The organism is Rothia sp. HMSC066G02 (assembly GCF_001813145.1).
Classification (GTDB): domain Bacteria; phylum Actinomycetota; class Actinomycetes; order Actinomycetales; family Micrococcaceae; genus Rothia.
Genome location: NZ_KV811591.1, coordinates 1 through 57,671, shown reverse-complemented (window position 1 = coordinate 57,671; position 57,671 = coordinate 1). Strand labels below are relative to the sequence as shown.

Here is a 57,671-nt window from a genome sequence, read left to right as displayed (position 1 = left end):
TGCGCTTAGATTCTGCACTTAATTTTTTGCAGAGGGCGTTAACGAGATAACCCTGCATCCTCGGCACGCTTCACCCATCTCAACTCACATCGTCGAAACCGATCATCCCCCTATGCTTTTATCAAAAAGCCCACCGTCTTCTGAAAGTTTTCCTCGACATACCTTGATGCCGCGGTGCCATTCAAACACGGTAGAGATTCAGTATATCTAAGATGTTTAACGGCGTGCAAGTCCCCCACCCACGCAGGTACACCCTCCGCTAGAGGCGAATAAAGCGAACAGATCAGCGCAGCAGCAACACCATAGCCTGACACAGCGCATAAAAAACAGGGTGAGGCTCCCCAGATCATCTGGGAGCCCCACCCCGTTCGCGTACCGCACTGGGTAGCCAAAATTAGGCAGTCAAAATTAGGCGGTCAAACCTTAGCGGTGAGCCGGAACAGTCATGCGGTTGTTCGGGTTGTCACCAATCTGGCAGACCACGTTACCGTGACCGTCCTCGGTACCAACCTCAAGGCATTTCTCAGCGGTCTGGAAGAAAGAAATGTATACGAAAAGCATGCAAATCGAAATCAGGACAGACACCGCACCGGTGATAATACCGGTCAGCGCGAATGCCTTACCCGCGCCAACTTCCTTAGTCTTCTTCAGGGACAGCGCACCCAGAATAATCGCGGCAATACCCAGCAGAATACCAAATACGAGGAAACCGGTCAGCACAGCCGCAATACCGAGGATCATCGCAGCCAGCGCCATGCCGGGAGCCTTCTTCGTCACGGGAGCCGCATACGGGTAACCCGCGGGCTGGCCGTAACCGTAAGCATCCTGCTGGGGCTGCTGCTGGTAAGAGTTCTGCTGGTAGTTGTAGTCAGCGGGCTGCGCCTGGTAGGAAGCCTCCTGGCCGTAACCGTACTGGTTCTGCTGAGCGGGCTGCGCCTGGTAGGAAGCGTCCTGACCATAGCCGTACTGCTGCTGAGCCTGACCGTAGGTGTTCTGAGTCGCAGCGCCCTGGGCGGAGGTACCCTGAGCAGCGTTCTGGCCGTAAGCATTCTGCGAAGAAGACTGCGCACCGAACTGACCGTACTGGTTCTGCTGGGCCGAGTTCTGCGGAGTAGCGTTCTGTTGCTGTGCCTGGCCGTAGGTGTTCTGAGCGGATGCGCTCTGACCGTAATCCTGGCCGTAGGTGTTCTGTGCCGAAGGAGCCTGGCCGTAATCCTGACCGTACGAGCTCTGGGCGGAAGAATTAGGCTGCTGAGCAGCGTAGGGGTTCTGTGCGTTCCCCTGGTTGTTTCCGTAGTTATTCTCAGACATCCGTCGTTCTTTCCTTCACAGTTGCAGCGAACAATTTATACTCGCCCAACGCACCATTGCGCGCTGAGTTCGGTTCCATTATATAAATAAGCCGCCATTTGGGTCATCTATGAAGTCCAAGATTCCAGAATCATCCCCCAGAATCCACCAATCGGGCAGAATCAGCGCAGAAACAGAGCAAGGGACCGAATAGTTCAACACTATTCGGTCCCTTCACGTCTCTATATGCTCAACGCGGCTTAGCGGCGGGCAGCGTCGTAGTCCTCGGGAGTCAGGGTCATGGTCTGACCGGCCATGGTGCACACGTAGTTACCGTTCGAATCCTGCACCGCGTTCTCAACGCACTGGCTCGCGAGAACAATGCCGAGCACCATCATAGCAGCAGCAGCAATCATGCCCAGCGCGCCGGTGACAATACCACCAATCGCCATGCCCTTACCGGAAGCGGTACCGTTCTTCACCTTCACCAGGGCAACAATACCCAGAATCACGCCGACCAGGCCCAGAACAGCACCAAAAACCATCAAGCCAGTGAGCAGACCAATAATACCCAGAATCAGCGAAGCAATCGCCAGAGCCGAGCTCGGGGTCGGCTGGTAGCCGGGGTAGCCGCCCTGCATGTTGTATGCGGGTGCCTGCTGCGGTGCGGGGATGAACTCGCCCGGGTTCTGCTGGTAGTTCGGGTTCTCAGACATGTGTCTCCTCAAAAACGTATGGTGCTCGCGGTACACCGCGAATTTTCAACCATTATACGCGAGGAACCGCGCCCCGCCCCTACCGGCAGTCACCGAACCAGCCGCGCATCCAGCCGTTGCCTCAGCCCTAACCGAGGTTACGGTAACGCATCGCGCGGCGCGCCTCCAGGTCATCCTGACGCTCACGCAAAGCCTGACGCTTATCGTACTCACGCTTACCGGTCGCCAAAGCAATCTCAACCTTCGCGCGACCATTCGAGAAGTACAGCTTCAGAGGAACCACCGTGTAACCGGTCTCCTTCAGCTTCTGCGCCAGCTTATTAATCTCAGAACGATGCAGCAGCAGCTTACGGCGACGACGAGCCGCATGGTTCGTCCACGTACCGTAACCATACTCCGCAATATGAATACCCTCGAGCCACATCTCGTTATCGGTCACCTGGCAGAAACCATCCACAATGGACGCCCCACCATCACGCAGAGACTTCACCTCAGTACCCAGCAGAACAATGCCCGCCTCATAGGTATCCACAATGTTGTAATTGTGGCGAGCCTTCTTATTCTGGGCAATAATCGCGTTATTCGGGTCCTTCTTCGCGTCTTTCTTCTTTTTCTGAGCCATCACTCAATCCTTCACGTCTTAGCTCTCTTCAGCCGCGCGCCCCGAAGCGCGCCAGCGAATACCAGCATCAATAAAGGCGTTCAAACCGCCATCCAAAACATTAGAGGTATTACCTTCCTCGTAGCCGGTACGCAGATCCTTCACCATCTGGTACGGATGCAGAACATAGGAACGCATCTGATCACCCCAGCTTGCCTTAATGTCGCCGGCAAGCTCCTTCTTCTTCGCGTCCTCCTGCTCCTTACGCAACAGCAACAGGCGAGACTGCAGCACGCGCAAAGCCGCCGCACGGTTCTGCAACTGCGACTTCTCATTCTGCATCGACACCACAATACCGGTCGGCAAGTGAGTCATACGCACCGCCGAGTCCGTTGTGTTCACCGACTGACCACCCGGGCCCGAGGAGCGGAACACATCCACCTTAATCTCAGACTCGGGAATCTCAATAGCATCCGTCTGCTCAATCAGAGGAATCACCTCAACCGCCGCAAACGAGGTCTGGCGGCGGCCCTGATTATCGAACGGCGAAATACGCACCAGGCGGTGAGTACCCGCCTCCACCGACAGGCGACCAAAAGCGTACGGCGCGTTAACCTCAAAGGTCACCGACTTCAAGCCCGCCTCCTCAGCGTAGGAGGTGTCCAGAACCTTCGTCGGGTAGCCGTTCTTCTCCGCCCAACGCAGGTACATGCGCAGCAGCATCTCCGCGAAATCGGCAGCATCCACGCCACCGGCGCCCGAACGGATCGTCACCACAGCCTCACGCTGATCGTACTCACCCGACAGCAGCACCAGCACCTCAAGCTCCTCCAGCTTGGCGCGAATCTCAGCGCACTCACGCTCAGCGTCAGCAAGCAGCTCGGCGGCAGTTTCCTCGTCCTCAGCCTCGGCAAGCTCCACCATCACCTCAACATCATCAATGCGAGAAGACAGCGAACGCAGACGATTCAGCTCCGACTGCTTATACGACAGTGCGCTCGTCACCTTCTGCGCGTTCTCCACGTCATCCCACAAATCGGGTGCGGCAGCCTGCGCAGACAGGTCCTCAATGGCGCGCTCAATCCCCTCAATATCGCTCACAGCAGCAATAGAGGCGAAAATCGCGCGAAGCTCTTTAATCTCAGCAGAAAAGTCGAAGGATGCCATAGCCTTTAACACTATCGCGAAACGGCCAGAAAGTCCCGCCGTTACAGCCCAAAACAGCCCACAGCGCAGAAGGACAGGGTGGTTAGAGGGCAGAAGCCACCCAATGGAGACGTAAAGAAAGCATAAAACGAGGGCACATCCGCTAGCCGTTACACTACCTTGCGGATGCACCCTCGCAGTCTAATGGGGGCTCACAACGCACCAATAAGAGAGTGAGCCGATACGCCCGTGCGCCGTTATGCCCGTGCGCCGTTGATGGACGCACTAATCGGTGGACGGGCCCTGGCTCGTCTTCAAACGCGACGAACCATGAGCGGTCACCTCAATACCATCAGGCACCAGAATCGACAGCAGCGGCGGACGAATACGAGCCGACAGGTACACGTGCACGCTCTGATCAGAATCCACGGACACATTCTCCAGACGCAACGCCTGAAAATCCTGCCCCGGCTGAACCTCAGCCAAGTACGCACTCGCATACTCCCACGCCGCCGAACCACTCGCCTCATCCGGAGTGCGCATCGTGCGGGTAATCGAGTTCGCCTGAGCGTCCGCCACATCCTGCAGATGCTGAGTCTGCAGATACGCGCCCGTAATCGCCACAGTCACCGAACCGATGAGCAACAGCAACGCCAGCATGCCCACAATCAGCGGGGCAATGCTGCCCTCTTCCGGGTTTGAGGCGAGGCGGCCTGATGCGAGCGGGTCAGAGTCGAGGCGGCCTGAGGCGAGCGCCCGCCTCTGCGCACGGGCACGAGCCTGCATGTGGGCACGAGCCCGACGGTGTGCGTTAGCGTATCGCTCCCACACAGAGGAAAGCAGGCGAGCCGACGAACCATTAGGAATCAGCATGACCAGACCCCCAACTCGTCGCATGAGAACTCACCGGAATCACGCCGCCACCCATAAACGAAGGCAGCAGCGGCAGACGCGCCTGAACCGTCACCGTGGCGTACGCCTTCGTACCCGAGACGCACTCCCCCGACGAACAGCTCAACGACACGCTCACATCGGACGGGTCAACCCCGTAATCCGCTGCGGCGTGCACCGCCAGACGCTTAGCCAAATCCGGGCCCACCGACGAATCCTGCGGCTGCTCCTGCACATACAGCACCACCTGGGCGCTCGCCGCATGAGCCGCCATCACCGAAGACTGCAGGCTAAAAATCGTCAGAATGCCGTAGAGCACCGGGATGAGCAGAGTAATACCCAAACCCAGGAACTCCACAATGGCGCTACCCTCTTCAGGATTGTGCTGGTTAGAAAGAGGCCGGTCAGAGCGGCTCATCAGGCGTTCCTTCACCCGCTGCCGAAGCGAAAAGCCACTAATCACCGGAACGATGCTCCGCATAAATCGCATGCCCCTTCACCTCAATAGAATCCGGAAAACCCCACGGGCCCAGCACCGGTAACGGAGACTTCACCGTCACCTCCAAAGTGCGCACGCCCGTAGAATCACTACTCTGACGGTACGAAATATTCTCAGCATACGAAGACGGAAGAACCCCCTCAATCATCTGACGGGTACGCTCCATGCCCTCCTGCGGAGTGCGGTCACGCATCGTACCGTAACGTGCCCCAGCCGCCGCAGCATCCACCAACATGGTTCGTGCATACAGGGCGAAAGAAACCTGCAGAATCGCCATGGTCAGCAACACCAGCAGCGCACCGACCATGACGAATTCCGTGCTGGCGTCACCGCGCTCGCTCTCCTCCGCAGAATATTCCGCGGAGGATAGCTCAGCGGCAGTCAGCTCAGAAGCGATGCGGGGCTTACGCATTACTGGTGAACCAGAGCAATTGCGTCGTTGAACATCTTGGTCAGAGCGGGCTGAGCAATCGCCAAGATAGCGGCAACCAGCACGGCGCTCATCATGGTGATCATGACCCAGCCGGGCACGTCGCCGCGCTCGGGGTCATCCTGCTTGTTCTTCAGGCGCAGAGCCAGCACGGATGCGATAGCCAGGGCAATCAGCACGGTGAGGGTGGTGCGGAAACGACGGAACATGATTTTCTCCTTCTATCAAAGGGTGTAGTGTGTGGTTGGTGCGGCGCGCCGGGCAATCAGCCCAGCCCACCGCGGTGCAGCCGGTACGGTGTGTACCCGCCGCAAAATCTAAAAGTTCAAACGCATGAGCGACAGGCCCGGGAAGACCGCAAAAATTACGGTCAGCGGCAGGATGAAAAACACCACCGGGGCGAGCATCGCGATCTCCTTCTTACCGGCTGTTTCCATCAGCTCACGCTTAGCGTTATCGCGCACATCCTGAGCCTGCGCACGCAACACATCAGCCAGAGGGGTACCGCGCTCAATCGCAACAGCAATACCCTCAACGAAGCGGCTCAACGCCGGAACGCGAGTACGCTCCGCGAACTCCTGCAACGCACTCAGCAGCGAAACGCCGGTGCGGGTCTGCGCCAAAATCTCAGAAAACTCACGAGCCAACTCGCCGCGAGAGGTCAAACAGATACGCTCCAAAGCCGCCAGCGCCGACTCGCCCGCCGTTACCGACAGAGCCATCATCTCCGCCAGCGCCGGGAACTCAGCAACCAGTTGCTTCTCACGCTTAGTCACCGCCTCACCCAGCCACCAGTCACGCGCCAGAAAGCCGCTCAAACCACTCACCAGCACCAGCACAAGAGCCACCAGGATAGAGAAACGCTCCTGCACCACACCGATAACGGTCAGGGCACTCATGACGGTCACACCGGCAAGAGCCCACAGCAGCTGCTCAGCACGAAACGCGCTCACACTCTGCGAAGAGCCAGCACGACGCAGACGCTCCTGCACCGAACTATCACTCAACGACGAGCCGCTCAGCGACGAAGACAGCGAACGAAGCAGCGGCGCGCAGAACGCCGAAATCGCCTCCAGCAGGCTCGGCTCACGACGCTCCTGCTCCTTCAACAACGACTCACGCAGAGTCTCACCGCGCAGCTGCGACGCCACACGATCCGAGAACGAAATGCTGCGAGTATTGAGCACCGAGGAAAGAATCAGACCCACACCGGCCGCCAGCAGCAGACTAAAAATCAGAGGCAGGTTCACCCGAAAACCCTCCGTTCACGCGGCAACTCACCAATACGCAGCATCAGACGGTACGCCGCCAAAGAAATAGCGGCACCGGCAATCATCAGCATCGCACCGGCAAAGGAGTTATAAACCATGCGCGCGGCAGGCTGAGTCGCCATCAGACACAGCACAAACCAGGGCGCCACGCAGGAGAGGCGAGCCGCATTCACTGTCCAGGATTGGCGGGCCAGAAGCTCCGAGCGGGTGCGGGCATTATCGCGCAGAAAATCGCTGAGCGTGCCCAGCAGCTTGCCCAGGTCCGAACCGCCCACCTCGCGGGCAATCTTCAAAGCCTCAATGATGGTGTCCGCCACAGGGTCAGAAAGGTACTCCTTCAAACGGTTCAGCGACGGCACAAACTCACCCGACGCACGGTAATCACGCGAAAAATGGGCAAAGGCATCACGCAGCTCTTCCGGGCCGCGGTACGAGAGCTGAATCAGCGCCTCCGGCAGGGACAGACCCGCGCGAATCGCAGAACGCAGGTGGTCCACAGCATCCGGCCACAGCTGCCAAATACGGGCATCCGCCGCGCGAGCACGATGATTCACGACCACACGAGGCGCCACAAAACCACCAATCAGGCCCAGCAGACCCAACGGTAGCAGCTGAGTGACCATCAGCAACAACACCGAGGCAGTCACGCCGCTGGCAACGCTCACCCACATGAACGTGCGAGGAGTCAGCGAATGCATACCCGCCTTACGCAACGCCACAACCAGCGCCGGGTCATTACTCGGCTTCGGCGGCTTGCCGTTATCAGGAAAGCAGGAAAGGTAAATCAGGCAGACGCCCAACCCCAAAATCAGGCTCAGAAACAGGGGCATTACTGACCCGCCTTCGCCGCAGCCAGCACCTGCTCGGGGCGGTGACCGGCACGAATCCAACGGTCCGGGTTCGGCAGCTCCAACGCCACGCACACCATCTGACCGTCACGGCGCACAAACAGCGGGGACATCTCAATCACGCCGTCCTCAACGCGGCCGCCCAGCATGCTGATCTCTTCGACCTGGCGCTGACCGCGCGAATCGCGGCCGCAATGCACCACAATGTCAAAGCAGGACGCCACGGTCGGCACCACGAACGCCGAGGAGATATTCTCGCCTGCCAGCAGCGGCAGGGTACAAATCTTGGTCACCGCGTCACGTGCCGAGTTCGCGTGAATCGTGCACATGCCAGGCAGACCCGCGTTGAGCGCAATGAGCATGTCCAGGGATTCCGCCTCGCGCACCTCACCAATGAGGATGCGGTCCGGGCGCATACGCAGAGCCTCCTTGACCAGGCGGCGCAACTCAATCGCGCCGGTGCCCTCAAGGTTCGGCTGGCGGCACTGCAGACCCACCACATCGCGGAGCGGAACCGCGAGCTCAAAAATTTCTTCGCACGTAATCACGCGCTCACGCGGAGGAATGGATGCCGACAGGCAGTTCAGCATCGTGGTCTTACCCGCCTGGGTTGCGCCCGAAACGAGGATGTTCATGCCGCTCTCCACTGCCGCATGCAGCAGGGACGCCGCGCCAGCACTCAGCGAGTTCATGCGCACCAGATCGGGCAGGCGGCGGGCACGCACCACGAACTTACGGATGTTGATGCTCGTGTGCCTGCGGGTAATATCCGGAATCACCGCGTGCAAGCGGGATCCATCCGGCAGGGATGCATCAACAAACGGGGAGGAAAGATCCACACGGCGACCCGAAGGCTTGAGCATGCGCTCCAGCAGGCTATTGATCGCCTCGGCGCTCAGGTGCAGGCCGGTCAATTCGCTTTCGCCGTTGCGGGCGATAAAGATTTCGTCGGGCGAGTTGATCCAGATTTCTTCAACGCTCTCATCATCGAGGAACGGCTGGATCACGCCGAAGCCGCAGATTTCATCGTGCAGGCGCTGAATCACGGATTCGCGGTCGCCCAAATCGGGCAGGGAGATGCGGGTGCGGCGCTGTTCGTAATCGTTCAGGTGCTCGTCAATGAGCCCGCGAACGGCGCGCTGGTCCTCGTGCGGGTCCAGGCTGCGGTGGCGCATTGCCTCACGGATATTTTCCTCGAGCAGAGTTAGATGCTCCGCCCGGGTATCCAGTACGGTGTTCTCCATTGAAATGATCCGATGCTGTGTGGTGTGGTTGTGTGGAATACGGTGAAGCATTGATACATCAATGCCATCATCACCCTACCCTCAGTGCATCAAATTTATCAAAATGTAATAAAACGCCCCTTAATATTTACGAGTATAGTATTTGAGTATTTTTGATGCATGGAATCGCACATATCATTACCTAACGTGCATCAAAATTCAAAGTGCCTAGTCAGCTGTGACTTGCAGAACAATTGCACGTGCGCCTCCCGAACCGCTCACCGTTGAGCACCACCATATTGCACTTAGTGCACACGTAATATTTCGTCTTAAATACCCCGCAGCAGCCCCTGCCACACCCAGCTGCCCCTACCTCCCCTGCTGAAACGCCAGAACCCCATCGAGCAGATCATCTTCTCGGGCGGGGCATTAGGGTAGGGCATTCGGGCACAGTATTCAGGCATGGCAAAGGGGCGTGCACTCCCCCATCGGGAATACACGCCCCATCACAAGCAATCACCTAGCGGCTAGTCGCCACCACGAATCACCTTCACAGCTTCCTTAATCGGACCGTCAAAACGCAGGTTACCGTGCTCCAGCACCACGCCGCGGTCACAAATCTTAGAAACCAAATCCAGGTCATGGCTCACCACGGCAAGAGTCTTACCGGCAGAGCACAGCTCCTGAATCTTCGCAATACACTTCTTCTGGAACGGCTCATCGCCCACCGCAAGAATCTCATCCACCAGGAAGATATCCGGGTTCGTATGAACCGCAACCGAGAACGCCAGACGCAGGTACATACCCGAAGAGTAGAACTTCACCTCGGTATCGATAAAGTCGTGAATCTCAGCGAAATCCACAATCGAATCGAAGGAAGCCTCAATCTCCTCCTTGGACATACCCAAGATCGCGCCGTTGAGGTACACGTTATCGCGGCCAGTCAGATCCGGGTGGAAACCAGCGCCCACCTCAATCAGACCCGCAATATTGCCGCGAGTGAGAACCTCACCCTCATCGGCGCGCATCACGCCAGAAATCATCTTCAGCAGCGTGGACTTACCCGAGCCGTTCAGACCCAGAAGAGCCACACGCTCACCCTGACGAATGTCCAGGCTCACGCCGTTGAGCGCATTGAACTTCTCCGAAAGATCACCCTTGCGGCCCTTAATCAGCCACACAAAAGCTTCCTTCATCGAACGGGTGTGGCGCAGAACGAAGCGCTTCACCAAATTCTCCACGTGAATCACCACGGGAGCGTCCGGGCTCACCGGCGGGAACTCAAGCTTCTTAATATCCACAGAATCAGAGCTCCTGGGCGAAGTTGCCCTCAAACTTACGGAAGAGCAAATCACCAATCAAAACGGTCAGCAGAGAAATACCAAGGGCAATCGGAGTCCAGAAGCTGAAAAGATGCGGAACCACCTGCGAAGCAGGAAGCGCCAAATCCTCAGGACGGAGCGTCGGATGCCAGAAGCCATAGTGGAACAGCTCCACCGCAACGGTCAGCGGATTAAGCATGAACACGTTGAACACCCACGGATAGAGAGTGTCACGCACCATGGTCCAGGAGTACAGCACCGGCGAGAACCAGGTAGCCACCATCAGCAGCATGTCCACAATGTTCTCCGAATCGCGGAAGAACACGTTCGCCACACCGAAAATCAAACCCAGACCATAGGACAGCATCATCACAATCAGCATGCCCGCCAGAATCGACCCAAACGCCAGGAAGGTCGGGGACCAACCCACCAAGAAGCAGGCCAGCAGCATCACAGCAATCTGAGGCACAAAATGCACCAGAGCCACCCACACCGTCGACAGCGAGAACAGCTCACGCGGCAGGTAAATCTTACGAATCAGCGCGCTGTTAACCACCATGGCGCGAGCACCATTACCAAAACCCTCCGAGAAGAAGTTAATGGCAATCATGCCCGAGAACAGGTACACCGCATAGTTGTGCATACCGCGTTCCAAGCCAAGGAACATACCCATGGCAATGTAGAACACCAGGAACTGCACACCCGGCTTAATGTACGACCACAAAATGCCCAGCACCGAGCCGCGGTAGCGGACCTGGATTTCCTTATCGACCAGCAGTCGAAGCAGGTAGCGGTTCTTCACCGCATCCAAGATGCCGCGCCCACGGCCGGGCGCCTTCAGGGGAACAGACTTCAGATCGTTCATCGGGTCAGCTCAGAATCCGTATGCTCAGCGAAGGTCTTAGCCCACGCATCGTAGGAGGCAACCTCAGCAGCCTTCGAACGGTACTGCTCACGCAGCTTATCCCAACCGGTCACCAGCTGAACGTGCAGCTTAGCGGCCTGAGCCAGCTTCGACTTGAGCTGCTCGGGATCGCGGCGGTACCAGAACAGACCGGTACCCTCAGCGTTAGTCGCCAGAGCCGAATCGAACTTCGACAGGGTCCACCAGTTGGTCTCACCGTAGTTCAGCTGAATCTGCGGGTGAGCCTTCGCCTCTTCACTCACCGGCTTGAGCAGCTGACGAGCAACAGTCTTCGCGGTCCAGGAAGCAAGCTTCTTGTAACCGGGGGACGCAAAGGCGCGGCGGCCACGGAACGGAGGCTTCTTCGTCTGGATAGCCGGGAAATCATCCACGTTCGGCTTCACCTGAGACTCCGGGTACTCCTTAGCCATCGCACGAATCACCGGCAGACGCTGCGAGAGCGAGGGGTGCAGGTGCTCGGGGCCGGAGAGCAGATCCTCCAGCGCCATCAGGCGGCCAGCCTCGGTGTAGTACTGCATGGACAGGGTGTGCTTGACGTCCAAGAACAGGGACTCCAGCAGCACGCGGCCACCCTTATCGAAGGGCGAGTGCAGCAGCGCCGTAATGAGGCGGTTGCGCTCGTGGTAGTACGCCTGCCAGCCGACGGAGTCATCCTTATCGGTCCAGGACACGTGCCACACGCCCGCACCGGGGAAGGACACGGTAGCGAAGCCCGCGGCCTTAGCGCGCAGACCGTACTCAGCGTCATCCCACTTCAGGAACAGAGGCAGGGACAGACCGATTTCCTTGATGACGGTGGTCGGGATGAGGCACATCCACCAGCCGTTGTAGTCCACGTCCACGCGGCGGTGCAGCCACGGGGTGTTACGCAGGTTGTGGTGACCCAGGTTGTGGCCCATCGCCATGTCATCGTGCGGCTTAGCGTAGAAGTTACGCCACGGGTCAACAACCTCACCGAACGCGTGCAGAACCGAACGGTCGAACATGTCGAACATGTGCGCACCCACGATGGTGGGTTCCTTGCAGTAGTTCGCGAAGGTCACCATACGCAGAATCGACTCGGGCTCAACGATAACGTCGTCATCGAGCAGCAGCACGTAATCGGAACCGTTGTTGACAGCCTCGAACATGCCGCGCGAGAAGCCACCGGAACCACCCAGGTTGCCCTGGTTGATAATGCGGAACTTACCGGAGAGGGGCTTGACGACCTCTTCGAAGTCCTCGTGGTCCTGCACCTTCTGGGTACCCTGGTCCACAATCAGGAACTCGTGCACAGCATCGAAAATCTCGGGGCTCTCACCCAGAGCACGAATGTTATTGATGCAGTACTCCACCTTGTTCATGGTGGTAATCTGCACGGTCGCCTGACCAGCCTTCACGTCTGCGCGGGGCTCAATGTCGCCCAGCCAGTTCGCCTCAACCAGCTCAAGGTCGGTGGTGCCTGCCAGGTCGAACCAGTACCAGCCGCCGTCACCGAACGGTGCCAGGGGCAGCGTGAAGGTGTTGGTTTCCTCGCCGGAGAGCAGCTTCGCATCCACGCGCTGAATCACGCCACGGCCGTTGGACTTGTACACAATGACCATGCCCTCGCCGCGAGTCTGAACGCTCAGCACGACCTTCTGCAGGTCAGTCCAGCGGCGCCAGTACGAGGCGGGGAACGCGTTGAAGTACGTACCGAAAGACAGGCTCTGGCCCGCGTTCACGGTGATGGAGCGGCGGCTGTTCAGGCTGTTAGCGGCATCACGGTTCGCGCTAGCGTTCGATACAGACTGACCGGAGGTGTTCATCGCCTCCGCAATGGAGGTGGAAGCGTCGCCGTCAATACGGGTGGGCAACTGAACGCCGGTTGCGACACTCGCATCCACGTACAGGGGCACGACGTCAGTCTCAACCGCACTCGGGAAAATAACCCGCTGCAGGTTCTTCAAAGTCTTATCAGCCATGGTTATGCGTCAACACCACCGGACTCGATCTTCGCACCGTTAGCGAAGTGCGGGCGGATCTTGTTATCGAACATGGACAGTGCAGCACCGATAGCCATGTGCATATCCAGGTACTTGTAGGTACCCAGGCGGCCACCGAACAGCACGTTGTTCTCGCCCTTAGCCAGGTCGCGGTACGCCAGCAGCTTCTCACGGTCCACGGAGGTGTTGACCGGGTAGTACGGCTCGTCGCCCTTGTTCGCGAAGCGAGAGTACTCGCGCATGATGACGGTTGCGTCCTTGGTGTAGTCACGCTCGGGGTGGAAGTGACGGAACTCGTGGATGCGGGTGAAGGGAACATCAGCATCGGGGTAGTTCATCACGGAGCAGCCCTGGAAGTCCTCAATCGGCAGGACTTCTTCTTCCAGGTCGATGGTACGCCAGGACAGGTCGCCCTCAGCGTAGTCGAAGTAGCGGTCAACCGGGCCGGTGTAGACCACGGGAATCTGACCCAGGACGTTCTCGCGAGAGTACTGGTGACCGGGCTCGAAGAAGTCAGTGTTCAGGTGCACCTCAATGTTCGGGTGCGCCGCCATACGCTCCAGCCATGCTGCGTAGCCGTCAACGGGCAGACCCTCGTACTTGTCGTTGAAGTAGCGGTTGTCATAGTTGTAGCGAACCGGCAGACGGGAAATGATGGATGCGGGCAGCTCTTCCGGCGGGGTCTGCCACTGCTTAGCGGTGTAGTGCTTGATGAACGCCTCGTACAGGGGGCGACCAATCAGGGAGATACCCTTATCGTTCAGGTTCTGCGGGTCGGTACCAGCCAGCTCGCCAGCCTGCTCAGCGATGAGCGCCTTTGCCTCTGCGGGAGAGTAAGCTGCGTTGAAGAACTGGTTGATGGTACCCAGGTTAATCGGCATGGGGTACACGATGCCGTTGTGGCGGGTGTACACGCGGTGTACGTAGTTGGTGAACTCGGTGAAACGGTTCACGTACTCCCAGACACGCTCGTTGGAGGTGTGGAACAGGTGCGCACCGTAGCGGTGCACCTCAATACCGGTCTGCTTCTCCTTCTCGCTGTATGCGTTACCACCGATGTGGGAACGGCGGTCCAGCAGGGCAACCTTCAGGCCCAGCTCAGTGGCAGCCTGTTCTGCGATGGTCAGACCAAAGAGGCCCGAACCGACTACTACGAGGTCAGCGGTCAATGTTTTCTCCTGTATTATCACGGCGCACCGCCGCTTCTGCGAGGGCGGTATTCACCTACCAGATTGGACACATCCGAGGGTTCTCAGTCGCGCCGCAATCCGCACGGGTGGGCACAAAAAGCCCCTCCCGTGATGGATATAGTCATAATCTAAGATACCTGTTTATCAAGCACTACGCATACTTATGACGTGCTTTTAGGGGCTTTTGGACTATTGTTCGCACGCTCTTTCCCCGAGTGAATATTCTTCGCGAGCCCCGAGGTCACGCCGGTCTGAGACAGTTCTTTCTTCTGCGTATTTTTACGGTCTACTCATGGTGAAGGAATTTTATTTACGGGTAAATATTCACCCTGTCCTAGTTGCGGCGGTAATTACCCGCCACCTAGAGCTGTAGGCGCAGGGGGGGTGGTTCGAGGGTGGCGTTTCATGGCTCTCACGCGCTACAAGGAAGCACCCCTGCGGCATATTTGGGGATGCGCGCTGGTGCACGCGAGAGGTGATTGAGGTGGTTTATCCACAATTTTTTGAAAAATAGGGCGAAAAATTCAAAAAATACGAACATATTAGTTTACCTACAGATAATTTATTGAGCTTTAATGCTTTTTAATGTTTTCTGAGGGTATGACTCTCTTCTTTCTCGACCACCACAACACAACCAACGCGCTCCCCTACCCCCGAGTACTCCGACTCGACGGCGAGGCGGCACCCACCGGAATACAGCTGCGCCCCGGTAGCGTACACCAGCAGGCTCTAGATCAGGCACTCAACCAAGCTCTACAGCACCCTGCACCCGGCGCGCACGCTCAGGCACAGGAAACGACGTTCCAGCTACGCCCCGCACACGATAAGGATCCCGCCGGCGCCTCGATTGCGCCAAACAGCCACATTCCGAACGAATCTCAAACTCCGGGCGCGCCCGCCGTCAGCCTCCTGCACATTCTGCGCGGACCCGACGCGGGCGCAACTTTCCCCATCAGCCGCGGCCGCACCAGCCTCGGCAGGGCGGCACTACCTGCCCCTGGAGGAGAACAGCCGCACCACATTCACCTGCAAGACCCCTTCCTCAAGCCGGTGCACGGCAACTTCTACGCCGATAGCTCCGGCATCCGCTGGATCGAAAAGCACCCCGCCGCGAGCGAGGGCAGCGAGAAGGCCCAGGGAGCTAAGAACGCACAGGGCAGTAAGAAGGTGCAGAGCGCCGAGCCGCGCATCCTGCGCTGGGACGAGCCTTTCCACCTCGGCTCCTCACTCTGCATGCTCACCTCCCCCAGCGCCGACGGCGAACACACCGCCAAGAAGGCGAGCGTCACCGCTACCCCCGGTTCTTCTCTCGGTTCTTCTTCTGGCTCTTCCAGTGGCGAGCCCGCGCAGATGCTCGCTCCCCTGGGCGATGCCGGCAACCCCTTTGAGCCGGTGGTGGTGAACCCTCCCGCGCCGCGTAAGCTCAAGCAGATTCTGCTGAGCGTGTGCCTGCCGATTGTGGTGGGTCTGATCATTGCGCTGGTGACCGGCATGTGGTTCCTTCTGCTGATGTCAGCGGCGTCTTCGTTGCTGATGCTTCTGCATTTCTTTGGCGGTCGGGCGGAGAACCGTGCCGCATCGCAGCAGACTCATCAGGCGGCACTGCAGGAGAAGGAACGTGCTCTCGCCCTGCCGACCGCGGGCGACCTGGCGATTTCGGGCACCTCTGCCCTGCATGATGCCGCCTACCCGGCTATTGTGCTCGGGTGCGGTCCCCGCCAGCCCTACCTGCGCGGCCGCAACCTCCCGCTGGGCACTCTGGAGAAACAGGATGCACCCCACTATCTGCCGCTACCCACCCCGACTCTCGGGCACTACCTGAAGCTGGAGGAGGCACATCTGCGCGCCTACCTGGTGCAGCTGGTGGCGGGCTATCCGGGTGCGGTGCACGTTCTGCTGGCGGGTGCTGAAAGCGCTGATCAGCAGCGCACCAATAGTCTCTTGCAGACTCTGGCTGTGGTGCCGGGCGTGAGCGTGCATTGCCTGCCGGGCGTGCAGCATGAGAAGTATCTGCAGGCCCTGCAGAGTAGCTTGCAGTCGGAGCTTTCCGCATCTGTTCCGCCGCTGATTCTCATGCCCCTGCAGGCGAGCGCTATCTACGCTCCCCTGCTGACCGCGCTGAACTCTGGGGCGGTCGCGGAGTCTTCGCCGTCCCGCGCGTTCGCCTCCCCGCGTGAGCAGAAGATGAACGCCCCGGCGCTCTGCGTGCTGGGCAGTGCTGAGGGTGATAGTTCCGCCCATGCACCCGGTGCGCTTTTTGGTGCCGCCTGGGTTGAGTGTGCAAGTGAGGGTAGCCACCGTCAGAGCATCCGTTACCGTACACAGGGTTACGCGGCGCCGCCGGTGCAGCCCACCGAGGGTGTCTACCAGGTGCACCCTCTGGCGTGTGAGGGTCTGTGCCAGCACGCCGATGGGCTCAGCGTTGAGGCATTCTGTGCCGCTCTTGAGAACCTGTACCGCGCCGGGTGCGAGCAGGAGCAGGGCGCGCTTAGTGAGGCTCAGGTGCACCAGTCGGCGCATCTATTCTCTTCCCTGCAGGCGCAGAGCGCGCGGCAGAAGAACCGCACCGATGACATGGCGGTGGAGTCCGTTCTGCAGCGCTGGTCCGCTCAGCGTTACGCCTCCGATATTCGCTGCTACCTGGGTGTTTCTTCGGGTGGCTCGCTGAATATTGGTCTGTCTGAGCACGGCCCACACTGGCTGCTCGGTGGCACGACCGGTGCCGGCAAATCGCAGCTGCTGCGTTCGCTGGTGCTCAGCGCTGCGCTACGTTACCCGCCCGAGCGCCTCGGCCTGATTCTGGTGGACTTCAAGGGCTCGGCTGGTTTGGGTCCTCTGGCTCAGCTACCGCATGCGCTCAGCGTGTTGAGCAATTTTGATGTGTCCGCCGTGGAGCGTGCACTCGAATTTTTGCGCGCCGATATTCACCGACGTGAGGTGGATCTGCAGGCGCTCGGCGTAAACTCCTACCGCGACTACCTGGCATCCTGCCAGGCGGCGGGTACGACTCCGCGCTACCCCGAGCTGCTGATCGTGGTGGATGAGTTCCGCATGCTCATCGATTCCATGCCGGACGCCATGGCTGAGCTGATGCGCATCGCCACGATTGGCCGCTCGCTCGGTCTGCACCTGGTGTTGGCGACTCAGCGTCCGCAGGGTGCTATTTCGCAGGATATTCGCGCCAATATTGCCACGAGCATTTGCCTGCGCGTGGCGAGCGCCCAGGATTCCTACAACCTGCTGGAGCATGAGTCTGCGGCGTATATTTCGGCGGCGCATCCGGGTGCCGGGTACGTGCGCCTGCCGGATGGTCGCTCCCTGCCGTTCCGTGCTCCGCTGGTGGATGCGGTTCCGTCAAGTACTGATACCCGCCCGGTGCAGGTGCTGGGTCTTGAGGAGGGTGGCTGGCGTGAGCTGACTACTGTCTCCCCCGTTCAGAAGACGGGTGGGAATGAGGATGAGCTGCTGATTCGTTCGGCGCAGCAGATTCGTGCGCTCTACGAACGCGAGTACGCTCCGAGGGGTGCGCAGAAGAGCGCGGCGGTTCAGGATGAGTACTGCCCGATTCCGCCGGAGCTTCCCGAGAACACCCAGCTGCCCGCGCTCGAGGCGCCGGTTAGCGAACCGGTAACGTACGGCATCGACCCGGCGGCTACCCCTCAGAAACGCGGCGAGCCCAGCACCACTCCCGAAGGCTACCTGCTGGGCGAGCTGGAGATTGCCCGCTACGGCGTGCGCCGCCAGATTCGCTGGTCGGGGCATCAGGCTCTGGCGCTGCTGGCGCAGAATGCCGAACGAGCCCCGATGCTGTATGGGTTGCTAGCTCAGGCGTTCGCCGCCCGCACGCCGGTTGTTCTGCTGACCTCTGACGGTGCGCTCCACCGCGATCTTGAACCCTACGCCGGTGCCTTTGAGGCGCTGGTGGGTGCTCAGGAGCTTTCGCATCTGCGGTTCTGCCTGGAGGAGCTGCGCGCCCCGAACCTGTGGGGTGCCGAGGCTTCCGCCCGCCCGCTCATTGTCGTGGACGGTCTGGACAGTTGGCTGGAGGCGCTGGTTCGCCAGCCCGATACGGAGAACCTGCTCTACGATCTACTCTCGCAGGGGTGCCGTCGCGGCTATTCGGTGGTGTTCACCTCCGCATTGAATCCGCGCGGTCGTTTTGCGGCGGCGGCGCATTCTACGCTGTTGAGCCGCCGCTTCCTGGATGCCGACCTGATGCGTTCGACGAGCAAGGACTACCCCACCCCGGCGCAGAGCCACTACTGCGTGGAGGGTGCCATTAATGAGGAGTTGATTGGGGATCAGCCGCTGAGCGCTTCGATTCTTTCGCCCTGCGTTGCGGGTTTCCAGGAGCTGGTTCAGGTTCTGCGGGGTAATGCCGCGAGCGCTTCTAGCGGTTCAGCCGCTCGCCCCGGCACTCTTCTGCGGCAGTTCCCCGAGTACTACCGCATGCCCTCGACCGAGTACGTGACCGCCGCCCACGCCGCCTGCAATCCGCAGGGCGCTAAGCTGCTGGTCGCGTTTGACCGTCGGCAGATGCCGGTGTGGTTGAGCGCCCCGGCCGGCGCTGTGGTTCCGGTGCAGGGTTCCCGTTCGGCGGGTAAAACCACCCTGCTAGAGAGCATTGCTCAGCTCAACCCGCAGCTGGATACCCTCGTCCTTGAGGGTTCTGGCGGCACCTCGGGTGATGGCAGCGCCTCGGGTTCTGGCGGCGCATCGGGTGATGGCGGCACGTCGGGTGAGCCGCCGAGCGTGGAGCGTACCCGTGCACTCCTGGACTCAGTGACAAACCCCGCGCGCACACTCGTGCTCATTGATGATCTGCAGTACCTGCAGCCCGCCGTTCAGCAGCTACTTCTGGAGCGTCGCGGTGAGTTCCGCGCCATGCTGGTCACCTACACGCCCTGGCCGAGGCGCGCCTCCTCACCCCTGCTGGCTGCGCTCATGGGATGCTCGCGTGCGCTTCTGCTCGCGCCTGCGTCCCTGGCGGATGCCGACATGTGCACGGTGACAGCGCTACCTCTGGATCGATTCACGCAGGGCGAGCAGCCCGCCGGTCGTCTCGTGGTGGTGGATGGCGCCTCCGTGTGCGCGGCGCAGGTTCCCCTGGCGCTGAGCACGGCTGCACAGGCTGTAACAGCTACGCAGAAGGTGCCGGTAGCGGTCTAGAGCTGAGCACTCTAGAGCCAAGCCGTCTAGGGGTTAGCGGCGCTAGGGGTTTAGCGGCGTCGGCGGCTGTACTTCTCTGCTTCTTCGCCCGATGCCTCGGTGACCGCCTCAATATAGCGGCGGCTACTGGGCATGAGCACGAAGACGAAGGCAACCGCCGCGCCAATAACACCCGCAATCGTGATGGACTGGCTAATGTTCAGGCCGTAAGCACTCACGTTCATGATGAGGGTGCTTGCGGTAACCCACAGGGCGCAGAGGGTGATCAGGATCATGGGCAGGCGCGAGCCGAAGCGACCACGGTAAAAACGTAGACCGAAGTAGGTCATGCCCGAGGCAATGAGCACCTGGAGCACACCGCCCACAATTGCCTGGGCGGTGGACAATCCACTGACGATAAAGGGGTAGAGGATACCGCGAATCAGAATGTATGCCGCGAAGGTTTCGGTCAGGGCGAATGCGTAGATGACGTTGAACGGGCGTGACGTCACGGTGGGCTCCTCATGGGTAGTGTCGGCGGCAGACCGGGGTGTATTCGGCCTGATGCGCTGGTGCGTTAGCGGGTGGGCGCTCCCCTGTTTTGGGTTCACCGCCTCGTCGTCGGTGCGGTATTTCAGGGGTAGGTACCGCTTTATATTATGCCTGAGGTGCCGCTCACCCAACCGCCCACGTCTCGCCCATGAGACGGGGTGCAGACTATGTGTGTCAGCATGCGATTCCCCACCCTCTCAATTAGACAAAGGTTTGCCTAAGTGATAGATGCCTCAGTGTAATACTGAAGTTTTTAGAGAAAAGTACTTGTCACATCCGCTCCAACATGCGAAAGTTGATAAGTCAATTTTCACCCTAACGCTGGGTGAGCATCCCGTCAGCGGATGTATTTGACACGCGCACAGGAAAATAGATGTGTCTTGCCACCGCGTGAGACCGTAAATCATGAAGGAGGTCCACCGTGGATTGGCGTAGTCGTGCAGCTTGTTTGGACAAGGATCCGGAGCTGTTCTTCCCCGTAGGAAACACCGGACCTGCCCTGTTGCAAATTGAAGAGGCTAAGACTGTCTGCCGCTCTTGCGAGGTTGTAGACGTCTGCCTGAAGTGGGCCATCGAGACCGGCCAGGACTCCGGCGTATGGGGTGGCACCAGTGAAGACGAGCGTCGTGCGATGAAGCGTCGCGCAGCTCGTGCCCGCCGTGCATCCTAACTTCCGGAGTATTCAATAGGGCATCAAAAGCGTGGTGCAGTGACTTTATGTCGCTGCACCACGCTTTTGCCATATACAGAACCTATCTAGACAGCAAACTGCCGCCACCCCGTACTCGGGGCGGCGGCAGTTCTACATGTCATACGAGAAGGGCTTAGACGAGCACCGCGGTAATCACCACGCGGGTGCCCTTCGGTTCATTAGCCTCCCAGCGAATCGAGCCGTTCAGCTCGCTCGCCACCAGGGTACGCACAATCTGCATGCCCAGGCCTTCCTTACCGGTCACCGGGCGGTAGGCGTTCGGGCCGGACTCTTCAATCTTCTTATCGCCCATGCCCTTACCGTCATCAGTAATCACGACGGTGAGGATGTTCTCACCCTCATCGTTGATGCCGCGAATACCCTCAAGGGTCACGGTGCCGGTCTCGCCGTCCAGGCCGTGCTCCACAGCGTTCGCGACAACCTCGTTGATAACCAGTGCCAGAGGGGTGGCGAACTGGCTCGGCAAAGATCCAAAGGAACCAATCAGCTTGGTAGACACGTGCTGACCGGGGGAAGCAAGCTCAGCGGCAAGGTGGAACTGACGCTCAATCAGCTCATCAAAGTCGACGTTCTGAGTCAGGCCCTGCGAAAGCGCCTCGTGCACGGTAGCAATCGTTGCCACGCGGCGCATCGCCTGCTCCAGGCCCTGACGTGCCTCATCAGTGGTCATACGGCGCGACTGCAGGCGTAGCAGAGCGGACACGGTCTGCAGGTTGTTCTTCACGCGGTGGTGAATTTCGCGGATGGTCGCGTCCTTGGTCATGAGCTCCAGCTCGCGGCGGCGCAACTCGGTCACGTCACGGCAGAGAATCACGGCGCCCTCACGCTCGATGCGGGCGCGCCTCTGCACCAGCAGCGGGATGGAGCGCATGGTCACGCGGGCACGAGCAATAACCAATTCGGTGCGCAGGTCACTACGGCCCGCCAGGACGAGCTGCAGGGTTTCATCCGCCTGTTCACCGGCAGGAAGCATCGCACGGGTGACGTCGGCAAGGTTTTGCTTTTCGAGGTAGCCGGTCATGCCCATGCGGTTGTACATGGAGTTCGCGTTCGGGGAAGCGACGACCACACGACCGGAGGGGTCAAGCACAATAATGCCGTCGATCACGCGGGGGTTGCCCTGAGTGTTATTTCCCTGGGCGAGGGGGTCGGGCCACAGGCCGGAGTGCACCATGGAGAGCATGGTATCAGCAGTATATTCGTAGACCTCGTCGCTGATGGAGGGGTAGCCACTGGGTGTGGCAATCTTGTGGCTGGTCAGCAACGCAATGGTGCGGTTGTTGCGCACGATGGGCACGAAGGTTACGTGTACGCGCGGGCGGGCACCAACGCCTTCACCGCTTCCTTCGTCGGTGTAGGTGCTGATGTTCTGGTCAATCCAGACGCGGTATGCTTCGTCGCGGATTCCGTCTTCCATGTCGTGATCGATGATGTCGTGGTGGAAGAGGGTTCGGACGTTAGAGGGGCGCACGTGCGCGAAGGCACGGAAAGTACTGGTTTCGCTGGGGCCGGAGACGGCATCCGGGGAACTGCCGTCGGCAACAACGTAGTCGGTGGGGAACCATAGAACCAGGTCACTCTGGGCGATGTCAGAGATGACCTGCCATTCGCCCATGATGAGGTGAACGCGTTCAGTGTCGCCGGGACCGAAGTCGCAGGCGCTCATAATTCCTTCTGCAAAAGACATATGTTTGTGTGCTTCCCTAAGTTCGGGTGTGTTCAACCATTTTACGGTTTGTTCGCCGCAAATCCCATTCAAACGACAATACGTGGAATAGTTTACAGAGCATTTCTTGAAGCACGCTTTTATTCCCAAATATGACGCAGAGAGATGAGATGCACCCCTCAGTTGGATAGTGAGACATTCGCACCACGTCTCTGCCTTGGCCCCGGGTGAAGATGCAGAAAACCCGGCATACCGGCGCTCCCCTGTTCTGGGAGGAATACCGATAAGCCGGGCCTCTTTCACCCACCTTTGGCGGGCATTAGTTGTAGCTGACGGGCCTACCCGCCGGGACTGATGTTAAACGATGGGGCGCACCGCGTACATGCCCTCGAGCATCGCTTCGAAGGACTGCACGACTGCGTGGCGGGGTGCCACCTCCAGCAGTGCCTCACCGTTGCGGCGCAAACGGTCCATGACCTTACGCTCGTACGGAATCACACCGGTGAGCGGAATCGACAGGTAGCGTGCCCAGTTATCGCGCATTTTCGCCTCCGGGTTGAATCCGGCGGCTTCGCGGCGGCTGCGGTTGAGCCAGTACTGCACATCCGTTTCAGGTGCGAACAGGTCCGGGCGCGACTGCACCTCGCGAGCGAGGTTGATCAGACGCGGCAGGCCGATAACGTCCGCTTCGCCGAGCGCAATCACGCGGTCGGCGCAGGCGAGCGCGGTGAGGGTCGCGGCGTTACGGCGCGGTGCCGGGCCGTCAAAGGTCAGCTCCTCGTCCACCTCGATGGGTGCGGCAACATCGCAGATGACCAGGTCGTAGCGGTGCTTAAGCCATTCGAGTACTTCGGCGAAGGCGCGGGCGCGCACCTCGGGCCAACGCGAGGAGGAGGTGATGCCGCTCAAGAAGTCGAAAGTGCCGTTCTTGAGGGGCACACGCTCCATGATGGCGCCGGCTTTCTTCTCGTCGAGCTGGGCACGGTCGGCGTCCGAGCAGAGAATTGCCAGGCCGGAGCCGGTATCCTCGAGCGCCATGAGCGCGTCCAGGCTGGGTGCGTAGGTGTCTGCGTCGATGAGGCAGACCTGCTGACCCTGCTGCGCCGCGAGGGCGGCAAGGTTGAATGCGATGGTGCTTCGGCCGGGCGCGCCGTGAGTGCCCCAGACAGTCACGATCTTGCCGAGGCGGTGGCCGGGCTGATAGCGGGAGGGCGCGGCGGGGTCCTGGTTAATGTCGGGGTGTTGCGGCAGGGTGCCGTCGTTGTTCTCGTTCTGCACATGCAGGGCGTAGTCGTTGCCGGGTGCGAAAGAGTCGACGATGGCGGCGGCCTGGCTGAGCACGGATTCCTCGTTGCTGGGCACGACGGAGGAGGCTTCCGCCGGGTCATGCGCGCTGGGTGTGCCGGGTGCACCGGGCGCGTTTCCGGCGGGCACCGCGGGGTCGATCCCGTAGCTTCCGTAGTCAGCACCGTAGGGCGCGCCGGCGTTTATAGCAGCGCCCGCGGCGGGGTCGTAGCCGTAGCCGCCCGCCCCATGGCCAGCAGCTCCGTTATCGTAACCGTAGCCACCGTACGCGCTGTCGTAGCCGTACCCTGCATCGTATCCGTAGCCTGCGTCCTGACCGTAGGCGGCGTGCGCCTCCGGCTGATGCACCGCCTGCGCGGGAGCCTGATTCGGGGTCTGTGCGGGCACGCCGTAGCCTGCGTTGGGTCGGGCGAGCGCCGCATCCACAGCTTGTTCGAGCGAGCCCAGAATCTCGTCGAGGGCAGCTTCGGGGCGGATACGGTGAGCCTGCGTGGGCAGATGCAGGTTGTCCGGGGCGATGACCGCCAGGAGCACCTCGGAGGCGGCGAGCGCATCCACGGTGGAGGCGCTTATTTCGGCGGGCACGTGGGCACAGAGCAGTACGCGGGCGATGCCTGTATGTGCCATGCCCACGGCTTCACTGAAGTCCTGCACGGTGCGCGCCACGGAGACGCGGCCGCGTTGGGTTTCGATGCGGTTCAGGAGCGAGCCGTCATCGCCGTAGAGGATGACGGGGATGTTCACTGACCCTCCCCATAGGTGCCGGGGATGAGGCTGATCTTGGAGTCGCTATTGCTTTCCTTGACGAGGGCGGCGAGGGCTTCTTCCTTGACCCACAGCTGCACGGTTGCCTTGCCGTTGGCGCCAAGCACGCCTTCATCGACCGTTACGGCAACGATTTCGGCATTGGTGACGATGGCGCGGGCACCGTTTTCAACGCGGTTATCGCTCTTAGTGTCGGGGTTGCGCGGGCCGGAAGTCCACACGTCCACGCGCTCGCCTGCCTTCAGCGCGGAGGCAGCGGTGCGGTCAATGCTGACAGTGGCGAGGCGGCGCCCCGGGGAGGTTTCAGTGCCTACCGATTCTTTGCTGATGAAGTTGCCGGCGGGGATGCGCTGGGTAGCGATTTTGCCGTTCATCTGTGCGGCTTCGGCGCGGGTGAAGTACTTGTCTTTGGCGGAGTCGATGTTCGCTTCGACTCGGGCTAGTTTGTCTTCGGTGATTTTCTCGCCGAGGCGGATTTCGCTTTTGGCGGTGTAGTACTCGGTTTTGCTGTTGTTGGCTTGCACGTAGAGCTGCACGCCGGTGATGGAGACGAGCACGAGAAGTACACCGAGGATGAATCGCCAGTCCTTGACGGTGGGCCTTTTGAGGCGTTTGGCGTGGGGCTCGGTGAGGGTGGAACGCTTCGTCGCGTTCTGTCGTATGCGCATGATGTGGTTGTGCCTTTCGGTGCGGAAGCCGGCGGTGATTCCGGGTGTTGTTCAACTGACCGATGAGCGAGTGGTGTGTGTTCGTTAGTACTTTGACTGGATTCTGGCACTAACCCTAACAGCATATTTCATTTAGTACTCGCTCTCAACAAGAGTCGTGTTTATGAAATATTTTTGAGTTTCGTCCCTTTTGAAGGGGTGATTAGATAACTTTTCAGCTCATATAAGGCTTTTTGCGGGCAAATTTCACGGTGATGGCATATACTGAAAGTACTCAATAGATGTTCACTACGAACTCTATATGAACGGCTACTAACGGTAGCTAGGGGCCCAGGATTTCACTCACGGAAAGGATCCAATTCGATGACTGCACCTCGTTTCCTCACTCTGAGCGACGTCGCCGAGGAGCTGCAGGTTTCGCTTTCGCAGGTACGCGCTCTGGTGCGTAGCGGCGAACTTCCCGCCATTCAGATTGGTGGGCGTAACCAGTGGCGTATTGAACGCTCTCGTTTTGAAGAGTACATTACCGAGCGCCACGAGCAGACTCTGGAGGCAATTGCTTCCGGCAAGCTCACTGCAAAGGCTAAGGCTGAGTAGCATTCGACATGCACCTCGCGGGCGCAACGCTCGAGTGGTTTCAGAAAGGTCCGCTCCTCTCGTTGAGATTTCAATGAAGAGGGGCGGACCTTTTTGTATTTTTATTGCTTTGATGCGGGCTTTTTAGCGCGAGATACGGGCAATCACCGCACTGACGCGAGCCAGCGGAATGGTGCGCACGCCGGCGCCGCGAGGGGCGCGGGAGTAGCCGGAGGCACCCTGACCATAGCCCGCCTGACCGTAGGCTCCCTGCGCACCATAGGCTGCACGCGCGTACTGGTCGCGTTCATAGATGCGCGGGTACTGCCCACCGTTGAGCAGGCGCAGCTCAAGGAAGTCGGCGCCGACTCGCTCGATCACGCCGTCGTAGCTGACGGTGCCACCCTCGAGGGAGAGGCGGACGGGTTCGCGTGCCATGGCGAGGGAGCGGAGGGCGAGCTGAATTTTCATGCGGTAGCGTTCGGGGCGAATATCAGCGCGCCCGGGGGCGATGCCGCCTTCCCACCAGAGCATTCCGCGCAGGGGGATGATGATATTCTCGCCGCGCGCTTCGATGCTGACCCATTCTTCGCCGACCATTTCGAGTTTGCCTTCGTAGGTTTGCATGTCGGTGGCGCAGATACGAATGGGGCCGCCAATCTGTGCGAGGAGGCGGTCGTCGAGGGTAATGGTGGAGTACTGGACGCGGGCGACTTGGCGGGCATCCTGTTCCATATCCCAGGCGCGTTCGGAGGCGAGGCGCGCCTCAATGTCTCGTAGGAACTTTTCCATGCTCATGCTATGACCCTACCCGAGTAGCGGGTGCAGATACGAACCGGGGTGCTTTCTGGTCGAATGATGATTCTTGAGCCTGGTTTTTGAAGCAAATTTCACCAAATTATATGTTTTTTATGCATTTTGATGCGTTTTGCTTCATTTTTGACACGACTTCCTGTATAAATGAAGAAACACCAAAAGCTATCAAACACACCATTTGGAGGTCATCGTGGATCAATTTTCCACTCCGGGATCAGCCCCCGCTGCCTTCGCTTCACGCCCTGCCACCTTCGCCTCACACTCCGCAGTCTCACACTCCGCAGCCGCGCCTCGTACTGTCAGTGCAGAGGTAGCCGCTGGCGGCGGCTCTGCAATCGGGCCCGGCACTAAGGCAAGCTACCAGGACGCGCTGCTCTTCATCGCCCCTCCCCTGCTTTCCGCGGCGGTCCTTGGTGCGTTGAGCGTGAACCTGCACCGCATCCCCTCGGCACACCCGCTGACAGACGCTTCGCTGCTCTGCGCAGGAGCGGCGGCGCTCCTCATTACCGCGTGGTGGTTCATCAGCTTTATCTACGCGCTCTTCTACGCTCGTTCCCTGCGAGTTTCGAGCCGCAACGTTGACCGCGCAGTGCTGAAGGTTCCGGCGATTTTCCGTCCGCGCTTTATGCGCCGCATCGTCCTGACGCTCGGCGGCACGGCTCTTGGAGTGGGGGCGGTTCTGGCTCCCGCGCAGGCTACGGTGGCTACGCCCAGCAACGCCGGGGTAAACGGCACGGAGGGCATGCCGCAAACGACCATTTCGGCGGTCATAACCACAGATTCAATGGGTACCGCGACTGCAGAGGCCAGCCCAGCCACCGTCTCAGATGCGGAGCCCGCCAGTACCACCACGGACAGCATCACCCCGGAAGCCGCCTCCGCTCCCCTGACCCTCTCTGCAGAGATTCCCGATATTCCGCTGGCTCCTCAGCCCACGGAGGCGTCAGGCTCGTTGCAGGATCGCAGCCCGTTCTTCTCCCCACCCCGCGCTGAGGCGGGCACCTACTCCTACACGGTCCAGGCGGGCGATACGCTCTGGTCTATTGCCGCCGAGCAACTGGGTGAAGGCACCGACGCCTCCACCATTTACGACTACACTCTCGATATTTACGAGGCGAATAAGGACGCTCTGGGTCAGAACGCCGAACTGCTCTACGAGGGGCAGGTTCTGCAGATTCCCGAACAGCCCGTTCACTAACCTCACCCGCGTCTTCCACCCCATTCCACCTCATCCTAACAGTCTTTCGTTCGCTCAACTCACCTCACATACCCTGCACCGAAAGGAGCCGTCATGAGCTTCTCCAACCTTCTCCCCCGTTCCCCGTGGACCCCGCCGCATCAGCCTGCCTCCCGCGACAACCAGCCTGCCAGCCCGTATTCAAAGCGTCAGGCGGCTCGCACCTCCCAGCCGGTGGCTCAGTCGGTGCCCCAGCCCGCGAGTGCCGAGCAGGTCGCTCCGCTACCGGAGCAGGGGCAGGGCACGATGGCTCTGGTGCAGAGGCGGAACAGCGCGTCGGTCTATTCGCTGTTGCCGCTGCCGCGTTATGAGCAGCATTCGGCGCAGCGCCCGAAGGTAGTGAAGAGGGGCCGCCCGCTGCGTCCTGCGGATGCATTGGCTCGCCAGTTGGAGGGTCGTTGCGCGGGTGTGGCGATTGCTTACCTGGAGATCATGTCGGCTCGTCGTTCGCGTCAGCAGCTGGCGCAGTGGGTGTCAGCGGATTGTTTCCACCGTCTACTGCCGTTCTTCCCGAAGAACCCGCGTCAGGTGCGCAAGGAGATGCTGTTGACTCTTCCGCCGGTTCTGCTGCGGGTGCGAGCGCAGAAGGTGCACGAGGAGCTTTACGAGGCGGTGGCGCTATTGCGTTGTGCGGATAAGGTTCGCGTGGTGACCATGCAGATGCGGCTGATTCACGGCATGTGGCTGATTACCTCCATCGAGCAGCCGCAGAGCCGCTTGGACGAAGACTAAGGCTTCCCCGGCTTCCCCTACAAAACACACAGACAAACAGAGAGGGTGCGAATCCGGTATTGGATTCGCACCCTCTCTGTTGCGTCTATAGCGTTTTCGGGTTTACGCCGGGTTTACACCGAGGCTAGCTCTCCTTGGTGCGCTCAACGTGAACCTGCTCGTGACCGTCCTCATCGGGGGCGGAGTACTGCAGGAACTTCGGGCGCGAAGGCTCAGCCAGGCGCACAGCAGAAGCCTGAGTACGCTGCTTGGACAGGTCCAGGTTGAACAGGTAGGTCACGGTCTCTTCACGGACCGCACCGAGCATCGACTGGTACATGTCGTAGCCTTCACGCTGGTACTCGACCAGCGGGTCACGCTGAGCCATTGCACGCAGACCGATACCTTCCTTGAGGTATTCCATCTCGTACAGGTGCTCGGGCCAGCGCTCACCAATGACGGACAGCATGACGCGGCGTTCAATTTCGCGCATGCTCTCTTCGCCGACGCTCTTTTCACGCTCCTCGTAGATGAGGTGTGCGTCCGCCAAAACTTCCTTCACGATCTGGTCGCGAGTGATCTTGGTGCGGTCGCCGGCGTCCTCTGCCAGGTCGTCCACGGTGATGGAGATGGGGTACACCTGCTTGAGGGCGCTCCAGAGCTCGTCGAAGTCCCAGTCCTCGGCGTGGCCTTCAGAGACGCGGGCGTCAATGATGGTGGTCAGCACCTCGTCCACGAAGCCGGAAATCTGTTCCTTCAGGTCGTCACCGTGCAGGATGCGACCGCGGTCCTTGTAAATCGCTTCACGCTGGCGGTTGAGCACGTCGTCATACTTGAGCACGTTCTTACGCTGCTCAGCGTTACGGCCCTCAACGTTTGCCTGTGCGGTAGCGATAGCGCGGCTAACGATCTTGGAGTCCAGTGCGGAGTCCTCGGGGGCTGCCGCCATGAGGCGGGTCGCCATGCCGGTGTTGAACAGGCGCATCAGTTCGTCGGTCAGCGACAGGTAGAAGCGGGACTCGCCCGGGTCACCCTGACGGCCGGAACGACCGCGCAGCTGGTTGTCGATACGGCGGGACTCGTGACGCTCAGTGCCGAGCACGTACAGGCCACCGAGCTTGGTGACTTCATCATGCTCTTCTTTAGCGGCGTCTTCGCAGGCCTTCAGAACCTCGGGCCAGCGTGCCTCGTACTCTTCGGAGTTGGTGTTCGGGTCCAGGCCGAGCTCACGCATCTTCTCGACGGCCTCAAATTCGGGGTTACCGCCGAGCATGATGTCGGTACCGCGACCAGCCATGTTGGTTGCCACGGTGACGGCACCCTTACGGCCCGCCTGCGCAACAATAGCAGCCTCACGCTCGTTGTTCTTTGCGTTCAGCACCTCGTGGCGCACGCCTGCCTTCGCCAGCTGGCGAGAAAGGTATTCGGAGTTCTCCACGCTTGCGGTACCCACCAGGATCGGCTGGCCCTTTTCGTGGCGTTCCTTAATGTCCTTGACGACCGCCTTGAACTTGGCGATTTCGTCGCGGTACACCTTATCGGGGTTGTCGATGCGCTGCACACCCTTGTTGGTGGGGATGGGCACCACGCCGAGCTCGTAGGTGTTCATGAACTCTGCCGCTTCGGTTTCCGCGGTACCGGTCATACCGGACAGCTTGTCGTACATGCGGAAGTAGTTCTGCAGGGTCACAGTCGCCATGGTCTGGTTCTCAGGCTTGATTTCGACGCCTTCCTTCGCCTCAATCGCCTGGTGGATGCCGTCGTTGTAGCGGCGGCCCGGCAGAATACGACCGGTGTGCTCGTCAACAATCAGGACCTCGCCGTCGATGACCACGTAGTCCTTGTTGTTGGTGAACAGCTCCTTCGCCTTAATGGAGTTGTTCAGGAAGCCAATGAGCGGGGTGTTCTTGGATTCGTAGAGGTTCTTCACACCCAGGTGGTCTTCCACCTTGTCAATGCCGGATTCGAGGATGCCGACGGTGCGCTTCTTCTCGTCTACTTCGTAGTCTTCACCGCGCTTGAGCAGGGTCGCGGCAATGCGCGCGAACTCTGCGTACCAGCGGTTCGCCTCACCGGCTGCGGGGCCGGAAATGATCAGAGGGGTACGCGCCTCATCGATCAGGATGGAGTCCACCTCATCGATAATGGCGAAGTTGTGGCCGCGCTGAACCTGCTCCTCCACGGTCCACGCCATGTTGTCACGCAGGTAGTCGAAGCCGAACTCGTTGTTCGTACCGTAAGTGATGTCTGCGGCGTACTGCTTACGACGCTCATCAGGCTCCATGGATGACAGAATCACGCCGCACTCCATGCCGAGGAAGCGGAACACGCGACCCATGAGGTTCGCCTGGTACTCAGCCAGGTAGTCGTTCACGGTCACAATGTGCACGCCCTTGCCGCTCAGCGCGTTCAGGTACGCGGGCAGGGTCGCAACGAGGGTCTTACCCTCACCGGTCTTCATTTCGGCAATGTTGCCCAGGTGCAGCGCTGCACCACCCATGAGCTGCACGTCGTAGTGGCGCTTGCCCAGGGTACGCTTGGACGCTTCACGGACCACCGCAAAGGCCTCCGGCAGCAGAATATCGAGGGATTCGCCGTCCTTGACGCGCTCGCGGAACTTGTCGGTCTCCGCTCGCAGTTCCTCATCGGTCATCGATGAGAAACTGTCCTCGAGCGAGTTCACCGCCTTAGTGTACGCTTCGAGCTGTCGCAGAACCCTCTTATCGCCGGTTCGGAGGATTTTCTCCAAGAAAGATGCCACTGAGCTTCTACTCCTTGCTTGTTTCGGTACCCTCACCAAGGGCGCGCGAAAGTGCGCGCGGTGAGGCCTTCCTACATATTGTATGGCAGAGCCGCCTAATTCGCCCGTCCGAGCTCTTTTTTACGCTGTGCGCCCACGAGGTGACATTTGGTGACGCTCGAATCTTTCACCTTCCGGTTGAGGCGGAGCCGCCCCATCCGTCTAAAGGAACGTCTAAAGAAACAGATGTGTGGAAGGCAAAGAAAAACCCGGGGGCCTGGAGAAACACGGTGTGTGTTCCCAGACCACCCGGGTCTTGAGCCTGCTCGCTGAGTACGACCTCTAAAGAGCCTTACGCCTCAGCATTCAGCAGGTACGTTAGTTTTACTCGTTGTCCAGAGTAATGATGCCGTAGCTCCAGCCCTTACGGCGGTATGCCGCAGCCGGTGCGCCGGTCTCGCTGTCAATGTACAGGTAGAAGTCGTGACCGACCAGTTCCATACGGTCAACAGCTTCTGCGGGAGTCAGACGCTCACCCTTGAAGCTCTTGTGGCGAATCTCGATGGGAGATGCTGCCTCGTCGGCGAGGGTGACCTCGCTGTTATCGAATGCTGCTTCTTCCACCGGAATATCCGGCAGCAGAATCTCGGTAATTGCTTCGGTAACCACAGGAATCGAGCCGGTAGCGTCCGCCACGGAGACGGGGTGCTTGCCACCGCGCTTGTGCAGCTTGCGGCGGTCACGTGCACGGCGCAGACGCTCCAGGAGCTTGCCGTAGGTTTCATCGAAGACCGCGAACTTGTCGTGACCCTGGGCTTCGGAACGGAGGACAGGACCAGTACCAACAACGGTAATCTCAACGCGGATGGACTCGCCACCCAGGTGACCGTCCTTGCTGAACTTGACGTCGATGTCCTTCACGTTATCGCCGAGCTGAGCGAACTTCTGAACCTTCTCGCTCACGTACTCTTCCAGGCGTTCGGTGACCTTGATATTGCGGCCGTAGATGTTGACTTCCACGATCATTCCCTCCAGGTTGGGGGCTTATACCGCGTCCGGCTGGACCCGGTACGGGGGTTCGACTCCAATGCCGTTCCCTTGTCTATATTCTAGTACGAAACATGTTTCATATCACTAGATATGACAAATATTTAGCCTAAATAATAGCTATTCGTCCGTCTGCGAACTTTATTCGCCAAAAATCGTGTATCTCTTGCAACTAACTACAAGAAACGCTATGTCTGAGCCTTTTTCGGTACCGCCGCCACAGCACACACGCCCAGCACCCGCGAACCGGATTCCTGTAGCACACGCACCATCTCAGAGGCGGTCGCACCGGTGGTCACCACATCATCACAAATAACGCTCACCCGACCCGTGCACAGGGCAGGCTCCATGACGCGCAAGGCACCGTGCATCCGCTCGGCACGCCCCACAGCGCCCAGGCTCTTCTGCTCATTCTTTGTCTCAGAGGCGCTAAGGAGAAAAGCACCCACACGAGAAGATAGGGAGGCGCCGCTCCCCCGCCGACCGCGAGGAACGTACCCGATAACGTCCACAGCGCGCACCCGCACCGAGGCAGGCAGACGCTTATTAAGCTGACGCGCCGCCTCCTGCACCAAAAGATTCGCCGGCGCATAGCCGCGGCGGCGCACGCTCTGGGCAGAGGACGGCGCCGGAATCAGCAGAACCTCAACCGGTGCGGCGGAGGTGCCCACAGAAGAGATAGAAGACCCCGGTACGCTCTGAAGCTCAACCCGATGCGCCCGAAGAAGCTCGTACACGCTACGCGCCAAACCCTCTCCCAACAGGGGCAGCAGGTCGGTACGGCCCGCATTCTTCAACGCCAACAGGGCACGCGGCATGATCCCCTCATAACGGGATGCCGCACGCACCTCGGGAGCAGCCGCGCCATCAAGAGGTTGCAGAGCATATACTCGCTCCACCTTAGCCAACGCCGAACGCAACTGCGGCAAGCAAGCCTCACACAGTGGCGAGCCTGCCCCATAGGCGACCGGCACCGCACAGCACGGGCAAGTACGCGGCATCAGCACCTCCCCCAAAGACCCGCCGGCACTCTTGAGAGCGCCCGCAAGCCCGGTCAGAGACTTGCTCCAGGACCCATTCACGGAATCGTTCAAACCACGCTGTACTGAACTCACCGAAAGCACCCTTTCCTCGCTCGCGCCTACCCGAGGCTAACCGGCGTAACTAATCTCGTGCAGGGTCGTGTCCAGGCGAATCCAGCCGCGCTCCTCCATCAGGTAGCACGAACCGTCAGAACGGTGAGCAATAATATTCGACGTATTATCCGCCGTCGAAATGGTCATCACACCATCCAAACGGTCCAGCTTCGTCTCTTCACCGCTGAGGGAAATCACCTCAGACTCACCATTCTTCACGTTCACCACCACGACGCTCTGGTCGCCAGCCCAACGGGCATTACGCGGAGTCACAGAAGAGCTCAGACGCACCATCTCCGTCAGACGCAGAGGCTTACCGGCATCATCACGCACAATACCGGAAATAATCACAGCCGACGCACCCTCAGTAGAGGCCACAATCGCCATGCGGGCACCATCGTGTGAAACGTTCACGCTCGTAAAGCTCAAATTACGCTGCCAGGACAGACCAATATCAACACCGCGCTCACGCTCGGTTGCATCCTCAGAATCCGGTTTGAAGGCACGAACAATACCCTCACCATCGGCTGCCCACACCCAGCCATACGCATCAAAACTGGGAGCAGTCAGAGCGGTACTCTGCCACACGCGGCGGGCAGTGCCCTGATACACCGTGTACAGGCTCGCGGCATCGTTCGCCAAGCAGGCGTAAACATCCGCCGAATAGCCCATCGCCGGGGAACTCAACTGGGTCACGCCACGCAGAAGCAATTGCTCACCCGCATTGCTCATATAGTCATCGCGCGCCACCATCTGGCCGTTCGAATTAATAGCAACCGTGCGGGCAGGAACACCCGGGTTCAGCTTCACCGCAGAAAAGCCGCTCGGCGCGTTCTCAGGAATCAGAGTGCCGTTATAGAAAACCTCAGTCTTGCCCAGACCCGAGAAGTTCTCCAAGCCGTGCACAATCTGCTCACGCACACGCGCCAAACGATTATCGTCCAGGTGCTCACCGGAGAGGCGAACCAGCACATCCTGGTTATCGCTCATGCTCGCGGCTTCAAGGTGCATAGACTCGTTCAACGCCGAGAACGCAACATCCTTCAGGTAGGACGCCGGGCCAGCCATCAGGGTACGCACCAGCAGCTCAAAGTAACGGTCCGTATGCGGGAACCAGCGGATATCAGGCACAGCATAACGGAACGCACGATCATAGAAATACAGGCGGCATGGGCTAAACACACGCTCAAACTCAGCGCCGTCCAGCCACAAACCATCCGGGCAGGAGCTAATGCGCCATTGGTTATCTTCCATGACCACCGTAAAATCCTGAGTCTCAGTCTGAGCCTCCGGGAAGGTGCTCGTAATACCCTGACTATTCACAGTCGCCGTCTGCTGGAAACGCACATGGTACATCCCCTCGGCAGTTCCGCTATCGTCGCTACGAGGCTGCACCGTATTACGGTACACACGAGTCGTACCCATAGGATTCCAACGGCCTGCAAAAGAAGAACTCAAATACTGGCGCGCCACCGCATAATTCTCAATGCTATCCACACCAGCACGCACGAAGCCCTCAATAATCGCCTCGGGAGTAGCACCCGCCAGCGGACCCGGCGCACGCGCCGGAGAAGTATTAACGCTCTTCACTTCCAGACCGCTACTGTGCTGAGTCACTCGATTGTTTGAGGGAAGACCCGCGCAAGAGCTCACGAGCGTCGCCAAAGACACCGCACCCCAAGACAGCACGGCGCGTCGAGAAACAATAGCCCTGTGAGACATGGAGGTCTTAACCTTCCTCTACGAACAAAGACAAACCATCACCTGCTAACGCTGCAGGCCATCGCAGCGCGGTGAAAAGATAACCACAGTGAAATAGCAACACCGTGAAAATATACCTGCATTGATTGTACTGGGTAAACAGTGCAAATACGCAAGGATAAGCGTAAATACAGCCGAGCAACACCAACACACCCATATACGGCAGAAGCGTAAGCCTCTCCCCGCCCGAACCCCTTAGAGCTCGTCCTCAATGTTCACACGAGGAGCAATATTGGGCAGCGTATCCTTCGCAGTCGCCGAACGATGCGAGATTGCCTCAGGCTCACCCGTCACAAGAACCGGCGACTCACCCAAAGGCGCACCGTGAATCAGCGGCAGGTTCATCGTAAAGCAGGCACCGCGGCCCTTCTCGCCCCACGCCTCAATCGTGCCGCCGTGCAGACGCACATCCTCAGCAGCAATCGACAGCCCCAGACCCGTACCGCCCAGGGTGCGCTTACGCGAAGTATCAGCACGCCAGAAACGGTTGAACACCTGAACCGCTTCATCCTCAGACAGACCGATACCGTGGTCACGCACCGCAACACCCAGGTTCGTGGCATTCGCACCGACGTACACGTCAATCGGGCGGGACTCGCCGTGCTCAATCGCGTTGTACAGCAGGTTACGCAGCACACGCTCAATACGCACGCGGTCCATATCAACCATGATGCTCTCATGGCTCGTATGCACGTTCAGCTTAGTATTCGTGCGCTCCAGGTGCGGCAGAGCCTCCTGCAGAATATTCGACAGCACACGCATGAAGTCTTCAGTGTCGATGGTCAGCATTGCGCTACCGGCATCGAAACGAGAAATCTCCAGCAGGTCAGAAAGCATCGACTGGAAACGATCCACCTGATCGTGCAGAAGCTCCACGGTGCGGCTCTGCGTGCGTTCCATCTCGTCACGCGTATCGTACAGAAGCTCAGTACCCAAACGAACCGTCGACAACGGGGTACGCAACTCGTGCGAAACGTCAGAAACGAATCGCTGCTGCAGAGTCGACAGGCGCTCCAGCTGAACAATTTTCTCCTGCAGCGAGTCAGCCATCAGGTTGAAGGAATAGCCCAGACGCGCCGCCTGATGCTCACCGTGTACAGACACACGCTGATCCAGGTCACCGGCAGCCAGCTTCTCAGCGGTAATAGCGGTCTGCGTAATCGGGCGGACCACAAAACGAGTCACAATCCACACCACAGAAAGCACCACAGTAAGCAGTGCACAGAAACCACCAAAAAGAACAAAGTTAATATGCGCAATCGTGGCGGAAGAATCCGTCATATCGTACACAAGGAACAAACCGTAATTAGGGTTCTGTGCAATAGAAATATGTGTACCAACAATAAGCACCGGATAGGTACGCTCACGATTATTTTCGACAGTAGTCACCGTAGACGTCTGCCAGAAAATACCCTCTTTATCGCGAACAGTTGTTTTGAAATCATTCGGAATACTCGAAGAATTCAAAGAATTATTACTACTCTGCTCGGGAATAAAGCCCTGCTTACCTTGACCTTCCAAAGGCACAAGAATCCAATTGCGCTTACCCGAACTACCCGCATCCAAGACGGTCAGGGTACGGCTCACATTACGGCGAATCTCGCTGTCACTACGAGCCTCAGAGGAGTCCAGCACACTCTGAACGTTGCGGAAACCACTCTCCGATTCCGCCAGCGCCTGACCCTTCTGATTTTCAAAAAGACTCGTCGCAATCTGGCTCGACAAGGACCAACCCACCATCAAGAAGCTCAGGAACATCATGATGCCCGCAGTGCCCAAAGCACGGAACTGCAGAGATTCCTTCCATAGACGCTGAGCGCGCTGCATCAGGCTCCTACTACTCTGCTTTTTCGCCTTACGCGGCTTGGAAGTGCGGGTACGCGAAGAGGCGGAGGCTACCGCCTCCGCCGTCAAAGCGCCGTGCTCATGGCTCGACTTCGCAACAGACAATCAGGTTATCCCTTCGCCTATGAATAGGTTCCGATTAGCTACCGGAAGATCCCACCAGCTCGGTCGGAATCTTATAGCCAACGCCACGAACCGTCTGAATAAAACGATCCGCACCCAGCTCATCAAACTTAGCGCGCAGACGCTGGACGTGCACGTTTACCAGCGAATCGCTCACATCAGTGTAACCCCAGACCATATCCAGCAGTTCCTGACGGCTCAACGCCTGACCCGGGTGGCGCACCAGCGCAGCCAGCAGGTCAAACTCCAGAGGAGTCATCGGAACCTCAGTGCTGTGGTACTTGACGGTACGACCATCCATATCCATGACAATATCGCCAATGGACACGACCAGCTGGCGGCTCTCACGCGGACGCAAACGAGTGCGAATACGCGCCAAAAGCTCAGCATGCTTAAAAGGCTTAGCAATGTAATCATCAGCGCCAGCCTCAAGACCCTTCACAACATCTTCAGTGTCGCTTTTAGCGGTCAACATAATAATCGGCACATTAGAAGAGCGGCGAATTTGCTGGCAGACTTCAATACCGTTCATGCCAGGAAGCATCAAATCCAAAAGCACCAAATCGGGAGTGGAGCGCATAAAAGTTTCAAAAGCGCGGCCGCCATTTTCGCAGAAAACAGCGTTAAAGCCCTCTTGCGCGAGCACGAGGCCAATCATTTCCGCCAGAGCATCATCGTCATCAACCACCAAAATGGTGTGTGCGTCGCTTGCGCTCACAGTACCTCCCTAAAGAAAAGTCGTAAATACTTACATAAAAATGCTGATTCTCCAATCATACCGCGCACTCAGCCAATGCACGGGCACAATCTGTCACCCGAGCCAACGAAGCCGTGGCGTCCAGCACACTCACCATACCCGGGGTGGGTGCAGAAGGCACCGAACCCGTTTGCGGGTGCTCATCAGCCATCAAACCCAGCGCATTCAACTGCGTCGGTTCAAGACCAACCTCACGCCACAGGCTGTACAGACGGCGCACCTGATCAGGAACCCGTGCAGAAGTCACCACCGGCAGCCGCAGCTGAGCCTGAGCCTCCAAAAGCTGCGCCACAGGTTCCCAGGAACGAGGATCGCTCAGCGGAGGAACCTGCAGCATGCCCGGACCCTTCAACCGGGCACGGTCAGGATGCAACAGCAAAGCACAGGGAGCGGCACCCTCGACCTGCATAGCTTTCAACAGCGCCAAAGCGTCAAGGGCAGGACGGGGCTGGGTCAGAAGCTTCAGCTCCTGCACCGGTTTGAGCGCGGTGCCGTCCACATCCAGAATGAGCTGCAGATTGAGTTCGACAAAACGCTCCGCCACCCGACGGTACACCTGCTGATAGTAGTGAGGTTGCAGCGAAGGCAACGAACGGAAGCCACTCACCGTAGGGATAGAGCCCTCCATCAGACGCTGAAACTCCGACTCGTCCAGTTGCACCGCAATCAGCGCTTGGGGAGACTGCAGAGCCTCACGCAGAGACTCCACCCAACGCTCCAGTCCTTCCAAGAACGATTCCAGCAGGTCACGGCTCGCCCCTGCATCACTGATGGCACGCTCGCCACCGGGTAGGTAGATGCTGGCTGCGAGGGTCAGCGGACCAACCAGCTGAATCTTATACACCGCAGCGGAGCCCTCAACACCGGAGGTGAACCTCTTCTTCTGCGCGCCCACACGGTCAGCTAGAAGGTTGATATCGGAGAGCAGACGGTCCTTCGCCAAGGCAGACTCGCGCGCTCCCCTGCCGCCGCTATGCACCATGCGCCAGCCAAACGAGACACCGTCAAAGGCAAGTCCCTCGCACACCGCCAGGGTGCGTGCCAGCGGGGTAGCCCGCCAGCCCAACGCCGGCAGATGCGGCAGGAACGGCAAGTGCGGGGAACCCAGCTCACCTTCTACACGGGACATCGCCTCAGCCAGATCATCGCCGGGAAAATCACCCCGACCGCTAGCGCGCACCAGCGGACGCTCAGTAGCGAGCGTAGCAAGGTCCTGCTCGGTCAGTTCGTCGCCTTCGGGGGCACGGTACTCACCGGGCAGTAGCAGGCGCTCCGGCACCGGCTCGGTGCGGGCATTCTGGCGGGAGGAAGATTGAGGGGGCATAAACGAGTGAGGTTAAGACAGGTTAGGGAAAAGTGCGGGCGGGTCGATGCTCTGCCGCTGGACGCTCAGCACGATGGATGCTCAGCAGGGATGAGAGCGGGGCTTTTCGGAGAGGCTGAGATCTCGAAGAGGGTGAAATCTTAGAAAGTCTTAGCTTTCAGACTTTTCAGTCTCTTCGTCCTGGTCAGCGTGCTCGTTCGCGATGCGCACGTGGTGGCGAATCACCTCAGAGATGATGAAGTTCAGGAACTTCTCCGCGAATTCCGGGTCCAGGCTGGATTCCTTCGCCATGGCACGCAGGCGAGCAATCTGTGCCTCTTCACGGCCGGGGTCGCCGGCGGGCAGGTTGTGCTCAGCCTTCAGGACGCCCACGCGCTTGGTTGCCTGAAAACGCTCCGCGAGGATGTGCACCAACGCTGCATCGAAGTTGTCGATGGAGCGGCGCATGGCGAAGAGCTCCTCGTAAACCTCCGGCGCGACTTCATCGCCCATGGAGGTGGCGTGGGGGTCAAATTCGCAGGAAGTGTGTTCGGCAGTCATCGGTCTCTCCTCAGTCCGGTTGTGGTCTTCTGTGCGTTGCGCTCGAGCAGGCTGTTGCGGCAACAGCTGCGAATAGCGGGGTACGCGGCTATTCTGTGCGGCTAGTCGGCGCTGGTGGAGGCGCCAGCAGACAGGGTTTCTTGAATGTCTTCGCGGTCCAGCGAGTAGGCGCGGGCGATGGTGGACTGGCCCAGTACGCGAGTGCCTTGGTAGAGCACCATGGTCTGTCCCGGTGCCACGCCGGAGAGCGGGTCCAGTAGGCGCACTACGGTTTCCAGGCGCAGCGTGCCTTCTTCTTCAGCTTCGGGGTCGGGTGCCCAGGTCATGTACGCCTTGGCGCGGACCGGGTCAGCGTGCGCGCGCACCTGTGCGGTCACCTCGAACTCTTCGCTACGAGCGCCCAGCTGTGCGGGCTGTTCCAGGAAGCGTGCCGCCTGTTCTACGGGTACGCCCGCCCAGGTGGCGCGGATACCGCGGATTTCGTGCACGGCAAGCAGCTCGCGGGAGCCGACGATAACTTCGTTTTCCTTGGGGCGCACTTCCAGCACGAAGCGGGGCTTGCCGTCGGCGGCGGGGCGGCCCAGTGCCAGGCCCTTGCGCTGGCCTACGGTGTATGCCTGCGCGCCGGGGTGCTCGCCGAGCACCTCGCCGTGGGTGTCTTTGATGAGGCCGGGGCGCATTGTGATGTGGTCGCCCAGCCAGGCGCGGGTATCGCCTTCGGGAATGAAGCAGATGTCGTAGGAGTCGGGCTTCTTCGCCACGGAGAAGCCGCGCTCTGCCGCCTCCGCACGTACCTGTGCCTTGGAGGGGGTGTCCGCCAGGGGGAACCAGGCGTGCTTGAGCTGTTCGTGGGTGAGCACACCGAGCACGTAGGACTGGTCCTTGGCCCAGTCGGCGGCGCGGTGCAGTTCGCGGTTGCCGTCTTCGGTGGTGATGACGCGGGCGTAGTGGCCGGTCACCACGGCGTCGAAGCCGAGTGCGAGGGCGCGTTCGAGGAGCGCGGCGAACTTGATCTTTTCGTTGCAGCGCATGCAGGGGTTGGGGGTTCGTCCGGCTTCGTATTCGGAGATGAAGTCGTCGACGACGTCTTCCTTGAAGCGTTCGGAGAAGTCCCAGACGAAGAAGGGGATGCCCAGCTGGGAGCAGACGCGGCGGGCGTCCATGGAGTCTTCGAGGGTGCAGCAGCCGCGGGAGCCGGTGCGCAGGGTGCCGGGCATGCGGGATAGGGCGAGGTGAACGCCGACTACTTCGTGTCCTGCTTCTACGGCGCGGGCTGCGGCGACTGCGGAGTCAACGCCGCCACTCATAGCTGCAAGAATTTTCACTGCCTATCCTTCTGTTGTGTTGAGCCTTTAGAAAGGTACGCCTTATTTGTGTGGGCGGACTTTTCGTTACTGTAGCTACCCATTGTACGCAGGGGCTCGGCGGGATATTGGGCAGTGCACCCTCAGCCCGCCCTCAGCGAACGCTGATATTGCAAGCTGAGGGCGGTTCGGTACCTTTTTTCTGTCTTTTAGTGCCAGCGGGAGGCGTCCGGCAGCTGCGAGGACAGCCCCGCCTTTGCTGCCTGTTCGTAGGCAGCGGGTAGTGCCGCGATGAGGCGCGCAATATCGGCTCCGGTGGTGGAGTGACCGAGGGTGAAGCGCTGGGCGCTGCGGGCGGTGTCTTCGTCCATTCCCATTGCCATGAGCACGTGGGAGGGGCGGGTCACCCCGGCGTTGCAGGCGGAGCCGGTGGAGCTACTGATGCCTTGCATGTCCAGCAGGAAGAGCAGGGTGTCGCCTTCTGCGTTTTCGAAGGTGAAGTGGGCGTTGCCGGGCAGTCGCTTCTGGCCGGGGTACTCTTCGGTGAGCGGGTTTTCGCCGCTCAGGTGCGCCTGCGGGATGAGCGCGCTAATTGCCGCAACGAGTTCGTTGCGTAGCGCGGCGATGCGGGCGGATTCTTTGTCAAGGTGCTGAACCGAGTGCACGGCGGCCTCTGCAAAACCTGCAATGGCGGGTGCGTCGATGGTGCCGGAGCGTACGGAGCGTTCCTGGCCGCCTCCGTGTAGGACGGGGGTCATCTGCACGGCACGGGTTGCAACCAGCGCGCCGATGCCCATGGGGCCGCCGATCTTGTGGCCCGAGATTGCGAGGGTCGCTACCCCGCTGGCGTGGAAGTCAATGGGGATTGCGCCGAATGCCTGCACCGCGTCCGAGTGCACGGGAATACCGTATTCGGCGGCGATAGCGGCGATCTCGGGGATGGGCTGTACGGTACCGACCTCATTGTTCGCCCACATGACGGTCACGAGCGCGACGTCTTCGGGGTTCTTTTCGATGAGTTCGCGGACGGTTTGCGGGTTGACGCTACCGTGCTCGTCTACGGGGATCCATTCGAGCTGCGCGCCCTCTGCCTTTTCGAGCCATTCGCAGGTTTCTTCCACGGCGTGGTGCTCGATGGAGGAGACGAGAATTCGGGTGCGCTGCGGGTCTTCTTCGCGGCGCTTCCAGTAGATGCCCTTGACCGCGAGGTTGTCCGCCTCGGTGCCGCCGGAGGTGAAAATAACTTCGGCGGGGTCGGCTCCGACGGCGCGGGCGATGCGTTCGCGGGCGTATTCGACGGTGGCGCGGGCGTCGCGGCCTACGGCGTGCAGGGAGGAGGGGTTGCCACCGTTGCGCATCTGTTCGACCATAGCGTCGATGGCGGCGGGCAGTACGTCGGTGGTGGCGGCATGGTCGAGGTAGACGCGGCCGTTCTGACGGTTGGTTTCTGCGCTCATGGTTCCTCCTGCTGGGTTGTCGGCAGTTTTTCGCCTCACTTATTTTATCGCGCTCTATCCGCACTCTTCTAGGTGTGTTCATCTGCGGCTGGGTCGGCGAGCGCTACTCCCCCGGGACGCTCAATGCTGGTCGGGGGCTGTTCCGGGCTGGTCGGGGGCTGCGCGGTACACTTAGGAACGTGTTCAAGATTCTTTTCTATACCCCTGAGATTCCGGGCAATACCGGCAATGCTATCCGTTTGGCGGCGATTACTGGCGCTGAGTTGCACCTGGTGAAACCGCTGGGCTTTAACTTTGATGATGCGCATCTGCGCCGCGCGGGTCTGGACTATCACGACCTGGCGGTGGTGACGGTGCATGAGACCCTTGAGGATGCGTGGGAGGCTCTGGCTCCGGAGCGTGTTTTTGCGTTCACGACGACTGCTTCGACCTCGTATGCGGATATTGAGTACCGTCCCGGTGATGTGTTCATGTTCGGTCCGGAGTCGGTGGGTCTGCCCGCTGAGGTTCAGCAGGATCCGCATGTGAGCGAGCGTGTGAAGATTCCGATGAAGCCGGGTCGCCGTTCGCTGAACCTGGCTAATTCTGCGTCCATTGCAATTTTTGAGGCGTGGCGTCAGAACGGTTTTGATGGAGGCGCCATCTAGCATGGCTACAGCACACCATAATCTGCCGGGGCCTCTGATTCAGCAGATTCTGGAGACGCGCCCTCCCCTGGCTGGGCAGATTCGTTTGGATTCGCAGAATAGGGAGTTCACGGAGCAGGGTTGGGAGCCGGTTTATTCGGCGTCACCTCATGCTCGTATTGTGGTGATTGGTCAGGCACCTGGGCGTGCCGCGCAGGAGAGCCGTATCCCGTGGAATGACCCGAGCGGCGTGAAGCTGCGCGAGTGGATGGGCGTGACGGCTGAGCAGTTCTACGACCCCGACCTGATTTCGCTGTTGCCGATGGATTTCTATTACCCGGGTAAGGGCGCGCACGGCGATAACCCGCCGCGTAAGGATTTCGCGCCGAAGTGGCATCCGCAGCTTCTGGAGCTCATGCCGAACGTTCAGCTAATTCTGCTGGTGGGGGCATACTCTCAGAAGCACTACCTGGATGGTATGCACGCCCCTAAGGCGCAGAAGAACCTGACGGAGACGGTTCGTGCGTGGGAGTCTTATCTTCCTAAGTTTCTGCCGCTGGTGCATCCTTCGCCGCTGAATTTTAGGTGGCAGGCGAAGAACCCGTGGTTCGAGCAGGAGGTTATCCCGGCTTTGCAGAAGCGCGTGGGCGAGGTTCTCGAGGGCCTCTAACCTGCCCCTATCTGCAACACCAATACAGTTTGCTGTACTAACGAAAGAAGCTCCCACCCCGCGTATGGGGTGGGAGCTTTCTTTCGTTACACCATGTGGCACTCTTTTGAAGTTAGAGTTACTGAACGGTAGAGCCGGCTGAGCGGGTGTTTCCCAACCGCGTTTCTACCTGTTCAGAGGCAGAGTGCGTTTTACTTCTGGCTGTCGGCGTCGCCCAGGGTCACGGTGATGTCATGGGTGGAGGAGCCGCGCTTAATCTTCAGCTTCAGATCAGAGCCTGCTGCCGCGGCACGCACGGTACCGTTAAGCTCGTCGCTCTTGGTCACGGCGTGACCGTCGGCTTCAATCACGACGTCGCCGGATCGCAGGCCTGCTTTCGCGGCGGGGCTGTTAGATTCTACCGAGGCAATTTCAACGCCACCGGGGATGAGCTTGGACGAGCCCGAGCCGGTGTCCGCGGGGCTGTTCTTCACGCTCGCGCCCAGGTAGCCGTGGGTTGCCTTACCCTTGGCGATGATCTCGGAGGAGATGCGCTTGGCGTAGTTGGAGGTAATGGAGAACGCCATACCGTCGGCGGTGCCGCCATCCTGGCTTGCCTGGCCCTGCGCGTTAATGCCGACCAGTTCGCCCTTGAGGTTCACCAGCGGGCCACCGGAGTTACCGTGGTTGATGGGAGCGTCAACCTGAACCATGGGGATGTAGTTCTGGCCCTTCGCATCGGCAGGCTGCACGCGGTTTGCGTTCGAGACCACGCCGGAGGTTACCGATTCGCTACGACGATACGGCGCGCCGAGGGCAACCACTACCTCGCCGGAGACCAGCTTGGAGGAGTCACCCCAGGTGATGGGCTGCAGGTCCAGGCCGGAGGGGTTAATCTTCAGGACCGCCAGGTCAGCGGCAGAGTCCAGGCCCACCACGGTTGCGGTGCGTACGGTGCCGTCGCTCAGGCGCACCTCAATGGTGGATGCTTCTCTGGAAGATTCGAGGGTAACCACGTGGTGGTTGGTGAGGATGTGGCCTTCCTTGTCGAGGATAACGCCACTACCGCCGCCGGAGGAGGAGCCGTTCGAAGCAACGATGGTCACGGTAGAGGGCAGGACCTTCTTCGCGGTTTCTGCTACGCCTGCCACGGTGGAGGAGTTGCTGATATTGGAGCTGACGGAGCCGCGCGAGGAAGCGCTGGAGGAGCTGTTGTTCGATGCTGCGATGCCGCCTCCGACGCCCGCGCCAACGCCGCCGCCAACGAGGGCTGCGAGCAGAGCTGCGGTGAGCACAACACCGGCACCGTAACGCTTGTTGTTATCGGTGTTCTGAGGTGCAGACTGTGCCGAAGCGACCTGAGCAGCCGCCGCCTGGGGGTAGGTGTATCCGGGAGAGGCGTATGCCTGCGGGTATGCGTTCTGACCCTGCTGCTGGTTTGCGGGCTGGTAGCTTGCCTGTCCGTTCACGTTCTGCAGGGGACGGGTTGCATCCGTGACGCCGTCATTGCCGCCGTAAGACCATCCGTTGTTCTGAGTCATAAGTTCTCCTAGAGTCGCGCGTGTGCCTCACCCTGGGCGCACGCTATCTTTCTACTGTAGAGGGTGTTTTATGGCGTTCTATATTTTTTTGCTGTTGGTTATCGGGGAGTTCCCTGGGAATTTTCCTCACACCCTTTCATCGGCAGCTGATTCGCGGGTCTGAGATACCCGGAGATTTGCCCGACGGCTAGTTTGTTTTGGGGCTTTGTTCGCTACTCGCTCTCATGTTTCTCTTTTAAAGCGCCCAGTTTTTCTTCACGGTTTACACAGCATGACGCTTCTTGGTACACAGCTTGAACACAGGGTTGCTCCGTAATGTTGAAGGCACATAGAGCCGAGAACAAAGGCAAAGGACAAAGGTAAAGGAGAAACCCATGATGATCGGCACCCTGATTTTCTGTGCGATCTTGGCAAGCTCCATCGGTATTGGTGCGGGTATTGTGGCGTGTTGCTCGGGAATGGTGTACCGCCGTCATCGTGCGGAAAAGGCCTCCGAGCTGGCTCAGCAGATGGCTACCCACGCACTGACTGCCGGTAGGTAGCGTATAAAGTTTGATAGTTTTCCGGGGCGGGAGATGAGAGCCCTGCACCGGGAGGGGCGAGAATCCCCAGTATGTCCCGAAGGGTCGGTGTGAGGACCGGCCCGGGTGTGATAATGAGTTGAGTGATGATTGATGCGGCGTGAGCCCCTACATGGGGCGCACGCCGCATCGTCTTTTAACTGTGAGGCGGATGCGGATGCGAGCACGGGAAGCACTGGCGGAGAGCACCCGGTACCCCGGCTACTTCCCTTTTAGTATGCGGTAAGGCAACGGCGTTGCGAGCACCCGGGATTTAGCTGGGTTATGGTGAAGTCATGAGGATTATTTCTGCTGTTTTCGCTCTTGTTGGCGCGCTGCCGATCATGCCTGCGGCGGTGGCGTCTTCCCTAGACGGCGCAACACGCCTGTATGCGTTGCTTATATTTGTTCTAATCTGCGCGGCTGTAGCGTTTTTCGCGTCGTTGAGCCCTTCGCGCCGTCGTGCGCGTGAGATTAGGCGGCAGGTACTGCAACAGCAGCAGAACCAGGCGATGAATCAGCAGGTACCACCTCAGCAGGGGCCTTCACAGCAAGTACCCCCTCAGCAGGTACAGGGCGCGGTGAGCTACCCGATGCATTACCAACCGAAACCGGCACAGCCGGGTCATAGTGCTCAGCCGGGTCATAGTGCTCAGCAGAGTCAGCAGGTTCAGGTGCACTCGCCTCCGCCCCCTCAGCAGCCGTTGGCTGCACCGTCCCCGCTGGAGCCGATGCAGGCCGGTGGTGTCTCCGGTTCTTCAGCGCAGAACCATTCAGCACAGAACCACTCGGCGCAAAGCCATTCAGCAGAAACCCAGGAGCGGCAGAGCATGCCCCAGAACACCCCGGCGCAGCCTGAAGAGCGCCCGCAACAGGAGGCCGCCCAGCAGACTCCCAAGAGTAACCCGGCACCCTCCGACCCATTCTCTTTGAGCACCAACTTCAAGCTCATTCCCCCTCTAGAGAACGCACAGCGCAGCCGCTACCCCATGGTGCTTTCTGTCAGTACATCAGAGGATGAGGTCTTTGCGCTGCCGTCGATTAGCGGTGTTCCGCAGCATCTGCTGGTCGGCACGCAGGAGAATCATGTTCCGCTGAATCAACGTCCGCGCCTACAGCAGATCAATATTCTTGAGAACTACCTCATGCGTGCGGTCATGAACCTGCAGACGCTGGAGCGTGCACAGGTGTCTCCGCTGCACAGTTTCAAGGAGACTGCCCAGGTTGACCGCACGGTACTTGCCGCCGAGCTGGAAGAAACCATCCGGGTATCTCGGCTGAAGCTAAGCGGGGCGCTGGAGTTTTATACGTCCCTGCCTCGTCTGGCGGATACCCCGGGCTCTTTCGCTTTTGCCCGTGATCACGCGCTCTCTTTGAGCGCCGCCGTCATTAGCCTGACCGAGGAGTGCTTTGAGCGTACCTTCCGTTGGCGTCTGTTGGAGGATACCCTCCCGGATTCTTTGAGCGACCGCCTGTACGCGGTGCGTTATCTGCGTGAGAGTGCCCAGAAACTGGCGGCTTTTGTAGAGCTGAGCGAATTTGATCGCGCTATGCAGCTTGCCGAGACTTGGAAGAAGACTGTTCGTAAGGATTCGAAGATCGATGAGGTCAAGGTCTGGAATGAGATGGCGGAAGTTGCCTTTGACGTTCTGCCCGAGTTGCGAGAGCGGGCGTTGAAGGGTGTGCAGTCTACGTTGGAGTTTAGCGAGCTTTTCTACCGTCCCGGCGAGGATGGTACGCACCGTATGCTCCGTCCGGAACAGCTGAGCGAGTTTGAGCTCAAGGGCGTGCAGTCCACGCTGGAAGAGCGCCTGGAGAAGGTGCGTCTTGAGCTTCAGGATGCGGAGTTCTGCGCCGCGGTCTTGACCCTGCAGGCGCGCTCTGTCATTGAGCTTCTCCAGGAGCTTCTGCAGGTCGAGCAGGACGGCGTTCTGGCGGAGGTTGTGACCGATTTGCGGGCGCTTGCTCATGACTCGCCCGACCTTACCGAGCAGCCTATCCAGACGTTGATGTTCAGCCGCGAACAGTACGCCCCGGATGGGGAGGATCTGCCGACCATTGGCGAGCGCATCCGTTCCCTCTCGAGTGTTCCCGAGGTTCTAGCGTTCGTGCACTACGAGGGACCGGTGCTTCTGGTGGGCGTCTCGGATCCGTATAAGGCGTTTTCCGGGGAGAGTGCCGAGGGTCTGCTTTCGGAGGAGAAAAGGTTATCTTCCATGCCGTTGTCAGTGCTGCGCACCCATTCGCGGCTTCTACGGCAGGTGCTTCGTCTGCAGAATCTACGGTTGAAGCTGGCGTGGGTGAGTAGCTGTAGCGGTTACATGCCTTTGAGCCTGGTTGATCGGTATTACGTCGGCCCTTCTGCCGGGGATGAGGATTTGAAGGAGCTGACCGAAAATATTGAGGCGCTCGCTGAGCTTCTGGATGCCCATTCTAATTCCCAGGTGTATAAGGGCCGTGGTGTGCCGACTACGCCCTTTTTGTGGTCACAGATGCGAAAGCAGGCAGAACGCAGTTCTAGGCTGCTGAATACTGTGCAGTTCTTGGGTTGGATGTTCGCCTCGTCTTCGCGGGTTCAGGTGGTGAACGGCGTGGCGCAGAGTATCCACGATGTTGATGCCGCGGAGGTAGTGGAGCACCTGATGAGCAATCTGAAGATTGCCCGTCGGCGCTAACTAACTGAATAGCCGGTGGGCCGGGGTCTGGCGTGAGGCTAGACCCCGGCTCTCCTATATTCCGGCTTTCCTGTATAAAGCCTGGGAAGTCGGTAAACGGTCGGCAAACAGCGGCGCAATATTCTCGTATCTGTGCGTCTGTGTGGCTGTGCCACAGCTACACTAATAATGTGACCAGCACTAAGGTGTGCGATGAACAAGCACGCCGTGAAGTGCAGGTCCGTTCATACTTCACGACAACGGAGGAAAGACCATGACCGAGCACGCCTTTGCGCGTCAGATTCGTCCCGCACGCCCTCGCCTGCGCACTATCTTGGGTGCCACAGTGCTGGCGGCAGGTCTTTCTTGTGCCCCGGTGGTTTTGCCGGCTGGTTCTGCGTTTTTGAGCACATCGGCGCAGGCTGCTGACCCGATGCAGATTACGGGCACCACCGTGTACGATTCCACGAACTCTTTGGGTGATACCGCTACCCTGAAGTCTAAGATTTCTGCTCTGTCGAAGAAGCACAACGTGGATTTGCACGTTGTGGTCATCGATAAGTTTGAGAACCCGTCTACTTCTTCGAGCTGGACGAAGGCGCTTGCCACGAAGAACAATTGGGGTTCTGCCGATGTGGTGCTGGTGATTGCTACCGAGTCTCGCCAGGCGTATTTCTTGGCGGGTAGCACGAAGACCCTGTCGAGCGATCAGCAGACGAAGGTGTACCAGAACTACATCAAACCGAAGCTGCAGAATAGCGACTATTCGGGTGCGGCGCTTGCCGCGGTTGAGGGTATCGAGGCCCAGAAGGGCGGTAGCTCTTCGGGTGTTGTAACCAGCGTGCTCGGTGTGGGTGCTGCGGCGACCGTGGGTGCTGGCGGTTACGCGATGTACCGCCGCCGCAAGAAGAAGAACGCTCAGCAGCAGCCTCAGCGTTCCTACGGTGCGCCTCGTAACTACTCCCCCATTCCGGAGGTTCCGCTGGAGGAGTTGCGCACTCGCGCCGGTAGCGCCCTTCTGCAGGCTGATACGACGATGAGCCACGCGAAGCAGGAACTGGATTTTGCGCGCGCACAGTACAGCGATCAGCAGGTTGCTGAGTTCGCTCAGGAGATTGCGCGTGCTGAGGATCTGATGCGTAAGTCCTTCCAGCGTCAGCAGCTTCTGACCGATAGCATCCCGGATACTGAGGCTGAGCAGCGTGCCTGGTTGACTGAGATTATTGATAACTCTCAGGAAGTCACCCGTATTGCTCAGGAGCAGGACGCTAAGCTGGCTCAGTTGCGCAACCTGGAGCAGGAGGCACCGCAGGCTATTGAGGCTCTGGCTCAGCGTCTGCCGCAGCTGCGTGCCTCGGTGGAGGAGATTGCCGCCCAGTACCGCACGTTGAAGGAACGTTACCTGCCCAGCGCCCTGGAGCCCATTTCTAAGACTCCTACCCTGTTGGAGTCGAACATGGTGCTGTGCGCTGCGGAGGTTGAGAAGGCTCAGGCGACCGTTGCGACCGCTCGTTCGGAGGCGGTTGCTCACCTGCGCACCGCTGAGGAAGCCGCCTCGCAGATTCAGGCGCTGGGTGCGGCTGTAAATACCCGCGCGCAGGAGCTGGAGCAGGCTCAGCTGGGTCTGAGCACCGACTTGCTGAGCATTCAGCGCGACGTGGCGGAGGCGAAGAGCCTGGCTGCTTCTCAGCGTCGCGATGATTTGGGTGCGGTCGCTGCCGGTATGGAGGCGGTGCTCAACCAGGTCAACCAGAGCGCTTCGGCTCGCCCGAATGACCCGCTGACTCTGGCGAACCAGCTGCGTCAGCTTTCCGCTGAGCTGGATAAGGCAATGACGAATATGCGTGCTACCCGTGAGCGTTCTCGTGCGGCTTCGCAGAACCTGGATCGTACGATGCGTTCTGCGTACGCTGCGGTGAACGGTGCGCGTAGCTACATCAATAACCGCCGTGCTGCGGTGGGTCCGATGACCCTGACCGCTGTTTCTGAGGCGGAGCGTCACCTGGGTCAGGCTCAGCGTCTGGCTTCTTCGGATCCGCTGAACGCTATGAAGGAAGCCAACATGGCGATTCAGAAGGCGACCGATGCGCAGAACCGAGCTCAGAGCGAGGTCGGCAACTACTACAACAACCAGAACGACCGCGGCGGCGGCAGCTTCGGCGGTGACCTGGCGAAGGGCCTGCTGCTGGGCGCTCTGATGACCGCGATGAACTCCGGCACCAGTAGCTGGGGTAGCAGCGGCGGCCACAGCAGTGGTGGTAGTAGCGGCGGCAGCTGGGGCGGCGGCTTCAGCGGCGGTGGCGGCGATTGGGGTAGCGGCGGCGGTGACGGCGGTAGCTTCTAACCGCCTCCGATGCTACCGATTCTGTCGGTCGGTTTTTGTAGGTTTTTCTACAGTCTGACCGGCGGGGTGGATAGCTTACCTCACCGCTTTCTTCCCCAGTCGGAAAACACCTGAGGTAATTTACCAAAAGTTTAGGTTGCAGAAATCAGGCGTGCATCATTTTCACAGCATGCACCCAGAAATCTGCCACATAATTAGTTATACGGGCACGGCTCACGAGGAGCGTAGTGCTCCCCCGCAGCCCGTGAACAGAAAGTAGGAGATTATGGCTAAGCAGACCATCTTCGGCCGTATTGCACAGCTCGCTAAGGCAAACATCAACGCTCTGATTGATGCAGCTGAGGACCCGGAGAAGATGCTGGACCAGATGGTTCGTGACTACACCAACAACATCCGCGAGGCGGAGGCTGCAGTAGCACAGACCATCGGCAACCTGCGTCTGCTCGAGAAGGACCACGCTGAGGACGTCAAGACCGCTCAGGAGTGGGGCACCAAGGCTCTGGCAGCTTCTAACAAGGCTGATGAGTTCCGCGCAGCTGGCGACGTTGCCAACGCTGACAAGTTCGATAACCTCGCGAAGATTGCTCTGAACAAGCAGCTGCTGGCTGAGAAGGCTGCGCAGGCTGTTGAGCCTCAGCTGGCTTCTCAGACTCAGGTTGTCAACCAGCTCAAGGACGGCCTGGAGAAGATGCGCTCCAAGCTTGAAGAGGTCAAGTACAAGCGCGATGAGCTGACCGCACGTCAGAAGACTGCAGCAGCTCAGACCCAGGTGAACGACGCTCTGAAGGCGTTCGACGTTCTGGACCCGACCAGCGAGATGAGCCGCTTCGAAGAGAAGGTTCGCCGCGAAGAGGCACGCGTCATCGGTCAGCAGGAGCTGGCAGCTTCCTCCCTGGACGCACAGTTCAACACCCTGGACCAGATGGAGCGCGACACCGAGCTGGACGCTCGCTTGGCTGCTCTGAAGGCAAAGAACGCTCCGGCAGCTCCGGCTCCCCTGGCTGTGGAATCCCCCACCCAGACTCTCTAAGCCTGGGATTCTCAAGCCTGAGATTCTCATGCCTGGTCTAGCGCATAGCTTATTGAGCTAAACCCATAAAGATCCGCCCCGTTCCTGATGCGTTCAGGAACGGGGCGGATCTTTATGCGTTATGGGGTGCGAGCTTTAGTTCGCGTAAATGTACAGGTAGCCTGCCATCGCGGAGCGGGTAACCGCATCCGAAGAGGTGGAACCGGTACCGATACCGTTGGAGGCAGCCCACGCCAGAGCCTGGGACGCGTAGCCGCCCTGAGCCTGTGCCGGGGAGCCAGCTGCACGGTACATGAACTCAGCCATGGTGGACTCAGTGACGGCCTCCAGGGGGCGGAAGTCGCTACCGTTGATGCCCTGCTGGCTCAGCCAGAAGATCTCCTTGTACGCGGGGTGGTTGACCGGAACATCGCTGAACGGCGAAACAGCCGGTGCGTTCACTGCGGGGCGACCAGCCACGCGGTACAGGTAGGTTGCCAGCTGTGCACGGTTGACCGATGCGTTCGGGCGGAAGGTGCCGTCCGCGAAGCCGAGCATGATGCGGTGATCAGAGTTCCAGCTGATCTCGTTGTAGTTCGGGTTCGAGTCGGACAGGTCGCTGTAGCCCAGCGCGGGGGTCTTACCCGCAAAGTCCAGGGAGGACGCCAGGATGTGCGGCAGGTCGTAGTCGTGGTGGCTGAAGCCGTCAATCAGCTTCACGCGGGCGTCGGAGAAGCCAGCGCCCAGGTATGCGTTGTAGCCGGACTCGACTGCGCCACGTGCGCTCCAGGTGACGGGGTAGGTGTTACCGGAGGTGTCGTTCGCGCCAACCCACCAGTACATAGGCAAGCCCTTAGTGGTTGCATCAGCGTCCACGGAGCCGTCCGAGTCGCCGCCAGCGACCATGATGGAGCCACCGCCGTTACGCCAGGAGGTGTTGTGGTCGGTCAGCTCGTAGGTGATGAACTCAGCGCCGCCGGAGTAGCCCATGGTCCACACCTGGGAAGCGTCCAGGTTGTTCTGGCTAACGAAGGACTTCGCGAAGGAGCGGAAGAACTCGCCATTAGCGTCCATGTCTTCCCACCAGGTGATGCCGTTGCCGGATGCGTTGGTGTCCGGGGAGATAATCGGTACGAAGACCATGTTGCGGGCGTTAGCAATCTTGCCCATCGCCGCGAGCATGCCCTCGTCGGGGGTGTAGACCTTGGACTCGTCACGCTGCCAGTAGTCACCGTCGAAGTAGAAGACCACGCCAACGGGCTTGGAGTAGTCCAGGTTGTTCGCGTACACGTGGTACTGGGAGGTGGTGCCCGCCGGGGAGGTGTAGCTCTGGTAGGTTGCGGAGCTCATGGTGCGGGCACGCTGAGTGTTCTGCTTCTGCTCAGACTTCTGTTCGGTCTTCTGCTCAGCCTTCTGCTCGACCTTGGGAGCGGCGGTTGCCTTGCCCTTGGTCAGCGAGTTGCTCAGAATCTGCGAGAAGTTGTAGTCGAAGTGGCCCGAGCCGTTCAGAACGGTCGCGGAAGCGTTGGTGTAGCCGGCGTTGCGGTAGGCGTTGTAGCCGCCCTCAACGGCGCCTCGTGCGCTCCAGGTCTGCGGGTAGGTCTCGCCGGAGCCGTCGTTCGAGTTTGCGTACCAGAACATGGGCTGGGACTTCAGCGCAGCCGAGGGGGTACCCTCGTCCAGGCCACCACCAGCGACCATGATGGATCCGCCGCCGTTACGCCAGGTCTGGGGCTTGGTGTTCAGCTCGTAGGTGATGAACTCAGCGCCACCGGAGTAGCCCATGGTCCACACGTTGGAGGAGTCCACGCCGTTAGCCGCGATGAAGGAGGAAGCGAAGGAGCGGAAGAACTCGCCGTTACGGTCCATGTTTTCCCACCAGGTCACGCCAGCATCGTAACGGTTGGTATCCGGGGAGATGACGGGCACGAACAGCATGTTCTGTGCCGCTGCGGATGCAGCCATCTGAGCCAGCTCACCGGAGGGGTCGTAGACCTTGGACTGGTCGTTACGCCAGTAGTCGCCGTCGAAGTAGAAGACCACGCCAACGGGCTTGGAGAAGTCCACACCCTCAGCGTAGACGTGGTACTGCGAGGTGGTACCAGCCGGGGAGGTGTAGGACAGGAAAGTCTGGTTGGTGCGGGTTGCCGCCACACCGGATGCCGCCTGGGTAGCCTGTGCAGTCTGCGCGGGCTGAGCGGCGGGGGTCTGGGCAACCTGTGCCAGGGTGGGCTGAGCGGATGCCTGAGCCGCCTGTGCGGACTGGAAGGTAGCCGAGGGGGTTGCCTGCTGAGTTGCCTGAGCGGTGTAGGTCTTCTGGATGGGCTGAACCGCGGTCGTTGCGGGAGCCTGCTGAGTCTGCTTTGCCTGTTCTGCCTGCTGGCGGATCTGCACAGCAACCTGCGAGAGGGTGGGCTGCACGGTGGAGGTGAACAGGGACTTCGGGGCCTGGGTAGCTGCGCCGGGGATGTCCTGAACGACGGGTGCGAATGCGGAAGCGGGTGCTACCAGGGTGCTACCGAGCACGGAGGGTACAGCGATGACTGCGAGAGAGCCAGCCTTAACAGTGCGGGGGCGAAGTGCCATGGGTTGTCCTCGTTGTTGGTGTTTCGTGGGGCGCGGACGCCCGAGAGTGGTTGAGTGATAGGTGGTCTATAGGTGAGAAGCCTATAGGCGGTCGGCCTGCGAATGTGATGCCGCATGGAGCAAGTCCAGTAACCGTCCCGTGTGTGTTGCGGGGACGTCCTCATGTGATGGAGGGCTGCAGTATTCATTTCGGAGAGCTACGCGGCGGACCGCGGTGACCACGTACTCAAAGCTACCAGGTCAAAAAGCCTTTTCCAGCGGTTTTTTGGGGCTATTTTTGGGTATCGAACAAGATTCAATCTTAACAAGAGCTTTTTCTAAGCTTCTAGTTTAACTTGAATCACCCTCAAGTAGAGGTTGAATGGGCTATTTTTCCTTGATTTTCCGGGGTTTTTGAGCGTTTTTTGAAAGAGTTTCAAAAAACTCTACAATTAACTTGAATGTTTCGTATGTGATTACAATCACTTTCAGAGTGAATTGTTGCACTCGAAGCCCAATTTTTGCCAAAAACCGCGGAATTCCGGGGCAAAACGGGTGATTTCCAAGCCCGGAATATAGGCACCTTTCGCATATTCCACTTTGAGAATGCACTTTGAGGCAAAAACAGCCCCCTCGCCACTCCCCCGCTCAGGCACCCTTCGAACCCCTCGTTGGGTCCTTGAGACCCGCCCCAGAGTCTCCTTCAGAACCCCTTTCAAGCCCCATTTCAGAACCCCCAAAAGCAGCGTCTCAAGAAGGCATAACCATCCCCCAATAACCACTCGGAAGTGGCTCCGCCACCCCCATGAGCACATCCGCTTGAAGCCCCGATAGACACGCTGAGGAATACCTCGAAAGACACATCGGGAGACGTTCCGAAACCAGTCCAGGGTAACTTTCACGACGGTTCTATGAAATTCCATAAGGAGGTTCCGTGAGGAGGTTTCAAGAGGCAGGAAGATCCACCCCAAACACCCCGAAGGGGCAGCGGGCAAGCCCCTATCAGTCTCCCCGAAGCACCGCCCCAACAAGGCTCAGAAGACCCCCTCCGCAGATTACAGAAGGCAGGGGATATAAAGAAAGCCGCCCAGCAGGCGGCAGAAAGGTAGCACAAGAAGAAGAAAGGTAGGCGGCAAATGAAGACAGGTCGCCAATAGGAAAGGTGCAGGAAGGTGGCGAAAGAAGGCAGGCCGGCGGTCGGAGGGTGAGTCGGAGAGTGACAGGAGGACGGCAGAAGGAGATAGGTCAGCGGGGGGGTACGGGTTTTGGGGAATAAAAAAACTCCCGATAGCTAAAAGCTATCGGGAGTTATCCGTTGCGGGGACAGGATTTGAACCTGCGACCTCCGGGGTCTGCATCTCTTTTTAATGAAACAGTGAGATACAGCCAAGTAATCGTTGATATTGTGCGGTAACCGTCCCCTTATCCTTCCCTAAAGATACTTGAAGTTACCGGCATATCCTCACGAAAGATAGGGAATAAGGTAGGGACTACCTTTCCTCCCTACGCCGTGCTCGGGCTGCCTCGTACAGCGTTGTGAGGTCTGACAGGTCTGAGTATGCCTGTGCGTTCACATCGACCGAGTGGCCGAGCGTTCGAGCACGCAGTAGCGCGTCTACGTCCGTGCGGTACATGGTGTTGAGGGTGGTTCTCCAGACGTGGGTGCGGTGGGTCTCCAGCAGAGGTACTCCGCAGTCGCGAGCCAGATCCTTGTAGAACGCCTTGAGAGCCTTCTGAGCGTTGTATCTGTCCCACTCGGTGTCTGGGTTGAGCGGTGCGCCCACAACGTAGGCTCCACCGACTTCATCTCGTCTACGGGTAAGGTGCTCATAGACCGCAGGCTCGACGAGAGCCGCGACGCGGGTGGTGCCTGTCTTGGCGTTTTCAGCCCGAATAATGCACGCTGGGCGGTTTTGGTCGTCGGTGATGATGTCGTCCCACATGAGAGTTCTTGCTTCGCTTACGCGCAGCCCTGTGGCCATTTGGAGCAGGGTTAGGTCGATGCAGCAGCGGTGGACGGCAACGCGGTCCTCTAGCGTGTACCTGCCTCGTTTGGGTGGTACTAGTGTGGGTGACCAGGTATTGGTCGGGGGTTGTGGGTAGAGGTCGAGGTCCTTGATGATGAGCGGACTTCTACCACCGCGATCTTCAAAGGACCTCCTGTTGACTTCTTACCGTGACGGATCATGGGGCAGCCACACACAGAGCACGATGCAGTATTCACAGGAACGAGGCAAACACGACCAACTGAAAGAGTGACTTTCCCGCACCAGAAAGCCGAAAAGTCACCCAACCAGCAACACGTAGTGTCCTATAACCCAGAAAGAAAGCTCTCCCTGGAAGCCACTGAGGCTTCCAGGGAGAGCAGTCAGAGAGTGCGAAAGACGAATACACCGCTATCAAGCGTGAGGCGGCCGATGGGGGAGTCGTAGGTGGCGAGCGCCGGATCAGAATTGCTCGGGGTGATCGCGGTAGGCATACGCCCACACTGTCACGGCGACAGTCACAGCGCGAGTCCACGCGTCACGGACAGCGTCCAGTTCTGCGCCCTCGAAGCCCTCCGCCAGGAGACGGTGCCCGACCTCCACAGTCGGCGCGATGAAGGCGAGCACGTAGCGCAGAGGCACGAATGGCGTCGAGTCCGCCCCATCCGCCGCGTTCTTCGCCGCGGTCATGTGTCGAGCTCCGATCAGGTACTGGTAGTCCAACCACGCCTGATCCCGCTCGCGCGTGCACATGTCGATGATCCACTGGGCGAATCGGGGCTTTGACGCCTGCGCGTACTCGGGGTTCGGCTGTCCATCCGGATGCGCGGAATGTGCTGCCAGGTAGGTCTTTTGAGCCAAAATCCCGCGCCACGTGTCGACCATTTCCATGGCATGCGGCGCCAGGATGGGTTCTGCTCGCGCGAGCAGCTCTGCGTCACCGGGCTGGACGTGCGCGGCGGCCTCAATCTGGCGTAGATCCTCGAGTGTGAGCGGAGACGTGGGGACGGCATCGGTGCCGTAGGTGTACCCCGACGAGTGGTCGTAAGCGGTCATGCGAACCTCCTTGAACTTATGCGTCAATTGTAGAACGTGCTCTTGCTCAGCTCAAGTCCTGTGGAGTGGTGTAATCGTTTTGTGTCCTTCGGAGTGGGTTATGCGCTGAGTTGGAGTGGGGGTTCCTCCTGTTGGGTGGGTTGGGGTGTGAGTCGTGATTTGGTGAGGATGTCGAG

Annotated in this window: 45 protein-coding genes and 1 other RNA gene (1 of these 46 running past the window's edge); 11 read left to right on the top strand and 35 right to left on the bottom strand. The window is 59.5% G+C overall.

Features of this window, described 5'->3' with window-relative positions; all coding sequences use genetic code 11:
* The 16 genes from ssrA to glf all read right to left on the bottom strand — a co-directional run.
* Window positions 1-110, bottom strand: a transfer-messenger RNA (tmRNA) gene (gene ssrA, locus HMPREF2894_RS04290); it reaches 263 nt to the left of the window's first position.
* A 313-nt stretch (window positions 111-423) separates the two neighbouring features.
* Complete coding sequence (locus HMPREF2894_RS04285) at window positions 424-1,311, bottom strand: DUF4190 domain-containing protein (RefSeq protein WP_049345766.1); 888 nt, start codon at window positions 1,309-1,311, stop codon at window positions 424-426.
* 239 nt (window positions 1,312-1,550) lie between these two features.
* Window positions 1,551-2,006: a DUF4190 domain-containing protein gene (locus HMPREF2894_RS04280; protein WP_049349499.1), complete on the bottom strand. Its 456-nt coding sequence runs from the start codon at window positions 2,004-2,006 to the stop codon at window positions 1,551-1,553.
* A gap of 127 nt (window positions 2,007-2,133) precedes the next feature.
* On the bottom strand, window positions 2,134-2,628 hold the full coding sequence (gene smpB, locus HMPREF2894_RS04275; protein ID WP_005505423.1) for an SsrA-binding protein SmpB: 495 nt from the start codon (window positions 2,626-2,628) through the stop codon (window positions 2,134-2,136).
* A gap of 18 nt (window positions 2,629-2,646) precedes the next feature.
* The gene (prfB, locus tag HMPREF2894_RS04270) at window positions 2,647-3,774 is read right to left on the bottom strand and encodes a peptide chain release factor 2 (protein WP_049345769.1); all 1,128 of its coding nucleotides are present in this window, start codon (window positions 3,772-3,774) and stop codon (window positions 2,647-2,649) included.
* Between the two features lie 264 nt (window positions 3,775-4,038).
* Entirely contained in the window at window positions 4,039-4,650 is a 612-nt protein-coding gene (locus tag HMPREF2894_RS08910) for a pilus assembly protein TadG-related protein (RefSeq protein ID WP_049358257.1), read from the bottom strand.
* Window positions 4,613-5,062 (bottom strand): pilus assembly protein TadE, encoded by a 450-nt coding sequence (locus HMPREF2894_RS04260; RefSeq protein WP_239663307.1) that lies wholly within the window; start codon window positions 5,060-5,062, stop codon window positions 4,613-4,615. The genes HMPREF2894_RS08910 and HMPREF2894_RS04260 overlap by 38 nt, the downstream gene beginning before the upstream one ends.
* 37 nt (window positions 5,063-5,099) lie before the next feature.
* Window positions 5,100-5,555, bottom strand: a complete 456-nt coding sequence (locus tag HMPREF2894_RS04255) for a TadE family protein (RefSeq protein WP_049349496.1) — start codon at window positions 5,553-5,555, stop codon at window positions 5,100-5,102.
* Window positions 5,555-5,782 (bottom strand): hypothetical protein, encoded by a 228-nt coding sequence (locus HMPREF2894_RS04250; RefSeq protein ID WP_005505403.1) that lies wholly within the window; start codon window positions 5,780-5,782, stop codon window positions 5,555-5,557. Before HMPREF2894_RS04250 ends, HMPREF2894_RS04255 begins: the two co-directional genes overlap by 1 nt.
* 108 nt (window positions 5,783-5,890) lie before the next feature.
* Window positions 5,891-6,823 (bottom strand): type II secretion system F family protein, encoded by a 933-nt coding sequence (locus HMPREF2894_RS04245; protein ID WP_070599444.1) that lies wholly within the window; start codon window positions 6,821-6,823, stop codon window positions 5,891-5,893.
* Window positions 6,820-7,674 carry a type II secretion system F family protein gene (locus tag HMPREF2894_RS04240; RefSeq protein WP_044150297.1) on the bottom strand — a complete coding sequence of 285 codons (855 nt, stop codon included), beginning with the start codon at window positions 7,672-7,674 and terminating at the stop codon, window positions 6,820-6,822. The genes HMPREF2894_RS04245 and HMPREF2894_RS04240 overlap by 4 nt, the downstream gene beginning before the upstream one ends.
* A complete protein-coding gene (locus tag HMPREF2894_RS04235; protein ID WP_070642731.1) occupies window positions 7,674-8,936 on the bottom strand; it encodes a TadA family conjugal transfer-associated ATPase in 1,263 nt (420 codons plus the stop codon). Before HMPREF2894_RS04235 ends, HMPREF2894_RS04240 begins: the two co-directional genes overlap by 1 nt.
* Window positions 8,937-9,442: 506 nt before the next feature.
* Window positions 9,443-10,216 (bottom strand): ABC transporter ATP-binding protein, encoded by a 774-nt coding sequence (locus tag HMPREF2894_RS04230; RefSeq protein ID WP_044150294.1) that lies wholly within the window; start codon window positions 10,214-10,216, stop codon window positions 9,443-9,445.
* A 4-nt stretch (window positions 10,217-10,220) separates the two neighbouring features.
* Window positions 10,221-11,102, bottom strand: a complete 882-nt coding sequence (locus HMPREF2894_RS04225) for an ABC transporter permease (protein WP_012903227.1) — start codon at window positions 11,100-11,102, stop codon at window positions 10,221-10,223.
* Window positions 11,099-13,105, bottom strand: coding sequence for a glycosyltransferase (locus HMPREF2894_RS04220; RefSeq protein WP_049356541.1), 2,007 nt, complete (start codon window positions 13,103-13,105; stop codon window positions 11,099-11,101). The genes HMPREF2894_RS04225 and HMPREF2894_RS04220 overlap by 4 nt, the downstream gene beginning before the upstream one ends.
* Before the next feature lie 2 nt (window positions 13,106-13,107).
* Window positions 13,108-14,295, bottom strand: a complete 1,188-nt coding sequence (glf, locus tag HMPREF2894_RS04215) for a UDP-galactopyranose mutase (protein ID WP_005508581.1) — start codon at window positions 14,293-14,295, stop codon at window positions 13,108-13,110.
* A gap of 621 nt (window positions 14,296-14,916) precedes the next feature.
* On the opposite strand from glf, the gene HMPREF2894_RS04210 reads away from it, so the two are divergent.
* Complete coding sequence (locus HMPREF2894_RS04210; protein ID WP_246827012.1) at window positions 14,917-19,485, top strand: FtsK/SpoIIIE domain-containing protein; 4,569 nt, start codon at window positions 14,917-14,919, stop codon at window positions 19,483-19,485.
* 50 nt (window positions 19,486-19,535) lie between these two features.
* Here HMPREF2894_RS04210 and HMPREF2894_RS04205 read toward each other — a convergent pair whose 3' ends face one another.
* On the bottom strand, window positions 19,536-19,976 hold the full coding sequence (locus HMPREF2894_RS04205; protein ID WP_070677948.1) for an alpha-N-acetylglucosamine transferase: 441 nt from the start codon (window positions 19,974-19,976) through the stop codon (window positions 19,536-19,538).
* Between the two features lie 461 nt (window positions 19,977-20,437).
* On the opposite strand from HMPREF2894_RS04205, the gene HMPREF2894_RS04200 reads away from it, so the two are divergent.
* Complete coding sequence (locus tag HMPREF2894_RS04200; protein ID WP_005505386.1) at window positions 20,438-20,686, top strand: WhiB family transcriptional regulator; 249 nt, start codon at window positions 20,438-20,440, stop codon at window positions 20,684-20,686.
* Window positions 20,687-20,840: 154 nt separating this feature from the next.
* On the opposite strand, the gene HMPREF2894_RS04195 is transcribed toward HMPREF2894_RS04200, so the two are convergent.
* The 3 genes from HMPREF2894_RS04195 to HMPREF2894_RS04185 all read right to left on the bottom strand — a co-directional run bounded on the left by HMPREF2894_RS04195 (window position 20,841) and on the right by HMPREF2894_RS04185 (window position 25,132).
* Window positions 20,841-22,415: a sensor histidine kinase gene (locus HMPREF2894_RS04195; protein WP_049352632.1), complete on the bottom strand. Its 1,575-nt coding sequence runs from the start codon at window positions 22,413-22,415 to the stop codon at window positions 20,841-20,843.
* A gap of 336 nt (window positions 22,416-22,751) precedes the next feature.
* Window positions 22,752-24,443 carry a CpaE/TadZ family protein gene (locus tag HMPREF2894_RS04190; RefSeq protein WP_070677947.1) on the bottom strand — a complete coding sequence of 564 codons (1,692 nt, stop codon included), beginning with the start codon at window positions 24,441-24,443 and terminating at the stop codon, window positions 22,752-22,754.
* Entirely contained in the window at window positions 24,440-25,132 is a 693-nt protein-coding gene (locus tag HMPREF2894_RS04185; protein ID WP_070677945.1) for an SAF domain-containing protein, read from the bottom strand. The genes HMPREF2894_RS04190 and HMPREF2894_RS04185 overlap by 4 nt, the downstream gene beginning before the upstream one ends.
* Window positions 25,133-25,495: 363 nt before the next feature.
* On the opposite strand from HMPREF2894_RS04185, the gene HMPREF2894_RS04180 reads away from it, so the two are divergent.
* A complete protein-coding gene (locus HMPREF2894_RS04180) occupies window positions 25,496-25,729 on the top strand; it encodes a helix-turn-helix domain-containing protein (protein ID WP_044150292.1) in 234 nt (77 codons plus the stop codon).
* Window positions 25,730-25,852: 123 nt separating this feature from the next.
* Here the strand turns inward: HMPREF2894_RS04180 and HMPREF2894_RS04175 are convergent, their stop codons facing one another.
* Window positions 25,853-26,506 (bottom strand): histidine kinase, encoded by a 654-nt coding sequence (locus HMPREF2894_RS04175; RefSeq protein WP_070677943.1) that lies wholly within the window; start codon window positions 26,504-26,506, stop codon window positions 25,853-25,855.
* 208 nt (window positions 26,507-26,714) lie between these two features.
* Here HMPREF2894_RS04175 and HMPREF2894_RS04170 point away from each other — a divergent pair, with 208 nt between their 5' ends.
* Window positions 26,715-27,722: a LysM peptidoglycan-binding domain-containing protein gene (locus tag HMPREF2894_RS04170; protein WP_070678001.1), complete on the top strand. Its 1,008-nt coding sequence runs from the start codon at window positions 26,715-26,717 to the stop codon at window positions 27,720-27,722.
* Window positions 27,723-27,815: 93 nt separating this feature from the next.
* On the top strand, window positions 27,816-28,493 hold the full coding sequence (locus HMPREF2894_RS04165; RefSeq protein WP_049342198.1) for an Rv3235 family protein: 678 nt from the start codon (window positions 27,816-27,818) through the stop codon (window positions 28,491-28,493).
* A 124-nt stretch (window positions 28,494-28,617) separates the two neighbouring features.
* Here HMPREF2894_RS04165 and secA read toward each other — a convergent pair whose 3' ends face one another.
* The 10 genes from secA to HMPREF2894_RS04115 form a co-directional block, all read right to left on the bottom strand.
* Window positions 28,618-31,233: a preprotein translocase subunit SecA gene (gene secA, locus HMPREF2894_RS04160; protein WP_070677941.1), complete on the bottom strand. Its 2,616-nt coding sequence runs from the start codon at window positions 31,231-31,233 to the stop codon at window positions 28,618-28,620.
* Window positions 31,234-31,596: 363 nt separating this feature from the next.
* A complete protein-coding gene (hpf, locus tag HMPREF2894_RS04155) occupies window positions 31,597-32,238 on the bottom strand; it encodes a ribosome hibernation-promoting factor, HPF/YfiA family (protein ID WP_246827011.1) in 642 nt (213 codons plus the stop codon).
* Between the two features lie 209 nt (window positions 32,239-32,447).
* Entirely contained in the window at window positions 32,448-33,188 is a 741-nt protein-coding gene (locus tag HMPREF2894_RS04150) for a ComF family protein (protein ID WP_246823926.1), read from the bottom strand.
* Between the two features lie 222 nt (window positions 33,189-33,410).
* Window positions 33,411-35,117, bottom strand: coding sequence for an LpqB family beta-propeller domain-containing protein (locus HMPREF2894_RS04145; protein ID WP_070677939.1), 1,707 nt, complete (start codon window positions 35,115-35,117; stop codon window positions 33,411-33,413).
* Window positions 35,118-35,351: 234 nt separating this feature from the next.
* Window positions 35,352-37,106: an MtrAB system histidine kinase MtrB gene (gene mtrB, locus HMPREF2894_RS04140; protein WP_049337856.1), complete on the bottom strand. Its 1,755-nt coding sequence runs from the start codon at window positions 37,104-37,106 to the stop codon at window positions 35,352-35,354.
* 34 nt (window positions 37,107-37,140) lie between these two features.
* Window positions 37,141-37,842, bottom strand: coding sequence for an MtrAB system response regulator MtrA (gene mtrA / locus HMPREF2894_RS04135; protein WP_080974466.1), 702 nt, complete (start codon window positions 37,840-37,842; stop codon window positions 37,141-37,143).
* Between the two features lie 55 nt (window positions 37,843-37,897).
* On the bottom strand, window positions 37,898-39,205 hold the full coding sequence (locus HMPREF2894_RS04130) for a uroporphyrinogen decarboxylase/cobalamine-independent methonine synthase family protein (protein ID WP_070677937.1): 1,308 nt from the start codon (window positions 39,203-39,205) through the stop codon (window positions 37,898-37,900).
* 150 nt (window positions 39,206-39,355) lie between these two features.
* Window positions 39,356-39,745: a chorismate mutase gene (locus HMPREF2894_RS04125; RefSeq protein WP_044150288.1), complete on the bottom strand. Its 390-nt coding sequence runs from the start codon at window positions 39,743-39,745 to the stop codon at window positions 39,356-39,358.
* A 101-nt stretch (window positions 39,746-39,846) separates the two neighbouring features.
* A complete protein-coding gene (mnmA, locus tag HMPREF2894_RS04120) occupies window positions 39,847-41,070 on the bottom strand; it encodes a tRNA 2-thiouridine(34) synthase MnmA (RefSeq protein WP_070666226.1) in 1,224 nt (407 codons plus the stop codon).
* 188 nt (window positions 41,071-41,258) lie between these two features.
* Window positions 41,259-42,506 (bottom strand): cysteine desulfurase family protein, encoded by a 1,248-nt coding sequence (locus tag HMPREF2894_RS04115; protein ID WP_049349464.1) that lies wholly within the window; start codon window positions 42,504-42,506, stop codon window positions 41,259-41,261.
* A 179-nt stretch (window positions 42,507-42,685) separates the two neighbouring features.
* Here HMPREF2894_RS04115 and HMPREF2894_RS04110 point away from each other — a divergent pair, with 179 nt between their 5' ends.
* Together HMPREF2894_RS04110 and HMPREF2894_RS04105 are read left to right on the top strand one after the other, a co-directional pair.
* Window positions 42,686-43,153, top strand: coding sequence for a tRNA (cytidine(34)-2'-O)-methyltransferase (locus HMPREF2894_RS04110; protein ID WP_070593930.1), 468 nt, complete (start codon window positions 42,686-42,688; stop codon window positions 43,151-43,153).
* Between the two features lies 1 nt (window position 43,154).
* Window positions 43,155-43,802, top strand: a complete 648-nt coding sequence (locus tag HMPREF2894_RS04105; RefSeq protein ID WP_049349459.1) for a uracil-DNA glycosylase family protein — start codon at window positions 43,155-43,157, stop codon at window positions 43,800-43,802.
* A 191-nt stretch (window positions 43,803-43,993) separates the two neighbouring features.
* Here HMPREF2894_RS04105 and HMPREF2894_RS04100 read toward each other — a convergent pair whose 3' ends face one another.
* Window positions 43,994-45,322 (bottom strand): S1C family serine protease, encoded by a 1,329-nt coding sequence (locus HMPREF2894_RS04100; RefSeq protein ID WP_049349457.1) that lies wholly within the window; start codon window positions 45,320-45,322, stop codon window positions 43,994-43,996.
* Window positions 45,323-45,696: 374 nt separating this feature from the next.
* Here HMPREF2894_RS04100 and HMPREF2894_RS09115 point away from each other — a divergent pair, with 374 nt between their 5' ends.
* The 4 genes from HMPREF2894_RS09115 to HMPREF2894_RS04085 all read left to right on the top strand — a co-directional run bounded on the left by HMPREF2894_RS09115 (window position 45,697) and on the right by HMPREF2894_RS04085 (window position 51,910).
* The gene (locus HMPREF2894_RS09115; RefSeq protein ID WP_168160863.1) at window positions 45,697-45,864 is read left to right on the top strand and encodes a hypothetical protein; all 168 of its coding nucleotides are present in this window, start codon (window positions 45,697-45,699) and stop codon (window positions 45,862-45,864) included.
* A gap of 314 nt (window positions 45,865-46,178) precedes the next feature.
* A complete protein-coding gene (locus HMPREF2894_RS04095) occupies window positions 46,179-48,557 on the top strand; it encodes a non-ribosomal peptide synthetase subunit (protein ID WP_070677935.1) in 2,379 nt (792 codons plus the stop codon).
* 253 nt (window positions 48,558-48,810) lie between these two features.
* Window positions 48,811-50,880: a TPM domain-containing protein gene (locus HMPREF2894_RS04090; RefSeq protein ID WP_070677933.1), complete on the top strand. Its 2,070-nt coding sequence runs from the start codon at window positions 48,811-48,813 to the stop codon at window positions 50,878-50,880.
* A gap of 265 nt (window positions 50,881-51,145) precedes the next feature.
* Window positions 51,146-51,910, top strand: coding sequence for a PspA/IM30 family protein (locus HMPREF2894_RS04085; RefSeq protein WP_070543768.1), 765 nt, complete (start codon window positions 51,146-51,148; stop codon window positions 51,908-51,910).
* 135 nt (window positions 51,911-52,045) lie between these two features.
* On the opposite strand, the gene HMPREF2894_RS04080 is transcribed toward HMPREF2894_RS04085, so the two are convergent.
* From HMPREF2894_RS04080 to HMPREF2894_RS04065, 3 genes are all read right to left on the bottom strand, one after another.
* Window positions 52,046-54,475 (bottom strand): S-layer homology domain-containing protein, encoded by a 2,430-nt coding sequence (locus tag HMPREF2894_RS04080; RefSeq protein WP_070593938.1) that lies wholly within the window; start codon window positions 54,473-54,475, stop codon window positions 52,046-52,048.
* A 1,469-nt stretch (window positions 54,476-55,944) separates the two neighbouring features.
* Window positions 55,945-56,445 carry a site-specific integrase gene (locus tag HMPREF2894_RS04070; protein ID WP_256370628.1) on the bottom strand — a complete coding sequence of 167 codons (501 nt, stop codon included), beginning with the start codon at window positions 56,443-56,445 and terminating at the stop codon, window positions 55,945-55,947.
* Between the two features lie 456 nt (window positions 56,446-56,901).
* Window positions 56,902-57,495 carry a protoglobin domain-containing protein gene (locus tag HMPREF2894_RS04065; RefSeq protein ID WP_005505324.1) on the bottom strand — a complete coding sequence of 198 codons (594 nt, stop codon included), beginning with the start codon at window positions 57,493-57,495 and terminating at the stop codon, window positions 56,902-56,904.
* Window positions 57,496-57,671: the final 176 nt, after the last annotated feature.

Excerpts from the sequence above, each read along its gene's own strand:
- HMPREF2894_RS04285 (WP_049345766.1), bottom strand. The coding sequence starts at position 1,311 with ATGTCTGAGAATAACTACGGAAACAACCAGGGGAACGCACAGAACCCC.
- HMPREF2894_RS04280 (WP_049349499.1), bottom strand. The coding sequence starts at position 2,006 with ATGTCTGAGAACCCGAACTACCAGCAGAACCCGGGCGAGTTCATCCCC.
- smpB (WP_005505423.1), bottom strand. The coding sequence starts at position 2,628 with ATGGCTCAGAAAAAGAAGAAAGACGCGAAGAAGGACCCGAATAACGCG.
- prfB (WP_049345769.1), bottom strand. The coding sequence starts at position 3,774 with ATGGCATCCTTCGACTTTTCTGCTGAGATTAAAGAGCTTCGCGCGATT.
- HMPREF2894_RS08910 (WP_049358257.1), bottom strand. The coding sequence starts at position 4,650 with ATGCGACGAGTTGGGGGTCTGGTCATGCTGATTCCTAATGGTTCGTCG.
- HMPREF2894_RS04260 (WP_239663307.1), bottom strand. The coding sequence starts at position 5,062 with ATGAGCCGCTCTGACCGGCCTCTTTCTAACCAGCACAATCCTGAAGAG.
- HMPREF2894_RS04255 (WP_049349496.1), bottom strand. The coding sequence starts at position 5,555 with ATGCGTAAGCCCCGCATCGCTTCTGAGCTGACTGCCGCTGAGCTATCC.
- HMPREF2894_RS04250 (WP_005505403.1), bottom strand. The coding sequence starts at position 5,782 with ATGTTCCGTCGTTTCCGCACCACCCTCACCGTGCTGATTGCCCTGGCT.
- HMPREF2894_RS04240 (WP_044150297.1), bottom strand. The coding sequence starts at position 7,674 with ATGCCCCTGTTTCTGAGCCTGATTTTGGGGTTGGGCGTCTGCCTGATT.
- HMPREF2894_RS04235 (WP_070642731.1), bottom strand. The coding sequence starts at position 8,936 with ATGGAGAACACCGTACTGGATACCCGGGCGGAGCATCTAACTCTGCTC.
- HMPREF2894_RS04225 (WP_012903227.1), bottom strand. The coding sequence starts at position 11,102 with ATGAACGATCTGAAGTCTGTTCCCCTGAAGGCGCCCGGCCGTGGGCGC.
- HMPREF2894_RS04220 (WP_049356541.1), bottom strand. The coding sequence starts at position 13,105 with ATGGCTGATAAGACTTTGAAGAACCTGCAGCGGGTTATTTTCCCGAGT.
- HMPREF2894_RS04210 (WP_246827012.1), top strand. The coding sequence starts at position 14,917 with ATGACTCTCTTCTTTCTCGACCACCACAACACAACCAACGCGCTCCCC.
- HMPREF2894_RS04195 (WP_049352632.1), bottom strand. The coding sequence starts at position 22,415 with ATGTCTTTTGCAGAAGGAATTATGAGCGCCTGCGACTTCGGTCCCGGC.
- HMPREF2894_RS04185 (WP_070677945.1), bottom strand. The coding sequence starts at position 25,132 with ATGCGCATACGACAGAACGCGACGAAGCGTTCCACCCTCACCGAGCCC.
- HMPREF2894_RS04180 (WP_044150292.1), top strand. The coding sequence starts at position 25,496 with ATGACTGCACCTCGTTTCCTCACTCTGAGCGACGTCGCCGAGGAGCTG.
- HMPREF2894_RS04175 (WP_070677943.1), bottom strand. The coding sequence starts at position 26,506 with ATGAGCATGGAAAAGTTCCTACGAGACATTGAGGCGCGCCTCGCCTCC.
- HMPREF2894_RS04165 (WP_049342198.1), top strand. The coding sequence starts at position 27,816 with ATGAGCTTCTCCAACCTTCTCCCCCGTTCCCCGTGGACCCCGCCGCAT.
- hpf (WP_246827011.1), bottom strand. The coding sequence starts at position 32,238 with ATGATCGTGGAAGTCAACATCTACGGCCGCAATATCAAGGTCACCGAA.
- HMPREF2894_RS04145 (WP_070677939.1), bottom strand. The coding sequence starts at position 35,117 with ATGTCTCACAGGGCTATTGTTTCTCGACGCGCCGTGCTGTCTTGGGGT.
- HMPREF2894_RS04130 (WP_070677937.1), bottom strand. The coding sequence starts at position 39,205 with ATGCCCCCTCAATCTTCCTCCCGCCAGAATGCCCGCACCGAGCCGGTG.
- HMPREF2894_RS04125 (WP_044150288.1), bottom strand. The coding sequence starts at position 39,745 with ATGACTGCCGAACACACTTCCTGCGAATTTGACCCCCACGCCACCTCC.
- HMPREF2894_RS04115 (WP_049349464.1), bottom strand. The coding sequence starts at position 42,506 with ATGAGCGCAGAAACCAACCGTCAGAACGGCCGCGTCTACCTCGACCAT.
- HMPREF2894_RS04105 (WP_049349459.1), top strand. The coding sequence starts at position 43,155 with ATGGCTACAGCACACCATAATCTGCCGGGGCCTCTGATTCAGCAGATT.
- HMPREF2894_RS04100 (WP_049349457.1), bottom strand. The coding sequence starts at position 45,322 with ATGACTCAGAACAACGGATGGTCTTACGGCGGCAATGACGGCGTCACG.
- HMPREF2894_RS09115 (WP_168160863.1), top strand. The coding sequence starts at position 45,697 with ATGATGATCGGCACCCTGATTTTCTGTGCGATCTTGGCAAGCTCCATC.
- HMPREF2894_RS04095 (WP_070677935.1), top strand. The coding sequence starts at position 46,179 with ATGAGGATTATTTCTGCTGTTTTCGCTCTTGTTGGCGCGCTGCCGATC.
- HMPREF2894_RS04090 (WP_070677933.1), top strand. The coding sequence starts at position 48,811 with ATGACCGAGCACGCCTTTGCGCGTCAGATTCGTCCCGCACGCCCTCGC.
- HMPREF2894_RS04085 (WP_070543768.1), top strand. The coding sequence starts at position 51,146 with ATGGCTAAGCAGACCATCTTCGGCCGTATTGCACAGCTCGCTAAGGCA.
- HMPREF2894_RS04080 (WP_070593938.1), bottom strand. The coding sequence starts at position 54,475 with ATGGCACTTCGCCCCCGCACTGTTAAGGCTGGCTCTCTCGCAGTCATC.
- HMPREF2894_RS04065 (WP_005505324.1), bottom strand. The coding sequence starts at position 57,495 with ATGACCGCTTACGACCACTCGTCGGGGTACACCTACGGCACCGATGCC.